The organism is Kitasatospora cheerisanensis KCTC 2395 (genome assembly GCF_000696185.1).
Classification (GTDB): Bacteria; Actinomycetota; Actinomycetes; order Streptomycetales; family Streptomycetaceae; genus Kitasatospora; species Kitasatospora cheerisanensis.
On record NZ_KK853997.1, the window covers coordinates 4,423,981 to 4,479,611 of the forward strand.

Here is a 55,631-nt window from a genome sequence, read left to right on the forward strand (position 1 = left end):
AACTGGCGTCAGAGGTGTGAGCCGCCGGTTGCGTCGATGGTCTGGCCGGTGATCCAGCGGGCGTCGGGGGTGGCGAGGAAGGCGACGATGTCCGCGACGTCGGCGGGTTCGCCGACCCGGCCGAGGGCGGAGAGGGCGGCGGCCCGGGCCTGGGCCTCGGGGTTGCCGCGGAGCCAGGGGGCGTTGGTGTCGGTGTCGATGATGCCGGGGCGGACGGAGTTGGCGGTGATGCCGCGGGGGCCGAGCTGGGCGGCGAGGTTGAGGGTGAAGTTGTCGAGGGCGCCCTTGGTGGCGTTGTAGGCGATGATCTCGGGCATCGCGATGCGGGCGACGCCGCTGGAGATGTTGATGATGCGGCCGCCGTCGCGGAGCCGGGGCAGGGCCTGCTGGGTGATGAAGAACGGGGCGCGGACGTTGACCGCGAAGACCTCGTCGAACTCGTCCTCGGTGAGCTCGGCCAGGGCGGAGCTGCGGCCTATGCCGGCGTTGTTGACGAGGATGTCGAGCCTGCCGTCGGGGGCGTGCTCCCGGCCGGCGCGGTCGAAGGCCTCCCAGAGGCGGGCGGCGTCGCCGTGGCCGCCGAGCGGGGCGTGGACCAGGAAGGCCCGGCCGCCGTCGGCGCGGATCTTGTCGAGGACGGTGGTGGCGGCCTCGTGGTCGCGGGCGTAGCCGATGGCGACGGTGGCCCCGTCCTGGGCGAGGCGTTCGGCGATGCCGCGTCCGATGCCCCGGGAGGCGCCGGTGACCAGGGCGATCTTGCCGTCAAGTGCGCGTGCAGACACGGTGGTTGCCCCATCTCTCAATTCTTGAGTGACCGTTCAAGAAGGACCGTAGCACGGCCCGGAGCATTTTTTGAGTGACCGCTCTAAAATGGTGGGCATGACGAGCACAGGGACCAGACGCGGCCGCCCGCCGGCCTTCGACCGGGCGGCGGTGCTGGCGGCGGCGACCAGGCTGTTCTGGGAACGCGGCTACCAGGCGACGTCGGTGGGCGAGCTGACCGGGGCGATGGGGATCAAGCCGGGCAGCCTGTACGCGGCGTTCGGCGACAAGGAGTCGCTGTTCCGCGAGGTGGTGCAGGGCTACCAGCAGTCCCCGGCGGGGCAGTTCGTGGGGCTGGCGTTCGCCGAGGAGCCGACGGCCCGGGCCGCGTTCGCCCGGATCCTGCGCGACGCGGCGCGGATCTACGCCGACCCGGAGCACCCGGCCGGCTGCATGGTGATCAGCGCGGCCGCCAACGTGGCCGCCCAGGACGACGAGGTGGCGGCCTTCCTGCGCGAGCTGCGGGCGGCGAACCTGGCGGTCTTCGAGGAGCGGCTGTCCACCGCGAAGCGGCTCGGCGAGCTGCCGCCGACCGCGGACCCGGCCGCGCTGGCCCGCTACTTCGGCGCGGTCCTGCAGGGCATGTCGCAGCGGTCCAGGGACGGCGCCGACACCGCGGAGCTGACGGCGACGGCCGAACTGGCCATGCTGGCCTGGCCGGCCGGCCCGGTCGGCTGACCACGGGTCCGGCCTCCGGAAAGCGGCCCGGAGGACGTACGCTCGGCGGTATGCGGACTTCTGAGAGCACGTCAGGTGGGGGCCGGGTCGAGCGCGTCGAGGCGCTGACGGCGGAGCAGGCCGAGGCGGTCCGGGCCTGCTCGCGGAGGCGGCCCGGACGGACGGCCGGGAGGCGGTCTCCGAGGCGGGCCGGCTGCGCATCCGCCCCGACAGCCCCCGCCCGGGGGTGCGCCACCTGGTGCAGACGGCGGACGGCCGGGTGACGGGGTACGCCCAGGCCGAGGGCGAGCACCCGGGGACGGTCGAGCTGACGGTGGCGCCGGCCGACCGCGGCCGCGGGCTGGGCGGGGCACTGGTGCACGCGGTGCTGGACGGCGCCGAAGGCGAGCTGGACTTCTGGGCGCACGGCGGCCTGCCCGCCGCCCGGCACCTGGCCGAGGTCCACCGCGCGGAGCTGGTGCGGGAGTTGCGGCAGATGCGGCGCACCGCCGAGGCGCCGGACGCGGTGCCGGTGCCGGCTGGCGTCGAGCTGCGGACCTTCGAGCCGGGCCGGGACGAGCAGGCGTGGCTGGCGCTCAACGCGCTGGCCTTCGCGTACCACCCGGAGCAGGGTTCCTGGACGGAGCAGGACCTGGCGGAGCGGATGGCCGAGCCCTGGTTCGACCCGAAGGGCTTCTTCCTGGCGGAGCGGGACGGCCGGCTGGTCGGCTTCCACTGGACGAAGACCCAGCCGGACGGGCTGGGCGAGGTGTACGTGGTCGGCGTGGACCCGGCGGAGCAGGGCGGCGGCCTGGGCAAGGCGCTGACCGCGGCGGGCCTGCGGCACCTGATCCTGGAGCGCGGGCTGCCGACCGTCATGCTGTACGTGGACGCGGACAATGCGGCGGCCGTCCGGGTGTACGAGCGCCTGGGCTTCACCATCCACGAGGTCGACCTGATGTACCGCTGGTCGCCGTCGACCGGTCGCTGAGCCGGGGCCGGGCGGGGAGGGCGGACGGCGGGCGGACCGGGCCGTCCGGTAACGGCCACGGGGGTGACGGACTCAGCTTTCCTCCTGGCCATGCGGTGTTTACCGTGGATTCAATTGGCGCCGCGAAGATCACAGAATGTCGTCCGTATTGCCCCGTCCGCGTCACCGCTCCACCCGCCGCCCGGCCGGGCCGGTTCCGGCTGCGCCGGGCGGGTGGCCGTGGGTCGACGAGGACGAGCAGCGGGCGGAGGCGTGCCCTTCGTCCCGCCGGGACCGCGTCCTGCAGGAGGAGCTGGAACCGATGAGCATCCCCCGCGTCTCCGATTCGGCCGAGGCTGACGCCGAGGCCGAGTCCAGCACCGAGCAGAAGCCGGCCGTCCGGTCCGGTGGGAAGACCCGGACCCGGGCCGGCGGCAGGGCCGCGGCCAAGGATCCGGCGAGGGAGTCGAAGCCGCGCGCCAAGGCCCGGTCGGCCGAGCCGGAGCCGGCGGCCGAACCGCCCGTGGTGCGGGCGGCGACCGCGCTGCCCGCCACCGTGGCCTCGGCGTTCGGCACGGGCGGCCCGGACGGGCGCGGCGCGGAGGAGGCGGAGCTGCCGCAGGGCCGGTTCCTGGACCGCGAGCGCAGCTGGCTGGCGTTCAACGAGCGGGTGCTCGAACTCGCCGAGGACCCGAACATCCCGCTGCTGGAGCGCACCAAGTTCCTGGCGATCTTCGCCTCGAACCTGGACGAGTTCTTCATGGTGCGGGTGGCCGGCCTGAAGCGCCGGATCGCCACCGGCGTCGCCCAGCGGTCCGCGTCCGGGCTGCAGCCGCGCGAGGTGCTGGACCTGATCTGGCGCCGGTCGCGGGAGCTGATGGCCCGTCACGCGGCCACCTTCCAGCAGGAGGTGCTGCCGGACCTGGCCGCCGAGGGCATCGAGGTGGTGCGCTGGGCGGACCTGGCGGAGACCGAGCAGGCCCGGCTGCACACGCTGTTCCGGCAGCAGATCTTCCCCGTCCTGACGCCGCTGGCGGTCGACCCGGCGCACCCGTTCCCGTACATATCGGGACTGTCGCTGAACCTGGCCGTGGTGGTGCGCAACCCGGTGTCGGGCCACAAGCACTTCGCCCGGGTGAAGGTGCCGCAGCTGCTGACGCGCTTCCTGGAGGCCTCGCCGCAGCGGTACGTGCCGCTGGAGGACGTGATGGGCGCGCACCTCGAGGAGCTGTTCCCGGGGATGGAGGTGCTCGCCCACCACGCGTTCCGGGTCACCCGCAACGAGGACCTGGAGGTGGAGGAGGACGACACCGAGAACATCCTGAAGGCGCTGGAGAAGGAGCTGATGCGGCGCCGCTTCGGCCCGCCGGTGCGCCTGGAGGTCGAGGAGTCGATCGACCCCTACATCCTGGACCTGCTGGTCCGGGAGCTGAACATCACCGAGGCGGAGGTCTTCCCGCTGCCCGGCCCGCTCGACCTGACCGGCCTGTTCGGCATCGCCGACCTGGACCGGCCCGAGCTGCGCTACCCGAAGTTCGTGGCGGGCACCGCGCGCGGCCTGATCGACGTCGAGTCCGCCTCGCAGCCGGACATCTTCGCCGCCATGCGCGAACGCGACGTGCTGCTGCACCACCCGTACGACTCGTTCTCGACCTCCGTGCAGGCGTTCCTGGAGCAGGCCGCCGCCGACCCGCACGTGCTGGCGATCAAGCAGACGCTGTACCGCACCTCCGGCGACTCGCCGATCGTGGACGCGCTGACAGACGCCGCGGAGTCCGGCAAGCAGGTCCTGGTCCTGGTGGAGATCAAGGCGCGCTTCGACGAGCAGGCCAACATCAAGTGGGCCCGCAAGCTGGAGGAGGCCGGCTGCCACGTGGTCTACGGCCTGATCGGGCTGAAGACGCACTGCAAGCTGTCGCTGGTGGTCCGCCAGGAGGGCGACACGCTCCGCCGGTACTCGCACGTCGGCACCGGCAACTACCACCCGAAGACCGCCCGGCTGTACGAGGACCTGGGGCTGCTGACCTCGGACCCGCAGGTCGGCGCGGACCTGTCCGACCTGTTCAACCGGCTGTCCGGCTACTCGCGCCGCGAGTCCTACCGCCGGCTGCTGACCGCGCCGCGCGGGCTGCGGGACGGCCTGGTCGCCCGGATCAACGGCGAGATCGCCCACCACCGGGCCGGCCGCCCGGCCTTCGTCAAGCTCAAGGTCAACTCGATCGTCGACGAGGTCGTCATCGACGCGCTGTACCGGGCCTCCCAGGCCGGCGTGCCGGTGGACGTTTGGGTGCGCGGCATCTGCGCGATCCGGCCGGGCGTGCCGGGGCTGAGCGAGAACGTCCGGGTGCGGTCCATCCTGGGCCGGTTCCTGGAGCACTCCCGGGTGTTCGTGTTCGGCAACGGCGGCGACCCGGAGGTGTGGATCGGCAGCGCCGACATGATGCACCGCAACCTGGACCGCCGGATCGAGGCGCTGGTCCGGGTCACCGACCCGGCGCACCGGGCCGAACTCAACGGGCTGCTGGACCTCGGCATCTCCGACGAGACCGACTCCTGGCACCTCGGCCCGGACGGCACCTGGATCCGCCACGCCCAGGACGCCGAGGGCCGGCCGTTGCGGCACGTCCAGGACCTGCTGATCGACTCACGCCGCCGCAACCGCGGCTCCGCCGCCGCACGCTGAGCGGCACCCCGCCCGCGCCGGGAGCCCTCCCGGCGCGGGCGGCATGCAGCCCCGGGGCAGGCCCGGGGAGGAAATCGGGGAGAGCCACAGCCATGACCGATGCGCCGACGACGGTCCCGGTGGCGCGTGCCGCGACCGCCGGGGAGGTCCTTGCCGGCCACCTGACCGCCCAGGCGGGCGCGTTCCTGCGCGCCCTCCCGCAGGCGGTCGGCGAGGCGGGGTCCAGACCGGGCGCACTCCCGGCGTCGGCGCAGGCCGCGGACGACCTGCTGCGCGCGGTGCGCCGGATCGGCGGGGCGCTGCACACCTTCGCCGCCGTCTTCGACCCGGTGTGGGCGCAGGAGACCCGGAACGAACTGCGCTGGCTGATCGACCTGCTCGCCCAGGAACCCGGCTACCGGCGCCGCGCCGACCGGCTGCTCGGCGCCCTCGACTCGCTGGCCGACACCACCCCCGACGGGCCCGGCATGCTGGCCGGCCACGTCGGCGCGCCCAAGGCCCGGCACTGCTGGAACGCCAGCTGACGCTGGCCCGCACCCGGGCGCACACCGCGCTGCTGCAGGAACTCCGCTCGGCCCGGCTGCACGCCCTGGCCGACCGGATGACGCTGCTGGCCGGCGAGGTCCCGCTGGTGCCGGAGGCCGCCGCCGCGCCCGCCGTGTCGCTGCTGCCGCAGACCGCGGCGGCGCTCGGCGCGCTCGCCGCGGCGGCCGAGCGGCTGCCCTGGCAGCGCGCCGCGCAGGCGTACGGCGGGGCCGGGCTGCACCGGCTGGGCGCGGCCCCGGCCGAGCCGGGCACGGTGCCGCCGCCCCGCACCGGGCCATCGGCCGCCGACACGGCGGACGCGGCGCTGGCCGCCGACGACGCGCCGTGGCTGCGCGCCCGGATCCTGGTGAAGCGGGCCCGCTACGCGCTGGAGGTGTGCAGCGCGCCGGACGGCGAACTGCTGGAGCTGGACCGGGTGCTGGGCCGCCACCAGGAGGCGTCCGACTCGGCGGCGACGGTGGCCACCGCGGCCCGCACGCCCCGGATCACCCCGGCGACCGCGTACGTGCTGGGCGTGGTGCACGCCGATCAGCGGCTCGACGTGGAGGCGGCCCGGTACGATTTCGGGCGCCAGTGGCCGGTGGTGGCGCCCGGGCTGGTCGGCCCGGCGGCGGTGGCGTCGGACTGAACCCCCGTACCTCCGCCCGGATGGACCGCGTACCGCAGATGCCCGACCGCCCGTTCCCGCCCGACCGTGACCGCTCCCGGTCGGGCGGCGCCCGCACCGACCGCCGCCCGGCGGCCGGGCCCCGCTCGACGGTGCTCGCGGCCGGCGCCGTGCTGTGGGTGCCGGGGCCGCTGCGCAAGGACGGCAGCCGGAAGAAGCCCAGGATGGCGCTGGTGCACCGCCCCAAGTACGACGACTGGAGCCTGCCGAAGGGGAAGCTCGACCCCGGCGAGGGCTGGCGGGCGGCGGCGCTGCGCGAGGTGCGGGAGGAGACCGGGATGCGCTGCGTGCTGGGCGCGGAGCTGCCCACCCAGCACTACCTGGCGCAGGGCCGTCCGAAGGAGGTCCGGTACTGGGCGGCGGTGCCGATCGGCGGCGAGTTCCGGCCGAACCGGGAGGTGGACCGGCTGGAGTGGCTGCCGCCGCGGCGGGCCAAGGATCGGCTGACGCACCCCCGCGACCGGATGCTGATCGACGCGCTGCTGGAGCTGCTGCTCGGCTGAGCACCCGGCCGCGCGCCGGCGGGGGTGGTTCGCACCGCTCCGGTCGGGTGATCCGTCCGCGCCCGTCCCGTGACGCAACCGTTACTACCGGCCCAGGTTTCCTGACATCCGTCCGAGGTTCACTCCCCGTTCATTTGCGACGGGCTGACGCGTCACCTGTCCTGCCTAACTTCGGGTTTACCGGAGGGCCGCCAGGGCCCCGGACCACAGCAAATCCGGTCGTTCGGAGACCGGTATTGCCTCAGAAAGGGACACCCTGTGAACCTGCGGAACGGCCGCTCCAAGGCCCTCGCCATCGGTGCCGTCGCGCTCGTCTCCACGCTGTCGCTGTCTGCCTGCGGCACGGACGACAACACCCCGTCGGGCGGCTCGTCCTCCGGCGCGGCCCCGGCTGCCAAGATCGCCTGTGCCGACAAGGGCGGCCAGCTGCTGGCGGCCGGTTCGACCGCGCAGACCCCGGCGATCGAGGTCTGGAAGGCCGCCTACGGCAACGCCTGCACCGGCACCAGCCTGACCTACAGCGGTGGCGGCTCCGGCGCCGGTGTCACCCAGTTCAACCAGGGCAAGGTCGCCTTCGCGGGCTCCGACGGCGCCCTGAAGCAGTCCGAGATCGACACCTCGAAGACGGTCTGCACCGGCGGCCAGGGCATCGACCTGCCGATGGTCGGCGGCCTGATCTCGATCGTGTTCAACGTCGAGGGCGTCGACAAGCTGGTCGTGGACGGTCCGACCCTGGCGAAGATCTTCGACTCGCAGATCACCAAGTGGAACGCCCCGGAGATCGCCGCGCTGAACCCGGGCGTGAACCTCCCGGCCGCCGACATCCAGGCGATCCACCGCTCGGAGGACTCCGGCACCACCCAGAACCTGACCGCCTACCTCGGCAAGGCCGGCGGCGGCGCCTGGAAGTACCCGGCCGCCAAGTCCTGGTCCGGCCAGGGCGGCCAGTCCGCCAACGGCTCCGCCGGTGTCGCGGCCCTGGTCAAGCAGACCAAGAACTCGATCTCCTACGTCGAGCTCTCCTACGCCCAGAGCAACAAGCTGAACAGCGCCGCCATCGCCACCGGCGCCTCCAAGCCGGTCGAGGCCACCGCCGCCAACGGTGCCACCACGCTGGCCAACGCCAAGATCGTCGGCAAGGGCGCGGACCTGGCGCTGGACATCGACTACGCGACCAAGGCCGAGGGCGCCTACCCGCTCACCCTGGTCACCTACGAGATCGTCTGCGACAAGGGCAACAAGGCCGACACCCTGCCGGCCCTCAAGTCCTTCCTGACCTACACCGTGAGCGACGAGGGCCAGCAGGCCATCGGTGCGGTCGGCTACGTGCCGCTGCCGAAGGAGCTCGCGGGCAAGGTCAAGACCCAGATCGACGCCCTCGCCTGAGGCTGAGCGACGACCGGCCGGGCGGCCCCGAAGGAGGGGGGAGGGGCCGCCCGCCCGGGCCACGCGTCGACCGCACCACCCGCACCACCCACCACCAGAACGTCCGGGGCACCGCCGCCATGGTGCCGCCCTCCGCGGGGCAGCGCCGCCAGACCGGAGTAAACGATCATGACTTCTGCCTCCCCCGCCGACGCGCGGGGACGCACCCCACGACGCCGCGACAGCCGCCGCGGCGACAGCATTTTCTTCAACCTCTCCCGCGGAGCGGGCGTCCTGCTGCTGGTCGTCATGGCCGCCATCGCAGGCTTCCTGACCTACCGCTCCGCCCTCGCCCTGGGCAAGAACGAGGGCAACTTCCTCACCACCTTCGAGTGGACGCCGGACGCCGCGAAGCCGGTGTTCGGCATCGCCGTGCTCACTTTCGGCACCCTGGTCAGCGCGCTCATCGCGATGATCATCGCGGTCCCGATCGCGGTCGGCATCGCGCTGTTCATCTCGCACTACGCGCCGCGCCGGATCGCCCAGCCGTTCGCCTACCTGGTGGACCTGCTGGCCGCCGTCCCGTCGATCGTCTACGGCCTGTGGGGCGTGCTGTTCCTGGTCCCGCACATGGGCGGCCTGACCAGCTGGATGGACCAGTACCTCGGCTGGACGTACATCTTCAGCCAGTCCAGCTCCGGCGTCCCGCCGCGCAACCTGTTCACCGTCGGCATCCTGCTGGCGATCATGGTGCTGCCGATCATCACCGCGGTCACCCGCGAGGTGTTCCGGCAGGTCCCGCGGATGCACGAGGAGGCGGCGCTCGCCCTCGGCGCGACCCGCTGGGAGATGATCCGCACCGCGGTGCTGCCGTTCGGCCGCCCCGGCATCATCTCCGCGTCGATGCTCGGCCTGGGCCGCGCGCTCGGCGAGACCATCGCGGTCGCCACCGTGCTCTCCACCAACAGCAAGCTGACGCTGCACCTGCTCGACCCGGGCGGCGGCACCTTCGCCGAGAACATCGCCCTCAAGTTCAACGAGGCCCAGCCGCTCGGCCGGGACGCCCTGATGGCCTCCGGCCTCGTCCTGTTCGTGATCACCCTGCTGGTGAACGGTGCCGCCCGCGTCATCATCGCCCGCCGCAAGGAGTACTCGGGGGCCGCCGCGTGACCGCCATCGACACCGTCGCCGCAGCCCCGCAGCTCAGCCGGCGGCTGACCGCGGCCCGGCTGCCCCGCTGGGCCCCCGCCGCGATCACCGTCGGCTCGATCGCCGTCGGCTGCGCCGTCGGCGCCGTCGCCGGACTCGAGAGCCACCTCCAGTGGGGCCTGATCTCCGCCCTGGTCTTCCTGGTCGCCAGCTACACCGCCTCGGCCACCGTCGAGGGCCGCCGGCAGGCCAAGGACCGCTTCGCCACCTCGCTGGTGTGGGTCGCCTTCATCTGCGCCGTGGTGCCGCTGGTCTCGCTGACCTTCTACACCGTGCAGCAGGGCCTCGGAGCGATCAGCCCCGAGTTCCTCAGCCACTCGATGAAGGGCGTCGTCGGCACCCTGAGCCCGGACGGCGGCATCTACCACGCCATCATCGGCACCATCGAGCAGGTCCTGCTGGCCACCCTGATCGCCGCGCCGATCGGCCTGCTCACCGCCGTCTACCTGGTGGAGTACGGCCGCGGCCGGCTCGCCAAGGCGGTCACCTTCTTCGTCGACGTGATGACGGGCATCCCGTCGGTCGTCGCCGGTCTGTTCATCCTCTCGCTCTGGAACATCTTGCTCGGCTTCGAGTACTCCGGCTTCTCCGGCAGCCTCGCACTGGCGATCCTGATGATGCCGGTCGTGGTCCGCTCGACCGAGGAGATGCTCAAGCTCGTCCCGAACGAGCTGCGCGAGGCGTCGTACGCGCTCGGCGTGCCGCGCTGGAAGACCATCCTGCGGATCGTCCTCCCGACGGCCATCGGCGGAATCACCACCGGTGTGATGCTGGCGGTCGCCCGCATCACCGGCGAGACCGCCCCCGTGATGATGCTGGTGTTCGGCGCCGACTTCATCAACAGCGACCCGTTCAACGGACCGCAGCAGTCGCTGCCGCTCTACATCTGGCAGCAGTACTCGCAGGTCAACAACGAGTTCGGCTACTCGCGCGCCTGGGGCGCGGCACTGGTGCTGATCGCCTTCGTGATGGGGCTCAACCTCATCGCCCGGGGCATCGCGCGCTGGCGCTCGCCCAAGGGCGGACGCTGACACCGACTGACGTACGAACAGACGAGAGAAGACGAAAGATCATGGCCAAGCGCATCGACGTCAGCGGACTGTCCGCCTACTACGGCTCCACCCGCGCCATCGAGGACATCTCGATGACCATCGAGCCCCGCTCCGTGACCGCCTTCATCGGCCCCTCCGGCTGCGGCAAGTCCACCTTCCTGCGCACCCTCAACCGGATGCACGAGGTGATCCCCGGCGCCCGCGTCGAGGGCAAGGTGATGCTCGACGACGAGAACCTGTACGGCGCGAACGTCGACCCAGTCGCCGTCCGCCGCTCGGTCGGCATGGTGTTCCAGCGGCCCAACCCGTTCCCCACCATGTCGATCTACGACAACGTGGTGGCCGGCCTGAAGCTGGCCGGGGTGAAGAAGAAGTCCGTCCTGGACGGCGTGGTGGAGAAGTCCCTGCAGGGCGCCAACCTGTGGAACGAGGTCAAGGACCGCCTGAACAAGCCCGGCGCGGGCCTGTCCGGCGGCCAGCAGCAGCGACTGTGCATCGCCCGGGCGATCGCCGTCGAGCCCGAGGTGCTGCTGATGGACGAGCCCTGCTCGGCCCTCGACCCGATCTCCACCCTCGCCATCGAGGACCTGATCGGCGAACTGAAGTCGCAGTTCACCATCGTGATCGTGACCCACAACATGCAGCAGGCGGCGCGCGTCTCGGACCGGACCGCGTTCTTCAACCTGGCGGGCGTCGGCCAGCCCGGCAAGCTGATCGAGCTGGACGACACCCAGCGGATCTTCTCCAACCCCTCGGTGCAGGCCACCGAGGACTACATCTCCGGCCGCTTCGGCTGACCGGGCCCCGCGCCGGGAGGCCCCGCCTCCCGGCGCGGAGCGCACGAGCTGCTTCGCGGTGCTGCATGGCGGTGCCGCCGCGGAGCCGACGAAGGGCCCGCCCCCGTGCTGTGGGGGCGGGCCCTTCCGCCGTCGTGCCGTGAACGCGTGCGGGTCAGAGCACGATCAGATTGACGATGCCGAACATCGCCGCCGCCACGATCGCGGCCGCCGGCATGGTGATGAACCAGCCCATCACGATGTTCTTCGCCACCCCCCAGCGGACCGCGCGGACCCGCTTGGTGGCGCCCACGCCCATGATCGCCGAGGTGATCACGTGAGTGGTGGAGATCGGCGCCGCGTAGACGAACGAGGTGACGTACATGACCGCGGACGCCGTCGCCTCGGCGGCGAAGCCCTGCGGCGGGTCCAGCTCGATGATCTTGCGGCCGAGGGTGCGCATGATCCGCCAGCCGCCCGCGTAGGTGCCCAGCGAGAGCATCATCGCGCAGGAGATCTTCACCCAGATCGGGATGCCGGTGCCGGACTGGTGGCCGGAGATGGTCAGCGCCATCACCACGATGCCCATGGTCTTCTGGGCGTCCTGCAGGCCGTGCGCCAGCGCCATCGCGGCCGCCGAAGCGGTCTGCGCCACCCGGAAGTTGCGCTTGGCCTTGTGCGGGTTGGTCCGCCGGAAGATCCACAGGATCGCCAGCATCACCAGGAAACCGCCGACCAGGCCGACCACCGGCGAGACGATCATCGGGATGATGATCTTCTCGACCACGCCGTGCCAGACCACGTCGGTGCCGCCGGCCAGCGCCGCGCCCACCATGCCGCCGAACAGCGCGTGCGAGGAGGAGGACGGCAGGCCGAAGTACCAGGTCACCAGGTTCCAGGCGATCGCCCCGACCAGGGCCGCGAACAGGATCGCCATGCCCTTGCTGCCGGTCGGGGTCTCGATGATCCCCTCGGAGACGGTCTTCGCCACCCCGCTGCCGAGGAAGGCGCCCGCCAGGTTCATCACCGCGGCCATCGCCAGCGCCGCCCGCGGGGTCAGCGCCCGGGTGGAGACCGAGGTGGCGATCGCGTTGGCGGAGTCGTGGAACCCGTTCGTGTACGTGAAGAAGAAAGCGACGCCGATGACGACGATCAGTGCTGCCATGTCCACGGAGCTCAGGACTCCTTGACGGCGATGGTCTCCACCGTGTTGGCCACGTGCTCGAACGCGTCGGCGGCCTCTTCGAGGACGTCCACCACCTGCTTGAGCTTCAGCACCTCGATCGCCTCGTACTGGCCCGAGAACAGGTGGGCCAGCAGCTTGCGGTGGATCTGGTCCGCCTGGTTCTCCAGCCGGTTGACCTCGATCCAGTACTCGGTGAGGTTCGACATCGACCGCAGGTTCGGCATCGCCTCGGCGGTCAGCTCGGCGGCCCGGGCCAGCACCTCGATCTGCTGCTCGATGCCCTTGGGGAGGGTCTCGATGTCGTACAGCACGACCAGGTCGACGGCCTCCTCCATGAAGTCCATGATGTCGTCCAGCGAGGAGGCCAGCGTGTAGATGTCCTCCCGGTCGAACGGGGTGATGAACGAGGAGTTCAGCTGGTGGAAGATCGCATGGGTGGTGTCGTCCCCGGCGTGCTCGGCGGCGCGCATGCGCTCGACGATCTCCGCGCGGGCGGACACGTCCGAGCCCAGTAGTTCCAGCAGGAGCTTCGATCCGACGACCAGGTTCTCCGCCGCGGCGGCGAACATGTCGTAGAAGCTCGTCTCCTTCGGGGTCAGGCTAAAACGCACGGAAATCTCCGATGTGCGGGGTCGGTACTTGACGATGCTAGGCGCACGTCCCTCGTGCCCGGGCACGGGGTTGCCGACGCGCGCCCTAAGTGTGTCCCACGACACTCCGGTTTGCTCCCGCTCTGCACGGGGATCTCTGAGCTGACGCCCGGACGGCGGAACACCACACCGGTGCCGGATGTTGGAAACTGGGGGCACCTCCCGGCCGAAGGCCGGGGGAGGGCCGAGACCGAAACCAAGAGGGCGGACCTGATGACCACCATCGACACCCCCAGCACCGACGCCGCAGCGGCGTGCCACGGCTCGGCGCACGGCGACGGCCCGCACGGCTACAGCGGCGACAAGGAAGCGCACCTGAAGCGCCTGCGCCGGATCGAGGGTCAGATCCGCGGCCTGCAGCGGATGGTCGACGAGGACGTCTACTGCATCGACATCCTCACCCAGGTCTCCGCCTCCACCAAGGCCCTGCAGTCCTTCGCGCTGGCCCTGCTGGAGGAGCACCTGCGGCACTGCGTCGCCGCGGCCGCCGCCGCGGAGGACGGCGGCGAGGAGCTGAACGCCAAGGTCGCCGAGGCCAGCGCGGCCATCGCGCGGCTGCTGCGCACCTGACCGCCGGCCCTTCCTGACGTCCGATCAGCCGCCCGTCCCGGGCGGCTGATCGTCGTCCCCGCGCAGCAGCACCTCGTCGATCTGCTCTGCGGCCAGCCGCTCGGCGTGGCTGGCCGAGGCGGCGATCATCAGCTCGCCGGCCAGGTCGATCTCGTCCAGCGCGGTTCTGTCGTGGCCGCCGGTGCCGCTCTCCCCGGTTGCCATGTGGCCTCCACCCCTTCCGCGCCCCGTCCGTGCCCCGGCCCGCCTGCCCCGCCCCCGTACCAGCGTAGGCAGCGGGGGGCCCGGCCACATGGCACGGACGGGCCATCTCTGGTGTCCGAAACGGGTGGGACGGTCACTGCGGGGAGGGTGAGGCCTTCATCGAGTACAGGTCCGCGGCGGCCGGCTCGGCGACCTCCACCGGCTTGCCGAAGTCGGTCAGCGACAGGACGGAGACCACCTTCACCTGGTCCTTCGCGGCGGTGGAGCCGGCCACCCCGGCGAAGGCGAAGTTCTCCACCACCTTGTGCAGCCGGCCCCGCGCGTCCAGCCAGGCCTCGTACGGGACCTCCTTGACGGTGAAGGTCTGCGCGGCCGTCCGCAGGCCGTCCGCGCCTCGGCCGCCGGTCGCGTCGGCGGCCTTGGCGAGGTCCAGGACGCCCTTGTAGTGCTTCAGCTCCACGCCGTTCACCGTCTCGGAGCCGACCAGCTCGGCGGTCTGCGCGCCGCGCAGCGCGCCCGCGGCGGACGCCGGGTCGGTGGCCCCGGTGCTCACCAGGTTGCCGTCCGGGAGCTGGCGGACGTCCAGCTTGACCCACTTGCCCTCGGGGATCTTGGCGGCGCTGTTCTGCAGGTAGACCGTGCCGGGCAGGAGCACCTCGGTGATCTTCCCCGGGGTGGCGGTGCCCGCCGGGACGTCGATCTCCAGCCGGCCCAGCCGCTTCACGTAGTCGTAGCCGCCGGTGCCGTGGAACACCGTCTTCTTCTCCGCGGACTCGGTGGTCAGCTCGGTGGCGGCGTGCGCCGAACCGGTGCGGCCGGTGATGTCGGCGGCGGACCGCACCGCGGTCAGCGGGTCCGCCGACAGCTGGTCGGCCGAGCCGTCCTGGGACTGCCCGCCGGCACCGCAGGCGGACAGCACGGTGACGAGCACGGCCGCGGCGGCGGCCCGGTTGAGCATCTTCACGTTCGACAACCCCCTGGGCCCCGGACGACCCGGCAAGCAGCCGCCCCGGATGGACAGCGCGCCTGCCCGGCAAACGAGTTGGGGCGGGGAAGGTTACGCGCCCGACCCGTGGACGCGCGTACCGCCGCGCCACCCGGGCGGGTTACCGTGAGGGACGTGGCAGACCAGCGGCCGGAGACCACCGGCGTGGCAGCGCGGACCGACCATCGGACCGAGGTGGCGGAGCGCGGCTCCTTCTGCTTCGCCCAGTGCAGTTGCGGCTGGTTCGCCCCCGGGCGGCGCTCCCGCGACAAGGCCCGGCGGGACGCCGCCGAACACCAGGACGACCCGGACCGGGCCGACTGAGCCCCGGGCCCCCGGACCGGACGGACCGTCAGGCCGCCAGGTCGGACTCCCGGTCGCGGTCCGCGCGCCGGCCCGAGCGGGCCGCACGGCCGCCGGACGCGGCCGCCGAACGGCGCCGGCCGGACGCCGCCGCCGGGGCCTTCGCCATCACCAGCGGGCGCAGCGCCGTGCGGGACAGCGCGTGGCACAGCGGCACCAGCACGGCCATCGCGATCGGGGCGAGCAGCAGCACCACGGCGGTCGCCAGCGCGTAGCCGCCGATCACGTCGGTCGGGTAGTGCACGCCCACGTACATCCGGCAGAAGCCCTGCAGCAGGGCGAGCGCGCCGGCGGCCGCGCCGAGCTTCCGGTTGACCAGGAACAGCGCGACGGCGATGCCCATCGACATCGCGGAGTGGTCGCTGACGAAGGACAGGGTGTCCTCCTTGCCGGGGACCAGCACGTCGATCTCGGGGTGGTCGACGAACGGGCGCGGCCGGTCGACCATGGCCGAGATCGGCAGGTTGGCGAGTTCGGCGATCGCCACCGCGACCGGCGCCCACAGCACCCCCGCGACGGCGACCGGCGCGTCCGGGCGGCGGCGGGCGCTCAGCCAGGCGGTCAGGCCGATCGCGGCCAGGCCCAGCAGGATGCCGTACTCGGCGGTCCAGGCGACGAGCGAGTCCAGCCAGCCGGGCGCGTCGGAGGCCAGGCCGTTGACGGCCTTGAGCAGTCCGAGGTCAGGATCGCCCGAACCGGTTCCCGCATCGGCGAGCAGCGTCGGCACGCCGCACCTCCTGTCCGCTCTCCGCAGTGGTTCCCGGTCCGGTGCGGCCGGGTGCGGACGACCGGCAGCCTCCTGAGTCAACGCGATCAAGGCCGCCGCGGTTTCCACTGAAACACGCTGTTATGGAAACTTGACTCACCGTCCACCCCGCATGCACATGCCGAGCAGACGGTCCGTCAGCTCTTTGCCGGCTTTTGACTCGCCGTGATGGTGCCGTCGTTCTTGTTCCGGACCGGCAGCGCGGCGGCGCCGTCCGGGGTCACCCGGGTCGCCCCGATGTAGTCCCGCTGGTTGATGGTGTCGTAGCGGACCTTGGCGCCGGTGTGCGGAGCGTCGATCATGTAGCCGCCGCCGACGTACAGGCCGACGTGGTGGATGGTGCGCGGGTCCTCCAGGTCGTTGGCGAAGAACACCAGGTCGCCGGGCCGGAGTTGGTCCCGCGACGGGTGCGGCCCGCTGTACCACTGGTCGTTGGCCACCCGGGGCAGCTCGATCCCCACGCTGCGGAACGCCGCCTGGGTCAGGCCCGAGCAGTCGAACCGCCCGTCCTCCCAGGTCTGGCCGGTGCCGCCCCACATGTAGTCGATGCCGAGCTTGCTCTGCGCGAAGTAGATCGCCCCCGCCGCCTCCTTGGACAGCGCCAGCTGCACGCCCGGGTTCGGCGGCGCGGTGAAGGACTTGGCCAGCGACTGGATGTTCTTCACGTACCCGCGGGTCTCGCTGTACGGCGGCACCCCGCCGTGGCTGATCACCGCGTACGGGCCGGCGTTGTACGCGGCCAGCATGTTGGCCTGCCGGTCGCCGGGCACCTGGGCGACGTCCTTGGCCAGCGCGCAGTCGTAGGCGGCGGCGGAGGCGATCGCGTCGAAGGCGTTCCAGATGTCCCGCTTGCCGTCGCCGTCGCCGTCCGTCCCGTACGTCGCCCACGTCCCCTCCAGGAACTGGGCCATCCCGTACGCCTTCGCCGGGCTCTTCGCCGACGGGTCGAAACCGCTCTCCTGGTACAGCTGCGCGGCCAGCATCGGCGCCGAGATCTCCGGGCAGTACGAGCCCCACTTCTGGATCTGCTGCCGGTACTGCGCCGGCACCGTCCCGCTGGAGAGCGACAGTTCACCGGAGCGCTCCGGAGCCCCGCTGGCCGCGTACGTCCCCAGCGTCACCACCCCGACGAACCCGATGGCCACCACCACGCTCGCGGCACCTGCGAGCCGAGCCTTCCCGAGCGCCATCCCGCACCATCCCGACGGATCGTCAGCAGCCATGTCCTGTCGCGTTATTGCCCGGTGCAATCATCACAGATACCAAGCGCGGGCAGTATCCTCGAACCATCGGACATCCTGGCGGAAGCGTCCGGCCACCACGAGCAATCCGCGAGAAGCAGCCAAGTCGACGTCAGATCTGGCCAAGAATAGGACCTGCCCCTTCGCTCGACCGTGGTCCGGGGCCTTGAATTTTCCTGATCGGGCGGTGAGATGGGATGAACCTGAACGTGGACAGCAGTGCGATCCGGTACCTGGCGGAGGACCCGCCGAAGAAGGCCAACATCGACACCATCATCGGCGGCATCGCCCCCGACTGGGGCCCGTTCGCGTCGCTCGGCTCCTCGGCCCGCGTCATGGTCCAGGTCATCATGGCCGTCGCCATCCTGGTCTGCCTCGGCATCGCGATCTGGGGCGCCGCCAAGCAGCGGATCGGCGCCACCGCGATGCGCGACACCTTCAGCGCCGAACAGGGCAAGGGGCTGATCATCGCCGGCCTGACCGGCGTGTTCATCATCGGTTCGCTCGGCACCCTGTTCACCATTGTGTACGGCATGGCCATCTGACGACCTGACGATCGGACAACTTCCGCTCCGTCCGCGCCGATCCACGTCCGGCGCGGCCGCCACCGAGAACAACCGTCACGCCACCGCGCCCCGCGCGGTGGCGCCCCAACAGGAGGGCACCCGTGCCATCGTCCGACGACCAGCCGCACACCCGCACGCGGCTACCGGTCGCCGAACAGAGCGCCCCCGGGACGGGCCGTCAGGCCCGGCCCCTGCGCACCCTCCTGACCATCCTCGGCATCGTCGCCCTGCTCGTGGTCGCCGTCTCCATCGCCAACCGCGACAAGGCCGTCCCCGGCCGCAACCCCGGCAGCACCTCCGGCGACCGCGCCAACGGCGCCACCGCCCCCGCCGCCGACCGCACCGCCGCCACCGGCCAACAGCCCGTCACCAGCACCGTCAACGGCATCGCCACCGGCTACCCCCACACCGACCAGGGGGCGCAGTCGGCCGCCGCGAACTACGCCGTCGCACTCGGCTCCACCGACATGTTCCGCACCGACACCCGCCACGCCGTCCTCACCACCCTCGCCGACCCCACCAGCCTCCCCACCCTCCAGACCCGCCTGGACCAGGCGTTCTCCGCGGAGACGGTGGCCCGGTTCGGCCTGGACGCGCAGGGCCGCCCGCCGAAGGGGCAGACCTTCGTCAGCCGGATCGTCCCCGTGGGCACCCGCACCACCAACGGCGCCGACACCGCCACCAAGGTCGACGTCTGGTGCACCGGCCTCTACGGCCTGGCGGGCGAGGACTCCACCAACCCGGTCAGCCAGGACTGGTACACCCTGACCGTCACCATGCGCTGGACCGGCAGCGACTGGAAGCTCACCGACTACTCCCGCGCCGCGGGCCCCGCCCCCTGCCGGGCGACCAGCAGGCGGCCACCGCGAAAGAGATCGCCGATGCCGTCCAGCAGTTCGGAGGGTTCCGCTATGCCCGCTGACGCGTCCAGACTGCGCTTCCTGGGCCGGGCCGGCGTGCTCGGCGCGGCCCTGAGCAGCCTTCAACTCACCGCACTGGCGGTCGCGCAGCGGGTCGCCGCGGACCCGTCGCCGGCACCGTCCTCAAGTGCGTCCAAGTGCGCCGGCCAGGACGCCACCGTCCTCGGCGCCGACAAGCTCTGCGCGCCCGACGGCGCCACCGTGATCCCCGGGGGGGATTCGGTTTCTTCGGTGACGGATCCGTTGGGGTCGTTGGCGAAGGGGTGCGCGCAGGCGGCGGCGTGGGTGGTGCGGCAGCTCTCGGGGGCGATCGACGGGACGACGAAGGTCGACTTCACGAACGCGGCGTTCCTGCAGCAGTACGCGGTGGTGTTCGCGGTGTCGACGGTGGTCACGCTGGTGCTGTGGCTGCTGGCGGTGACGAAGCGGGCGGTCCGCGGTGCGGCGCTGGGGCAGGCGTTCGGCGAGGCGGTCGGGTTCCTGTGGTTGACGGTGATCGCCTCGGCGTTCACGCCGCTGATCCTGTACACGGTGGTGACGGTCACCGACGGGTTGACGGACGCGATCGCGGTGGGGACGAAGTCGGACACCGGGACGTACCTGGGCGGGTTCGCGGACACCCTGGAGAAGGGCAGCATGGGCGGCGGCCCGCTGATCCTGATCATCGTGTCGCTGGTGGCGGTGCTGGCCGCGGCGGTGCTGTGGATCGAGCTGGTGATCCGGGCGGCGATGCTCTACGTGGGCGCGCTGCTGGGGACGGCGGTGTACGCGGGCCTGGTGGACAAGCAGCTGTGGAAGCACGTGCGCCGGTGGGCCGCGATGATGCTGGCGATCGATCTGGCGAAGCCGATCATCGTGATCATCCTGGGCCTGGCGGGCGCGGTGGCGACCGGCGCGGGTGCGGACGACGACTTCGCGCGGGTGCTGAGCGGGCTGGCGATCCTGTTCCTGTCGATCTTCGCGAGCGCCGCGGTGTACCGGTTCGTGCCGGGCTTCGGCGACGAGCTGCTGGCGATGAAGTCGGCGCGGGCGAGTGCGGTGCAGGCCGGCAGCGCGATGATCAACGGCCCGGCGAACTTCGTGAAGCAGGGCATCTCGACGCACGGTTCGCGTGGCGGCCCGCAGGCCGGGAACGCCTCGTCCCCGGGTGCGGGCGGCGGCGGGGTGGCCCCGGGCATCGCCGCGCACGCGTCCCGGCCCGCGAACCCCGGCCGGCAGGCCGGTCCGCCCGCGCAGTCCCAGGCCCCGGCCAACAACCCGAAGGGAGGGTGACGGGTAGATGAGCAGCGAACAGTTCGGCCAGTACGGCACCCAGTACGCCCAGCCGTATGCCCATCAGCGCCGCAGCTACCTGATCGGAAAGGCGCGGCCCAACGCGCCGATCGGGCGGAACCGGGAGACCGGCGAGATCGTGCTGATCATCGCCGGTGCGGGCATCGGCATGCTGTGGGGCCTGGGGGTGCCGATCCTGCCGCTGCGGCTGGCCGGCCTGGTGGGCTTCCCGCTGCTGGCGATCATGGCGGTGTACGTGCCGTACCGGCGGCGGACGTTCTACAAGTGGGTGGAGATCAACCGGACGTACCGGCGCACCGTGCGCAGCGGCCGGGCGGTGTGGAAGCCGGACGTGCACGAGGCCGGGACGCGGCTGGACGGGCGCGAGGTGGAGGTCGGCCCGCCGCCGGGGGTCGGGCGGCTGCGCTGGCTGGCCGCGCCGTTCGGGCCGGACGAGGTCGCGGTGCTGATGCACCTGGAGCGGCGCACGGTGACCGCGGCGATCGAGATCGAGGGCCCGGGCGTGGGCCTGCGCGACTCGGAGGACCAGGAGGCGCTGGTCGACCGGTTCGGCACGCTGCTGAAGCACGTGGCCAACGGCGACGGCTTCGTGACGCGCCTGCAGATCCTGGCCCGGACGCTGCCGGCCGACCCGGACGCGCACGCCAAGGACGTGGAGCGGCGGGGCGACCACTCGGCGCCGCGCTGGCTGCAGGAGAGCTACGACCAGCTGCAGTCGATGGTGTCGACCTCCTCGGAGCAGCACCGGGCGTACCTGGTGGCGTGCATGCAGTACACCCGGGACCTGGCGTCCGAGGCGCACGCGATGGGGCGGACCGCGTACGGGCGGGAGGGCGGCAAGGGGGACCGCGGGGACGACGGCCTGGCGACCGTGATGGCGCGTGAACTGACGGACATCTGCGCCCGGTTGGCGGAGGCGGACATCCGGGTGCGGCAGCCGCTGGGGCAGGCCCGGCTGGCGTCGCTGATCCACTCGATGTACGACCCGGACCACCCGATCGACCACATCCAGGCGATGAGCCGGCGCAACGCCTGGCCGGCCGAGCTGGACGCCACGCACCCGCAGTACCTGACCGCGAAGACCCGCGAGTCGGCGACCCGGGAGCCGTGGTGCCACGCCACCGCGTGGATCAAGGAGTGGCCGCTGACCCCGGTCGGGGTGAACTTCCTGGCGCCGCTGCTGGTGCACACCCCGGACGTGATCCGGACGGTCGCGGTCACCATGGACCTGGAACCGACCGACGTGGCGATCGAGCGGATGCTCACCGAGAAGACCAACGACGAGGCGGAGGCCAGCCGGGCGGCGAAGATGAACCGCACGGTCGACCCGCGCGACCTCGCGCACACCGGCCGGGTGGACCAGCGCGGCGACGACCTGGCGTCCGGCGCGGCCGGGGTGAACCTGGTGGGCTACCTGACGGTGTCCTCGCGCAGCCCGGAGGCGCTGGCCCGGGACAAGCGGACCATCCGGGCTTCGGCCGGCAAGAGCTACCTGAAGCTGGAGTGGTGCGACCGCGAGCACCACCGGGCGTTCGCCAACACCCTGCCGTTCGCCACCGGCATCCGCCGCTGACCACCGGAGCACCCAGATGATCGGAAAGCTCACCGACTCCTTCGCCAGCGCACTGTTCGGCCGGGTGGAGACCACCCGGCTGCCGGTGCGCACCTCCAGCGGTCAGGCGCAGGCGGTGTACCTGCCGACGGCGGCGCCCGGCCTGGGCGACTCCGGGGTGATCATCGGGCGCGAGGTGTACAGCGGCAAGGGCTACGTCTACGACCCGTTCCAGCTGTACGGCCAGCAGCTGCCGGCCCCGCACTGGCTGGTGCTGGGGGAGTCCGGCAACGGCAAGTCGGCGCTGGAGAAGACGTACGTGCTGCGGCAGTTGAGGTTCCGCGACCGCCAGGTGGTGGTGCTGGACGCGCAGGGCGAGGACGGCGTCGGCGAGTGGAACCTGATCGCCAACGCGCTGGGGATAAAGTCGATCCGGCTGGACCCGCTGGCGGCCCGGGACGGCGGGGTGAAGCTCAACCCGCTGGACCCGGCGATCACCACCACCGGCCAGCTGTCGCTGCTGCGCACCATCATCGAGGTGGCGATGGGCCGCCAGCTGGAGGAGCGGGCCGGCTTCGCGCTGAAGGCCGCGCACGCCTACGTGCACGCCACGGTGAAGGACCGTCAGCCGGTGCTGAACGACATCATCGACACGCTGCGCAGCCCCGACCTGTCGGCGGTGGAGTCGCTGGGCGTGGAGACCGGCGAGGTGCAGTCCTGGGGCCTGGACGTGGCGCTGGTGCTGGACCGGCTGGTCGACGGCGACCTGCGGGGCATGTTCGACGGCCCGACTTCGGCGGGCATCGACCTGGACGCCCCGCTGATCGTCTTCGACCTGTCGCACATCGACCGGAACTCGATCGCGATGCCGATCCTGATGGCGATCGTCGGGGTGTGGCTGGAGCACACCTGGCTGCGGCCGGACCGGGTGAAGCGGATCTTCCTGGTCGAGGAGGCCTGGCACATCATCAACAGCCCGTTCGTGGCGCAGCTGTTCCAGCGGCTGCTGAAGTTCGGACGCCGGCTGGGCCTGTCCTTCGTCGCGGTCGTGCACCACCTGTCGGACGTGGTGGACGGGGCGGCGGCGAAGGAGGCCTCGGCGATCCTGAAGATGGCCTCGACCCGCACCATCTACATGCAGAAGGCCGAGGAGGCGAGAGCCACCGGCCGGGTGCTGGGCCTGCCGCGCTGGGCGGTGGAGATCATCCCGACGCTGTCGCCCGGCATCGCGGTGTGGGACGTCAACGGCAACGTGCAGGTGGTCAAGCACATCATCACCGAGGCCGAGCGCCCGCTGGTGTACACCGACCGCGCGATGACCGAGGACGCGGTGGCCGAGCGGGAGCGCGCCGAGCAGCAGCTGGCGTCCCAGCCGAGGATCTGACCGGCGGCGGGGTGCTGACCGTCGGTCAGCGGAGAAGTCGTCAGCGTTCGGATACCAGCTCGTTACTTCAGGGTTCCTGACAGCTACGCGCGTTGACCCTAGGCTGCTCCCCGATACAACGCCAGGCCGCCGTCCGTCGCGGCCCCGACGGTGCAGGGGACCCTCATGCCCATTTCCGGTTCCACCGGCCGCCGCAGGACCGCGCTCGCGGTCGCCGCGGCCGCCGCCCTCTTCGGCTCGATGGCCCTCCCGGCCACGGCCGAGGCCCACGGGCACGGCCAGGACAAGCCCAAGTACGAGGACCTGCAGCTCCTCGCCATCAACGACCTGCACGGCAACCTGGAGCCGCCGGCGGGCTCGTCCGGCGCCGTCAACGAGATCGACCCGGCCACCGGCAAGGTCGTCGCCACCCCCGCGGGCGGCGTCGAGTACCTGGCCACCTCGCTGCGCGACGCCCGCAAGGGCCACCCGAACAGCGTCACCGTCGCGGCCGGCGACATCATCGGCGCCAGCCCGCTGATCTCCGGCCTGTTCCACGACGAGCCGACCATCGAGGCGATGAACAAGATCGGCCTCGACGTCACCTCGGTGGGCAACCACGAGTTCGACGAGGGCTCGGCCGAGCTGCTGCGCATGCAGAAGGGCGGCTGCCACCCGACCGACGGCTGCTACGAGGAGGGCCGCACCTTCGAGGGCGCCGAGTTCCCGTACCTGGCGGCCAACGTCACCAACGAGAAGACCGGCAAGCCGCTGCTCAAGCCCTACTGGGTGAAGAACGTCCGCGGCGTGAAGGTCGGCTTCATCGGCGTGACCCTGGAGGGCACCCCGAACATCGTCACCGCCGCCGGCGTGCAGGGCCTCAAGTTCGGCAACGAGGTCGAGACGATCAACAAGTACACCGCCGAGCTGAAGCGACAGGGCGTCAACTCGGTGGTCGCGCTGATCCACGAGGGCGGCCTGCCGGCCAGCAACGTCTACAACTACGACTGCGGCGCGGGCGGCTCCGGCATCTCCGGCCCGATCGTGGACATCGCCAAGCGCCTCGACCCGGCGGTCGGCGCGATCGTCACCGGCCACACCCACAACTCGTACGCCTGCATGATCCCGGACCCGAACGGCGTGCCCCGCTCGGTCACCAGCGCCGCCTCGTTCGGCCGCCTGTACACCGAGATCGACCTCAAGCTGGACAAGCGCACCGGCAGCATCGTCCGCCCGTCGGTCACCGCCGCGAACCACATCGTGCGCCGCGACGTCGCCAAGGCGCCGGACATGACCACCCTGATCGACCGGTACCGGCAGCTGTCCGCCCCGATCGCCAACCGGGCCGTCGGCTACATCACCGCCGACATCAACGGCCGCGGCTCCACCGACCTGGAGAAGCCGCTCGGCGACCTGATCGCCGACGCGCAGCTGGCCGGCCTCGCGCCCGCCGACAAGGGCGGCGCGCAGGTGGCGTTCATGAACCCCGGCGGCATCCGCTCGGACCTGGTCTACAAGGCGTCCGGCAGTGAGGGCGACGGCGTGGTGACCTACGGCGAGGCGTTCACCGTCCAGCCGTTCACCAACATGATGCAGGTCAAGACCCTGACCGGTGCCCAGCTGATCCAGGTCCTGCAGCAGCAGGTCTCCGGTTCCAACGAGGCCGCCCCGAAGATCCTGCAGATCTCCGGCAACCTCGCCTACACGCTGGACCTGAACAAGGCCGGCGCGGCCCGCGTGCTGGTCGACTCGGTCCGCCTGAACGGCGCCCCCGTCGACCCGGCCGCCTCCTACCGGGTCGCCGCCAACGAGTTCCTGGCCGGCGGCGGCGACGGCTTCCCGGCCTTCGCGGCCGGCACCGACAAGCTCGTCGGCGCCTCCGACCTGGACCTGTTCAACGCGTACCTGAGCGGCCACAGCACCGCCACCGCCCCGATCGCCCCGCCGGTCCAGAACCGGATCAAGGTCATCGGCGTCGGCCAGGACGCCAGCTGACGCAGTACCCGTCAGGAAGGGCGGGGCGCCCCGGTGCCCCGCCCTTCCGGCTGCCTCAGCGCGGATCGTCCGGCTGCCCCGGCAGCACCATCACCGCCTGCGTCCCCGGCCCGCCGTCCGACGCCGGGCCGAGCGCGATCTGCCCGCCGCTGTCGTGCACGGTCTGCGCCACGATCGACAGCCCCAGGCCGGAGCCCGGCAGCTGACGGGACGACGGGGAGCGCCAGAACCGGTCGAAGACGTACGGCAGTTCCTCCGCCGGAATGCCCGGCCCGTGGTCGCGGACCGTCAACCGCCCGGCCCGCAGCCGCACTTCGACCGTGCCGGACGGCGGCGAGTACTTCACCGCGTTGTCCAGCAGGTTGATCACCGCCCGTTCCAGCGCGGCCGGATCGCCGTGCACGTACCAGGGGTTCACCTCGGTCACGAAGGTCATCCCCGGGCCGCGCAGCCGCCCGCGTTCGAGCGCCCGCTCCACCGTCTCGTGGAAGGGCACCACGGTGCGCACCGCCTCCGGGTTCGGGGTGTCCGGACGGGAGAGCTGCAGCAGGTCGCCGATCAGCACGGTCAGCTCCTGCATCTGCGCCTTCATGTTGCCCAGCATCCGGGCCCGGGTCTCCGGCGGGAGCGCCCGCCCCTGCGCGTCGGAGCGGATCAGCAGGTCGACGTTGGTGCGCAGGGAGGTCAGCGGGGTGCGGAGCTCGTGCCCGGCGTCGGCTATCAGCCGGGTCTGCCGCTCCCGGGAGTTGGCGAGCGCGGTCGACATCGAGTTGAACGAGGTGGAGAGCCGGGCGATCTCGTCGCTGCCGTTCACTGGGATCGTGGTGCCCACCTCCTCCGTGCGCGCGATGTGCTCGACGGCGTCGGTCAGCTGGTCCACCGGCTTGAGCGCGGACCGGGCCACCACCCGCCCGGCGACCCGGCCCCGATGACGCCGAGGCCGGCGACGCCGGTGATCAGCAGGGCGAGGGAGTTGAGCGAGTCCTGGACCTCCCGGGTGGAGACGGCGGTGAGCAGCACGACGTGCTCGCCGTTGATGGTGGCGGGCGTGGACCAGATCCGCACCATCGCGGGGGTGCCGTCGGCGTACTCGCCCGAGCGGTAGACCGGCCGGTTGTTGGTGGAGGCGGTGAGGTCGTCCTGGGTGTACTGGATGGCCCGGGTCGACTGGAGCGGGAAGCACACCATTCCGCTCGCTGAGATGAACTGGTTGTCGTACTTGTTCTGGTGGAACGGCTGCCGGCCGTCGGTCTGCGCGACGACCGCGGCCAGCGCGGAGGCCGCCGAGGTGTCGCAGGCGACCCGGAACTGGTTCGGCGCGCCGGGCGGGTCCGCGTTCTTCAGCGACTCCCGGACCTGCCCGTACAGCGTGTTCCGGACCAGCAGCCAGCAGGAGACCGCCACCACCGCGATGGCCACCGCCACCGCCGCAGCGGTGAGCATGGCCAGCCGGCTCCGCAGCGACCTGCCGCGGAACCACCCCGTGAGCCGGGCGAGAGGCTTCACGCCGCCGCGCCGGTGGGAACGGTGCGCAGGGCGTAGCCGACGCCGCGGACGGTCTGGATGATGCGGGGCATGCCGTGCTGCTCGGTCTTGCGGCGCAGGTACATCACGTACACGTCGAGGGAGTTGGAGGAGGGCTCGAAGTCGAAACCCCAGACGGCCTTCAGGATCTGTTCGCGGGTCAGCACCTGGCGCGGGTGCGAGAGGAACATCTCCAGCAGCATGAACTCGGTGCGGGTGAGTTCGATCGGGGTGCCGTCGCGGGTGACCTCGCGGGTGGCGGTGTTCATCCGCAGGTCGGCGAAGGCCAGCACCTCGCTGCCGTCCTCGTCGGCGGCGGTGCGGGCGGCGGCCTCCGCGGCGAGCGCGTTGCGGCGGAGCAGGGCGCGGACCCGGGCCAACAGCTCGTCGAGTTCGAAGGGCTTGGCGAGGTAGTCGTCGGCGCCGACGTCGAGTCCGGTGACGCGGTCGCCGACGGCGTCCCGCGCGGTGAGCATCAGGACGGGGACGGTGTCGCCGCGCGAGCGCATCCGGCGGACGGCGGTGAGGCCGTCCATCCGGGGCATCATGATGTCGAGCAGGACCAGGTCGGGGTGTTCGCGTTCGACGGCGGTCAGCGCCTCGTAGCCGTCGGTGGCGGTGGTGACCTGGTAGCCCTCGAAGGCGAGGCTGGATTCCAGCGCGTCGCGCAGGGCGGGTTCGTCGTCGACCACGAGGACGCGGGCGCCGCCGCCCGGGGCCTCGGCAGAAGTGCGGTCGTCGGCGGGGGGAGTCATCGGCGCGTGGGCCCTTTCTGGATCCGGTGCGGTCGTGGCCATTGTCCGTCGGGTGGGACGGATCCGGCGGGTGTCAGAGGTTCTTGCCGGCCTGCATCTGCGGCAGCACCTGCTTGACGCTGTTGATCGGGATGGCGAAGCCGAGGCCGACGCTGCCCGCCGCGGTGCTGCCGGTGGAGCCGGAGTCGGCCGAGTACATGGCCGAGTTGATGCCGATGACCTGGCCGGCGGCGTTGATCAGCGGGCCGCCGGAGTTGCCGGGGTTGAGCGCGGCGTCGGTCTGCAGGGCCTGGTAGGTGGCGGTGTCGCCGCCGGCGGTGGAGCCGCTCGTGCCGGGCAGTTGGGGGAAGCCGAAGCCGCCGTTGCCGCTGGTGGTGCCCTCGTCGACCTGCACGGACACGGTGCGGTTCTTCGCCGAGACGATGCCGGAGGTGACGGTGCCGGTGAGGCCCTCGGGGTTGCCGATGGCGACCACGGAGTCGCCGACGGCCGTGGCGTCGGAGTCGCCGAGCACGGCGGTGGTCAGACCGCTGACGCCGGTGGCGGTGATGACGGCGGTGTCCAGGGACTTGTCGGTGCCGGTGACGGTGGCGGAGGCGGTCCTGCCGTCGTGGAAGGTGACGGTCGCCCGGCCGCCGTTCACCGCGCCGGAGACGACGTGGTAGTTGGTGAGGATCTGTCCGTCGGCGGTGAGGATCACGCCGGTGCCGGTGGCGGTTCCGCTGCCGGTCTTGACGGTGATCTGGACGACGGCGGGGGAGAGCGCGGCGGCGATCGCCGACACGTTCGCGCTGCCGTTGGCGTTCGCCGCGACCGGGCGGACCAGGGTGCTGCCCGCGGCGGAGGAGGAGCCGTCGCGGTCGCCCGCCAGGACGCCGCCGGTGACGCCGCCGAGCAGCGCGGCCGTCGCGGCGACGGCGGTGACCAGGGCGAGCCGGGTCCTCAGCAGGCCGCGGCGGGCGCGGTGGCCGGCGGGCTGCGGCAGGTCGGGCCCGGGTCGGGGGCGGCGAAGGCGGTGGGCGGCGTCGGCGGGAGCCAGCCCGCGCCGCCGTCCTGGGGGTGGGGCTCGTGGGTGCTGCGGTGCTGGTCGCTCATGGAGACGACGGTCCGCCCGCTTCATGAACGTTCGATGAGAGGGCGGTACGAGTTCCCCCAGAAGCGTGTCAGCTTCTCATAAAGCCTGGTCAGGCCGGGGATCGGCCGTCCTCGCCGGTGCAGCCGCAGGAACGCCGTACGACCAGGCGCGACGGGAACTTGCGGACCCGTTCGGTGTCGCTGCCGGGCACCATCAGCGAGTCGTCGAGGACCAGGTCGACGGCGGCCCGGGCCATCGCGTCCCGGTCGGAGGCGACGGTGGTGAGCGGCGGGTCGGCGAACCCGGCCTCCGGGATGTCGTCGAAGCCGGCCACCGCGAGGTCCGTGCCGACCTTCAGGCCGAGTTCGCGGGCGGCCCGCAGCACGCCGATGGCCTGGTCGTCGGTGGAGCAGAAGATCGCCGGCGGCCGCCGGTCGGAGGCGAGCAGCTCCAGCGCGACCTGGTAGGCGCCGTAGCGGTGGAACGGGGCGTCGATCAGGTACGGCTCGGTGGGCAGGCCGTGCGCGGTCATGGCGAGTTCCCAGCCGGCCACGTGGTCGATGACCGGGTCGCCGGGGGCGGGCGACTCGACCGGTCCGCCGAAACACGCCACGTACGGGTGACCGTGCACTTCGAGCAGGTGACGGACGACCAGTTCGGAGCCGCCGACGTCGTCGGTGACCACCGCGACGTCGTCGATCGCCTCGGGGCGGCGGTGCAGCAGCACCACCTTGGCGCCCTCCATGGCGGCGAACTCCTCGGCGGCGCGCTGCGAGGGGCCCTGGCTGACCAGGATCAGGCCGGAGACCCGCATGCCGAGGAAGGCGCGGACGTAGTGCACCTCGCGGTCGTCGACGTAGTCGGAGTTGCCGATCAGCACGAGCTTGCCGCGCTCGGAGGCGGCGCGTTCCACGGCGTGCGCCATCTCCGCGAAGAACGGCTGCCGGGCGTCGGGGACGACCATGCCGATCAGGTTGGTCCGCCGGGAGGCCATCGCCTGGGCGACCGAGTTCGGGCGGTACCCGAGCTGCTCGATCGCGGCGAGCACCTTCTCCCTGGTGGCCGGGGCGACCGGCCGGGGACCGTTGTTGATCACATAGCTGACGACCGCGGTCGAGGTCCCAGCCAGTCGGGCTACATCGTCGCGCGTCACCTTGGCCACGGGGGGAGTCTACGCGGGTGGCTCGGCGCTTCGGCCCGGGGTCGCGCCCGGTGGGACGGGGCGTTTCCGGGACCGAACGGGACCGATCCGGGCAAAGCCGGGCGCGGGTCCGCGGCGCCCGGCTCCGCCCGACGGGGCATCAGCGCTCGCGGGTCGCAGCGGCTCTGCTCGGCTCGGCCTTGTCGCCGCCCTTGTCGCCCCGCTCGGGGACCACGAAGCGGTAGCCGACGTTCCGCACGGTGCCGATCAACTGCTCGTTCTCGACGCCGAGTTTGGCCCGCAGCCGGCGCACGTGGACGTCCACGGTGCGGGTGCCGCCGAAGTAGTCGTAGCCCCACACCTCCTGGAGCAGCTGGGCCCGGGTGAAGACCCGCCCCGGGTGCTGGGCCAGGTACTTGAGCAGCTCGAACTCCTTGAAGGTGAGGTCGAGGACGCGGCCCTTGAGCTTGGCGGAGTAGGTGGCCTCGTCGACCGACAGGTCGCCGTTGCGGATCTCCATCGGGGAGTCGTCGGCGGCGACCTGGAGCCGGCCGAGGGCGAGCCGCAGCCGGGCCTCGACCTCGGCCGGGCCGGCGGTGTCCAGCAGCACGTCGTCGATGCCCCAGTCGGCGCTGACGGCGGCCAGGCCGCCCTCGGTGACGACCAGGATCAGCGGGCTGCCGATGCCGGTGGAGCGCAGCAGCTGGCACAGGCTGCGGATCTGCGGCAGGTCGCGGCGCCCGTCGACCAGGATCACGTCGGCGCTCGGGGTGTCGACCAGGGCGGACCCCTCGGCGGGGGCCACCCGGACGCTGTGCAGCAGCAGTCCGAGGGCGGGCAGCACCTCGGCGGAGGGTTGCAGGGCGTTGGTCAGCAGGAGCAGTGAACTCATACCCGGTTAGTCCCCTTTCCGGGTCGTCGCGGTCGCGGCCGCCGAGGGGAACGGCGGACGCGGAACAGGGTGGGGGAGCGCCGACAGTCCGGAGGGGGCGGCGGCGGACGGGGCGGCGGTGGCCGGCCGGGGTCCCGCAACCCCCGGCGTCCCGCTGGTGCCTCGTCCATCGGCGTACCCTCCGCTCTGTCCGCCGGGGCCGGCACGTCGTCGTGCGGCCGGCGGCGGGGCCGGTCCGGCGGCGGGTGCGGGTGGGGCACCGTTCGCAAGAACGTCCTAACTGGCGTCCTGAAAGCACAAAAGGACCCGGGGGCGACTCTGCCCGGATCCCTTACGGAATCGAGAATAGCCGACCGCCCGCGCGCCCGGGAGAGGCGCGAGCGGCGCACTGTCCCTCGGGCGGGCCCGGGAGGGGTGAAGTACGACACCTTGCGCCCCCGGGGTGACCTGGTGTGTTTGCCCGGTCGCGGGGACCGGGGGCGATGATGGGGTCCGCACCGGGCCGGCCGCCGCTCCGGGCGAGGACCGTCGAGAGGGGTAGCCGTGACCGCGACCGCCGATGCCCGTTCCGGGCCGGATTCACCCGTGCGGGTCAGCGGGACGGTCCGGTTCTGGGCCGCCGCCAAGGCCGCAGCGGGCCGCGCCGAGGAGCCGTACCTGGCCGCCACGCTGGCCGAGGCGCTGGCCGCGGTGCGCGCCGCGCACGCCGGACGGCCGGAGCTGCTGCGGGTGCTGGGGATGTGCTCGTTCCTGGTGGACGGCGACCCGGTGGGCACCCGCGAGCACGCCGCGGTGGCGCTGTCCGAGGGCGGCACGGTGGAGGTGCTGCCGCCGTTCGCCGGAGGCTGAGCGAGGGTTCTGCGGAGAGCGGCACCGGAACCCGGGTGTCCGTGCGATCGTCCTCATGTCCGGGGCAGGTCCGTCGACGGAGCGGCCCGCCGGACCGTCTCAGGGGGAGTGCGATGCGTGGCGCGGTGAAACTGCTGATCGGCCTCGGCGTGGTGGGCGGCCTGCTGGTCGCCGCCGACCGGGTGGCCGTCGGGGTGGCGGAGGACCAGGCCGCCGACGCCGCGGTCTCCTCCGGCTGGATGACCACCAAGCCGGACGTCGAGATCGGCGACATCCCCTTCCTGACCAGCGCGGTGGCCGGCGAGCTGGACGAGGTCGACCTGACCTCGGACGGGATGACGCTGACCGACGGCAAGGACCGGGTGACGGTGCACGCCTTCCGGGCCAGCCTGTCCCGGGTGAAGTTCACCGACTCCTACCGGGGCGTGACGGTCGGGCACGGCGACGGCCAGGGCGTGGTCGACTACAAGGACCTGTCCAAGTTCCTGGCCGGCGGCGGACTGCTCGGCCTGGAGTACGCCGGCCCGGGCCAGGTGAAGGCCGCGATGCCCGGCGGCGGGATCGAGGGCAAGCTGCACGCCGACGGCAACGACGTGGTCGTGGACAACCTCCAACTCACCGGCGCTGCCTCGGCGTTGAAGGGCCTGGCGGGCGACCGGCTGAAGCCCCAGCGGTTCCGCCTGACCGGCCTGCCGAAGGGCCTCTCGCTGGCCGAGGCCACCCCCGAGCCCGGCGGGGTGCGGCTGCGCTTCACCGTCGCCGCGGGCACCACGCTGGGGCACTGAGCGGACCGTCCGACCGTCCGCTGGGCGAGACGCGCTGTCCAGCGCCGTCCGGAGAATCCGTCGCACCGCCGGTTCGCCCGGTCCCCGCACGGGGCCCGGGCCCGGCGGGACGCGATGGAAAATCGGCAAATCTCAGGATTCGAGTGATCGGGTCTCACTATTCGACACGATGATGACAGCGCCCCTTCGGAGTCCCTAGCATCGTCGTCATGAAGCGACAGGCGGACCTCACGAAGCGGCGGGCGGTAGACCACTGCCGCGTGTCGAGCTGCCTGTGTCGAATGCGCTGACCGGGCGGTCCTGACCCCAGTCACGGCACGCCCGCCCCGTTCCGACGCCGCGAACCGGTAGCAGTTTCGCACCGGTGCGTCGGGAACGACGAGCACCTCTCCGATTCACCCCTCCCGGCTCAGCCGCACCTCACGCCGTCCCAGCATGCGGACAGGTGTGCGGACAACGCGGCCCGGGACACCCTCCAGCAGCCTTCCGCCAACCGCCCCCGGATGGAGAAACAGCACATGAGCCGCAGCGACGTACTGGTCGATGCCGACTGGGTCCAGGCCCACCTGGACGACCCGAAGGTGGTCGTCGTCGAGGTCGACGAAGACACCGCCGCCTACGACAAGAACCACATCCGCAACGCGGTCCGGATCGACTGGAAGAAGGACCTGCAGGACCCGGTCCGCCGCGACTTCATCGACCAGGCCGGCTTCGAGGCGCTGCTGTCCGCCAAGGGCATCGCCAACGACGACACCGTGGTGCTGTACGGCGGCAACAACAACTGGTTCGCCAGCTACGCCTACTGGTACTTCAAGCTGTACGGCCACGGCGACGTCCGCCTGCTGGACGGCGGCCGCAAGAAGTGGGAGCTGGACTCCCGCGAGCTGGTCGTCGAGCAGCCCGAGCGCGCCGCCACCCAGTACACCGCGCAGCCGGCCGACTCCTCGATCCGCGCCTTCCGCGACGACGTGATCAACGCGATCGGCACCCTGAACCTGGTCGACGTCCGCTCGCCCGACGAGTTCTCCGGCAAGCTGCTCGCCCCGGCCCACCTCCCGCAGGAGCAGTCGCAGCGCCCCGGCCACGTGCCGAGCGCCAAGAACGTCCCGTGGGCGAAGAACGCCAACGACGACGGCACCTTCAAGAGCGACGACGAGCTGAAGGCGCTGTACGAGGCCGAGGGCGTCGACCTGGCCACCGACACCATCGCCTACTGCCGGATCGGCGAGCGCTCCGCGCTCACCTGGTTCGTCCTGCACGAGCTGCTCGGCCAGCAGAACGTCAAGAACTACGACGGCTCGTGGACCGAGTACGGCAGCCTGGTCGGCGTGCCGATCGAGCTCGGCAACTGAGCTCCGGCTCGCGCGAAGCAAGGAAGAGGGAGAACAGACATGTGCGGTGCGAAGGCCGGCGGCCCGGACCTGGCAGGAGTTGACGTGGCGAACGAGACGATCATCCAGGGTTCGGTGACCCGCAACGAGGAGCCGGTCAACGGCTACGTGCGGCTGCTCGACGAGAACGGCGAGTTCACCGCCGAGGTCCCGACCTCGGCGACCGGGCAGTTCCGGTTCTTCGCCCGCCCGGGCAAGTGGACCCTCCGGGCCCTGGTGCCCGGCGCCACCGTGGACCGCCAGGTGGTCGCCACCCAGGGCGAGTTCACCGAGGTCGCGATCGCGGTCTGAGGACCGCACGGAGGGCCCCGGACGTCTTACGACGGCCGGGGCCCTCGGCCTACCCTGGAACCGTGCAGGCACACCGGCGGCACGTGCGCTACTTCGTGATGATGGGCGTCTGCCTGGGGCTGTTCGTCCTCGCCTGGGGCGTGGTGCGGTTCTTCTCGGTCGGCGCCGCGATCGGCCTGTGCCTGGTGGCGATGGTGATCCCGCCGCTGGCCGCCGTCCTCGCCAACCGGCGGGACAAGGACGACGACTGGTGGAACGACCCGCGCTGGGACGACCCGCACTGGGAGCAGCGCGGCCACGACCGGGACCGGCCGGACCACGAGCCGCCCGAGGACCGCTAGCGGCCGGCGGCTCAGTAGACGAGCGCCTTGGCGTCGTCCGCCATCACCTCGGACAGGAACACCTGCGCGCCGGCGATCCGCACGCCCTCGATGACGTCCGCCTGCGCGATGCCCCGGCGCGCCGCGCACTGGGTGCACAGGGTGACGGTGCCCGCGGCGAGGATCGCCTCCAGCAGGTCCGGCAGCGGCGCGGAGTGCGGCAGTTCGAACTCGGCGGCCTTCCCGGGCAGCGCGAACCACGCGGACTCGCCGGTCAGCCACAGCGAGACCGGCACCCCGCTGGCGACCGCGACCGAGGCGACCGTGAAGGCCTGCGAGCAGCGCTCCGGCGCGTCCGCACCGGCGGTGACCTTGATGACCAGGTTCTTCGACATGCCCCAGAGACTACGGGCGCGGGGGCCGCCCGATAGACTCCCGGCCGTAGTGGAAAGCCCCGTACGTCCGTCGAACCCGCCCCTGGGAGCGCACCGTGTCCGGTCTTGAGATCTTCTTCGACAGCCTGCTGGCTCTGATGGCCGTGCTGATCACCTGGTTCGCCATCTTCTCCGTCATGAAGCTCTACCAGGGCCAGCGCTGAGCCTGCCGTACGGTTGATCCGGTAACCGTCCGACGACAGCAGCCAGGACCATGATCGAGATTCCTTCCGACCTCCACCGGGACGTCGTCCCGCTCGCCTTCCTCCTCGGTACCTGGGAGGGCGCGGGCGTCCATGACTTCCCCGGCAGCGAGAAGTGCAACTTCGGCCAGGAGATCGTCTTCCGCCACGACGGACGGCCTTTCCTGGAGTTCCGCTCCCGTACCTGGGTGCTGGACGAGCAGGGCGAGAAGGTCCGCCCGCTGGAGATGGAGCACGCCTTCTGGCGGGTGACCAGCAACCAGCACGGGACCAGCGGCGAGCGCGAGATCGAGGTCTCCTCGGTGCGCGACGACGGCACCGTGGAGATCTGGTACGGCAAGCTGCACGACGGCAAGCCGCAGATCGACCTGGCCACCGACGCGGTCGCCCGGATCGAGGGCGCGGCCCCGTACAGCGGCGGCAAGCGGCTGTTCGGCCTGGTCAAGGACGAGCTGCTGTGGGTCGGCGAGAAGGCCGCCCCGCAGGTGCCGCTGCGGCCGTACATGTCGGCGCAGCTGAAGAAGGTGCTCAACCCGGCGCAGCTGATCAAGGACGTCAACGACCTCCCGGACGACGGGATCGCGTTCTTCCGCTGAGCCCGGTGCGAGTGGGGGACCGACCCGGCGGTCGGTCCCTACACTGGTCGGCACGACCTCTCAACGGGCAGGGACACCAGTGGCGAACACCGAGACCACCGACTGGAAGGCCGACCTGCGCGAGCGCGGCTACCGGCTGACCCCGCAGCGCCAGCTGGTGCTGGAGGCCGTCGACGTGCTCGACCACGCCACTCCGGACGAGATCCTGGCGCAGGTCCGGCGCACCGCCAGCGGCGTCAACATCTCCACCGTGTACCGGACGCTGGAGCTCCTGGAGGAGCTCGGCCTGGTCTCGCACGCCCACCTCGGGCACGGCGCGCCCACCTACCACCTGGCGGGCCGGCACACCCACCTGCACCTGGTCTGCCGGGACTGCGACCGGGTCACCGAGACCGACACCGCGATCGCCGCGCCGCTGATCGACAGCCTGCGCGCCCAGCACGGCTTCGACACCGACCTGAAGCACTTCGCCATCTTCGGCCGCTGCGCGGACTGCACCGCCGAGTCGGAGGACGGCCGGTCGTAAGCTGGCCGGTATGAAGAGCCCGCTGCTTGCGCTGCCCGGCGCCGTCGCCGCCGAAGGTCCCGACGAGGGGGTCGCCGCCCACTACGGCGACCTGTTCCGCGAGCAGCGGGAGCTGGCCGCGGGGCGCGGCTTCACCGACCTGTCGCACCGCGGCGTGGTCACCGTCACCGGCCCGGACCGGCTGAGCTGGCTGCACCTGCTGCTCACCCAGCACGTCAGCGAACTGCCGCCGCAGCAGGCCACCGAGGCGCTGGTGCTGTCCCCGCACGGGCACGTCGAGCACGCGCTCTACCTGGTCGACGACGGGGAGACGACCTGGATCCACGTGGAGCCCGGCACCGCGCCCGCGCTGGTGGCGTACCTGGAGTCGATGAAGTTCTGGAACCGGGCCGAGGTCGCCGACGCCACCGCCGACTACGCGGTGGTGTTCCTGCCGGCCGGCTCCACCACCCCCGCCGACCGGGCCGCCGCCGTCCGCGAACTCCCGTGGGGCCGCGACCTGTTCGTGCCGCGCGCGGAACTCGCCGAGGCCGTCGCGGAGTTCGGCCCCGCCGCCGGCGTGTGGGCGTACGAGGCGCTGCGGATCGAGGGGCACCGGCCGCGCCTCGGCTTCGAGACCGACCACCGCACCATCCCGCACGAGGTGGACTGGCTGGGCAGCGCGGTGCACCTGAACAAGGGCTGCTACCGCGGCCAGGAGACGGTCGCCCGGGTGCACAACCTGGGCCGCCCGCCGCGCCGCCTGGTCTTCCTGCACCTGGACGGCACCGAGGAGAAGCTGCCCGCGCACGGCGCCGAGGTCCGGGTCGAGGGCCAGGATCGGCCGGTCGGCTTCGTCACCTCCGCGGCCCGCCACCACGAGCTGGGCCCGGTCGCGCTGGCCCTGGTCAAGCGGAACACCCCGGTGGACGCGGTGCTGCTGGCCGACGGCGTGCCCGGCAGCCAGGACGTGATCGTCCCGGCCTGAGGCCCGCTCAGACCTCCAGCAGCACGGTGAACGGCCCGTCGTTCACCAGCGACACCTTCATGTCGGCGCCGAACCGCCCGGTCTCGACCTTCGCGCCCAGCGCGCGGAGTTCGGCCACCACGGCGTCCACCAGCGGTTCGGCGACCGGGCCGGGGGCGGCGGCGTTCCAGGTGGGGCGGCGGCCCTTGCGGGCGTCGCCGTACAGGGTGAACTGGCTGATCACCAGCAGCGGGGCGCCGAGCTCCGAGCAGGACTGCTCGGGGCTGCCCGGGAACAGCCGCAGCGTCCACAGCTTGCGGGCCAGCTGGGCGGCCTGCGCCGGAGTGTCCTCGTGGGTGGCGCCGACCAGGACGCACAGGCCGGGGCCCTCGATCGCGCCGACCGTCTCGCCGTCCACCGTCACGGCCGCCTCGGCGACCCGTTGCACCACTGCTCGCATGCCGCCCATTGTGCCCGCACGTCCACCTGGGGGGCGCGTGCCCTCGGGTTGCACGCCGGGGTCGCACGTGATGCGCCCCGATCGGTGCAGGTGAGCCCATGGCGCGGATTCTTCGTACTAGCCAGGGGTGTTCGCCAGGGGGCCGTTCGGGTACTCGGGCGTGCGGGCCCGGGGCCCGGGGTGGCACGCTGTCCGACGGCCCGGGGCCATCCGGGCCCGAGGGGGCTCCGCCGTCCCGGCGAACCGCGTCACCCGCACGAGTGGCACCGCCCGACGCCGGGAACCCTGGTGGCGGGCGGCCCGTGCGATCGGCGGGCCCTGGTACTACGGCAGGTGGTCGGATTGATGGACGTGAGCGCGCTCGACGGGCTGGCCGGCCTGGCCCTGGAGGAGCTGCGGGTGCTGCGCCGGGACGCCCTGGAGCAGGAGGCCGACCTGTCGTACCTGCGCCGCCTGCTGCACGGCCGGCTGGACATCCTGCGGGCCGAACTGCAGCGCCGGGAGATCCCGCTGGCGGTCGCCGGCGAGGCGCAGGGCGAGCTGCTCGACCGGCTGCCCGCGATCCTGGCGGACACCCCGTCCGCCACCCGCCGCCCGGCCCGGCACCTGACCCTCGGCCCGCCGCGCGGCGAGCGCTACCGGCTGGAGGCGGACGCCCTGATGGGCGACGTCCAGCTGGCCGACCTCGGCGCGCACGCCACCGCCGACCTGCTGGCCGCCGCCGAACGGCTGGCCGAGCACGAGCGCGAGGTGTCCGGCCGCCGCCAGGCCCTGCAGCGCACCGCGGACGACTGCGGGGCGGAGATCACCCGCAGGTACCGTGAGGGGGAGGCCCGGGTCGAGGACCTGCTCGGCGGCAGCTGAGCGGGCGGAACGCGGTCGGGGCCCGCCCACCCTCACCGCACGCCCTGGAGACCCACCCGTGTCGCAGTCCGCCCTGCCCGCCCTCGCCGAGGTCATACGCTCCGGCTTCACCGAGGGCCGCCACCGCGGTTCGCTGGTCCTGCTCGACGCCGACGGCGCCGTCGCGTTCGCGCTCGGCGCCCCCGAGCAGCCGGTCTTTCCGCGTTCCACCGCCAAGCCGTTCCAGGCGGTCGCCACCCTCCGGGCCGGCCTGGAGCTGCACGGCGAGCAGCTCGCCCTGGCCGCCTCCAGCCACTCCGCCGAGCCCTTCCACCGGGCCGCGGTCCGCCGGATCCTCACCGACGCCGGCCTCACCGAGGCCGCCCTGCGCACCCCCGCCGACCTGCCGCTGGACGAGGTCGAGGCGGAGGAGCTGCTGCGCTCCGGCGGGCAGCGGGAGCCGATCCTGATGGACTGCTCCGGCAAGCACGCCGGCTGGCTGGCCGCCTGCGCCGCCAACGGCTGGGACCTGGAGAGCTACCTCGACCCCGAGCACCCGATCCAGCGCCTGGCCCGCACCGCGCTGGAGGAGGGCACCGGCGAGCGCGCCGCGCACACCGGCACCGACGGCTGCGGCGCCCCGCTGCTGGCCGTCTCGCTGACCGGCCTGGCCCGCGGCTACCGCGCCCTGGTGCTGGCCGGGCCGGGCACCGAGCAGCGCCGGGTCGCCGACGCGATGCGCGCCCACCCCGAGTACGTGGCCGGCACCCGCCGGGCCGACACCTGGCTGATGCGGGCGGTGCCCGGGGCGCTGTCCAAGATGGGCGCCGAGGCCGTCCAGGTGGTCGCGCTGCCCGACGGCCGGGCCCTGGCCTTCAAGATCGAGGACGGCGCGGAGCGCGCCCGCGGCCCGGTGCTGGCCGCCGCGCTGCGCCGGCTGGGCGTCGAGGACCCGGTGCTGGACCGGATCGCGGCCGCCCCGCTGCACGGCGGCGGCCAGGTGGTCGGCGAGGTCCGCGCGGCGTTCTGACGCCCCGTCGGGCGATGCCGGGATGCCCGCCCCGGCCCGCTGGTGCACGGTGGACGGCGGGGGAGCGCCCGCCACCGCCGCACCAGGGAGTACTTGCCATGACCGACCACACCTACCGGGTCACCGAGATCGTCGGCTCCTCGCACGAGGGCGTCGACGCCGCCATCCGCAACGGCATCGCCCGCGCCGACCGCACGCTGCGGAACCTGGACTGGTTCGAGGTGGTCCAGGTCCGCGGCCACATCGAGGACGGGGCGGTCAAGCACTTCCAGGTCGGCCTGAAGGTCGGCTTCCGGCTCGACGACAACGGCAACGGCGGCTGACCGGCCGCCGGGAACGTGCGAGGGGCGGGAGTCCGGATCGGACTCCCGCCCCTCGCACGGGTGCTTCGGCGACGCCCCGCGGGGCGCGGCGGCTCAGTGGCCGCCCTGCTCCTGGAGGCGCTTGATCGAGGCGGTGATCTCGGCCTCGGCCTCGGCGCGGCCGACCCAGTCGGCGCCCTGGACGGACTTGCCGGGCTCCAGGTCCTTGTAGACCTCGAAGAAGTGCTGGATCTCCAGGCGGTCGAACTCCGACACGTCCTGCAGGTCCTGCAGGTGCGACCAGCGCGGGTCGGTCGCCGGGACGCACAGCAGCTTGTCGTCGCCGCCGGCCTCGTCGGTCATGTGGAACATGCCGATGGCGCGGCACTTGATCAGGCAGCCGGGGAAGGTCGGCTCGTCCAGGATGACCAGGGCGTCCAGCGGGTCGCCGTCGTCCGCGAGGGTGCCCTCGACGTAGCCGTAGTCGGCCGGGTAGCGGGTCGAGGTGAAGAGCATGCGGTCCAGGCGGAGGCGACCGGACTCATGGTCGACCTCGTACTTGTTGCGCGAGCCCTTCGGGATCTCGATCAGGACGTCGAACTCCAACGGTTCCTCCAAGGTTCGGACTGACAGAATCCAAGTGTCTCCTACGACAGTGAGTGCTCGGGAAAGGGGCCGGTCGGTGAGATCAGGGACAGGGGTGGGGCGCGGGCGCAGAACGGCGCTCGTCGGGGTCCTGGGGGTGGCGCTGGCAGCGGGGGTGCTGACGGTCGCCGATCCGGCGCTGGCGCAGCCGTCGCCGGGAGCCAGCCGCTCGGACGGGCACGGCAGGCGCGCCGACGACGGACACCACCCGGGGGGTGACGGGCAGGGCCAGGACGAACACGGCAAGGCCGGCCAGCAGGACCGCCGCGGCAACCGGCACCGCGCGGTGCCGGTCAAGGGCCCGGTGCTGCCGGCCGGCGGCGCCGCGGACAGCCGGGTGCCGACCGGCAACGGGCTGCGCACCGCACTCGGCACCACCGTGCAGGACAGGTCGCTGGGCACGCTGAACTACGCGGTCGCGGACGCCGCCACCGGCGAGCTCCTGGCCGGGGCGAACGAGAACACCCCGGCCACGCCCGCCTCCACCACCAAGCTGGCCACCGCCGTCGCCGCGCTGGCCCTGCTGCCGGCCGGCCACCGGATCGCCACCACGGTGGTGCAGGGCGCCCCCGGCGAGATCACCCTGGTCGGCGGCGGCGACCCCACGCTGACGGGGCTGCCGGTCGACCAGGTCCGGATCGGCGGCGCCCCGGTGGACCAGGAGAGCGCACCCGCCTCGCTGATCGACCTGGCCCGGCGCACCGCCGCCGCGCTGAAGGCCGCCGGCACCACCACCGTCAAGCTCTCGTACGACACCTCGCTGTACGGCGGCCCGGTGCTGCACAGGGAGCACGACGGGACGAACATCGCCGCGATCACCCCGCTGATGGTCGACGAGGGCCGGGTCGACCCGCGGTCCGCGAAGGAGGCCCCGGACCGGGTGCCCGACCCGGCCGGGCAGGCCGCCGAGGCCTTCACGGCCCTCCTGAAGGCCGAGGGCGTCACCGTCCCGCAGAAGGCCGGCCAGGCCGGCGCCCCCGCCGGGGCGACCGAGCTGGCCCGGGTGGAGTCGCCGGAGATCGGACGGCTGGTGGAGCGGATGCTCACCACCTCCGACAACCAGCTCGCCGAGGCGGTCGCCCGCCAGGTCGCGCTCGCCGCCAAGCAGCCCGCGAGCTTCGACGGCGCGGCCGCCGCCGTCACCGCCGAACTCACGAAGCTCGGGCTGCCGACCGCCGGGGTGGTGCTCACCGACGGCAGCGGCCTGGCCTCGGCCAACCTGATCCCGCCGGTCACCCTGGTGAAGCTGCTGTCCGCGGCCGGCTCCCCGCAGCACCCGGAACTGCGCCCGGTGATCACCGGCCTGCCGATCGCGGGCTTCACCGGCACCCTGGCCGGCCGGTACGGCGCCAGGTCCGGGGCCGGCGAGGCGGCCGGCATCGTGCGCGCCAAGACCGGCTCGCTGTCGAACGTCAACACGCTGGCCGGCACCGTGGTCGACGCCGACGGCCGGGTACTGGTGTTCGCCCTGATGAGCCGCACCGGCGCGCTCCCCGACACGGCCCGCGCCGCCGTCGACCGGATCGTCGCGAAGATCGCCGCCTGCGGCTGCTGACTCCGCGTCGGCCCGCTGACCGGGCGTCAACGGGCCGACCGGGGGCGGGCGGGCCGCTGCGCCCGTCTCCCCCCGGGCGGGGGCGAGCACGTACCGTGAGGGCATGACGAGCGCGAACAGCGGTGCGGAGATGGTCGACTGGGATCTCGCGGCGGCGACCGCGGTGCGCCTCGCCCGGCCCGGGCCCCGGATCGGCCGCGAGGAGGCCCGGACGGTGGTCTCCGAGCTCCGCCGGCACGCCGTCGAGGCCGAGCGGCACGTGCGCGAGTTCACCCGGATGGGGACCGGCGAGGACACCCCCGGCACCCCCGTCCTGGTGGTCGACCGGCCCGGCTGGGTGCGGGCCAACGTGGCGGGCTTCCGCACCGTGGTCCGCCCGCTGACGGACCGGCTGGCGGCCCGCCGCCCGGACGGCCCCGGCTCGGCGGCGGTCGGCTCGATGGGCGCCAAGGCCACCGGCGTGGAGGTCGGCGCGGTGCTGGCGTTCCTGTCGGCGAAGGTGCTGGGCCAGTACGAGACCTTCGCCCCGGCCCAGCTGCCCACCGCCCCGGACAGCCCCGAGGGCCTGTTCGACCAGCCGCGCCGCGGCCTGACCGCGGTGCCCGGGCGGCTGCTGCTGGTGGCGCCGAACATCGTCCAGGTGGAGCGCGAACTCGACGTCGCCCCGCACGACTTCCGGCTCTGGGTGTGCCTGCACGAGGAGACCCACCGGACCCAGTTCACCGCCGTGCCCTGGCTGCGCGACCACATCCAGTCCGAGGTGCAGGAGTTCCTGGCGCAGACCGACGTCGACCCGTCGGCGCTGCTGGACCGGCTGCGCGAGGCGCTCGGCGGCCTGCCGGGCTTCGGCGGCCGCGGCAACGGCTCTGCCGCGGGCAGCCTCACCGACCTGGTGCAGACGCCGGCGCAGCGGGAGATCCTGTCCCGGCTGACCGCCGTGATGTCGCTGCTGGAGGGCCACGCCGACGTGGTGATGGACGGCGTCGGCCCGGCCGTGGTGCCGTCGGTGGCGGAGATCCGGGAGAAGTTCCAGCGCCGCCGCGACCGCGGCAGCGGCCGGCTCGACCTGGTGCTGCGCCGGATGCTCGGCATGGACGCCAAGCTGCGCCAGTACCAGGACGGCGCGGTGTTCGTCCGCGGCGTGGTGGAGCGGGCCGGGATGGACGGCTTCAACCGGGTGTGGACGTCGCCGAACACGCTGCCCACCAAGGAGGAGATCCACGACCCGGCGTCCTGGGTGGCCCGGGTGGTCGGCTGAGCCCGGACACCGGGCGGGCGTCGTTCGCGGACCCCGGTGGACGGTCAACCGCGCGAGTCGTACACCTGGCGGCAGCCGTAACGTTTCACCATTCACCCGTACGTGGGACCGTGGATCCGCCGTTGGCGCGGGTGGCGTGGGCGGTGGCCGGATTCTGCGACCATCTGTGAGCGCCTGGTGACAGAGAGCTGACAGGCGGTCCCGTACCCCCCTCCGCCAAGGAGTGCCAACCATGGGCCCACACCCCGCTGTCGCGGCGATACGCCTCGCCGTCCGCCGTACCCTCGCCGAGCTCGCCGCCGAGGCCGGCGTCAGTCCCGGCGGCCCGGTCCGCGCCCGCACCGGACCCCCGCCCAGGCCTCCCCGCTGCCCGCGCTGGCCACCACCGCCACGGTGCCGGGCACGCTGATCGGCAACGCCCGCCGCCACCCCTCCGGCCTGCCCCGCACCCCGGCCGCCCCCGGCTCCCGCTGGTGCTGGTCGCGGTCTCCGGCGGCGCCGACTCGATGGCGCTGGCCACCGCCACCGCCTTCGAGGCCCCCAAGCTCGGCCTGCGGGTCGGCGCCGTCACCGTCGACCACGGCCTGCAGGACGGCTCCGCCGAACGCGCCGAACAGGTCGCCGTCCGGCTGCGCGAGCTCGGCCTGGACCCGGTCGAGGCGGTCGCCGTCCGGGTCGGCCGCGAGGGCGGCCCGGAGAACGCCGCCCGGGAGGCCCGCTACGCCGCGCTGGACTCCGCCGCCGAACGGCACCGCGCGCTCGCCGTGCTGCTCGGCCACACCCGCGACGACCAGGCGGAGACCGTGCTGCTCGGCCTGGCCCGCGGCTCCGGCGCCCGCTCGCTGGCCGGGATGCCCGCGCAGAAGGGCCGCTACCGCCGCCCGCTGCTGGAGCTCGACCGCGCCGCCACCCGGCAGGCCTGCACCGCGCAGTCCATCCCGGTCTGGGACGACCCGCACAACACCGATCCGGCCTACACCCGCTCCCGGGTCCGCCACGAGGTGCTGCCGGTGCTGGAGAAGCACCTCGGCGGCGGCGTGGTCGAGGCGCTGGCCCGCACCGCCCGGCTGTTCCGCGACGACGCCGACGCGCTCGACCAGTGGGCCGCCCTCGCCGAGCGCGACCTGCGCGCCCCCGACGGCGCGCTCGACGTGGGCAAGCTCTCCGAACTGCCCCCCGCCGTGCGCCGCCGGGTGCTCCGCCGCGCCGCCCTGCGCGCGGGCTCCCCGGCCGGCGACCTGTTCGCCCGGCACCTGGAAACCGTGGACTCGCTGGTCACCGGCTGGCGCGGCCAGGGCCCGCTGCACCTACCCGGGGGCGTCGAAGCCGTGCGCCGGTGTGGCACGCTGGTGTTTCGGCGGCAGGGCGACTGAGCACGAACCAGTCGTACCGCCGCCGCCGAACCCAGACCCCGAACGTTTGAGGACGTATCCCCGGTGGACCAGAACGACATGGGCGCAGACCTCGCGAAGGTGCTCATCAGCAAGGACGAGATCGACGCCAAGCTGGTGGAGCTGGCCGCGCGGATCGACCAGGACTACGCGGGGAAGGACCTCCTGCTGGTCGGCGTCCTCAAGGGCGCCGTGATGGTGATGGCCGACCTGGCCCGGGCCCTGCACAGCCAGGTGACCATGGACTGGATGGCCGTGTCCTCGTACGGCATGGGCACCAAGTCCTCGGGCGTGGTGCGCATCCTGAAGGACCTGGACACCGACATCGCCGGCCGTGACGTGCTGATCGTCGAGGACATCATCGACTCCGGCCTGACCCTGTCCTGGCTGCTCGGCAACCTCGGTTCGCGCGGCCCGGCCTCGCTGAAGGTGTGCACCCTGCTGCGCAAGCCGGACGCCGCCAAGGTCGAGATCGACGTCGAGTACGTGGGCTTCGACATCCCCAACGAGTTCGTGGTCGGCTACGGCCTGGACTACGCGGAGAAGCTGCGCAACCTGCCGTTCATCGGCACGCTGGCGCCGCACGTCTACGGGGGCTGAACCGTTCGGGCGACGGGTGGGAACAGGGCACTGTTCCCACCCGTTGTGCGGGGGTAGGAAAATAGGCCGCACCGTGGTGTGATCCCGTCGTGAGCGGGGGGCGCTGCGGTACGGTCCAATCAACCGCTCGTCTGACGAGCACATATCGGAAGCGCCGCGGCCGACGGCCGACCAGCGCCCGTTGAATGGCAGGAGGGACGGGGCGGTGACGCCCCGCATGGATGGACGTCAAGCGATACTTCCGTGCGCCGATCATGTGGGTCGTGCTGGCCGCCCTCGCCGTGTTCGCGTTGATGGAGCTCGTCTCGGACTCGAGCGGCTACAAGACAGCGGACACCGGTCAGATCATCAGCGCGATCGACAACAACCAGGTGAAGTCGGCGCAGCTCACCACCGGTGACTCGAACCTCATCAAGATCCAGCTGCAGGACGGCCAGAAGCTGAAGGCGGGCGCCAACGGCAAGTCGCCGTCCGGCACCCGGTTCCAGGCCTCCTACACCGGCGACCAGCAGGCCGCCGACCTGGCCAAGAAGCTCCAGGACCGGTACTCCGCCGGTCAGATCGCCGACGGTTACACCGTCAGCCCCGAGAAGCAGTCGACCTTCGTCAGCCTGCTCTTCTCGATGCTGCCGATCGTGATCATCGTGGTGGTCTTCCTGTTCCTGATGAATCAGATGCAGGGCGGCGGCTCCAGGGTCATGCAGTTCGGCAAGTCCAAGGCCAAGCTGCTCACCAAGGACACCCCGAAGACCACCTTCTCCGACGTCGCGGGCGCGGACGAGGCCGTCGAGGAGCTCCACGAGATCAAGGAGTTCCTGCAGGAGCCGGCCAAGTTCCAGGCCGTCGGCGCCAAGATCCCCAAGGGCGTGCTGCTGTACGGCCCGCCCGGCACCGGCAAGACCCTGCTGGCCCGCGCCGTCGCGGGCGAGGCGGGCGTCCCGTTCTACTCGATCTCCGGCTCCGACTTCGTCGAGATGTTCGTCGGCGTCGGCGCCAGCCGCGTCCGCGACCTGTTCGAGCAGGCCAAGGCCAACGCCCCGGCGATCATCTTCGTCGACGAGATCGACGCCGTCGGCCGGCACCGCGGTGCGGGCCTCGGCGGCGGCCACGACGAGCGCGAGCAGACCCTCAACCAGCTGCTGGTCGAGATGGACGGCTTCGACGTCAAGGGCGGCGTCATCCTGATCGCCGCCACCAACCGCCCCGACATCCTGGACCCGGCGCTGCTGCGCCCCGGCCGCTTCGACCGGCAGATCGCCGTCGACCGCCCGGACCTCCAGGGCCGGCTGGACATCCTCAAGGTGCACCAGAAGGGCAAGCCGATCGCGCCGGACGTCGACCTGTCGGCCGTCGCCAAGCGCACCCCCGGCTTCACCGGCGCGGACCTGTCGAACGTGCTGAACGAGGCGGCGCTGCTCACCGCGCGCACCGACAAGAAGCTGATCGACAACCAGGTGCTGGACGAGGCGATCGACCGCGTCGTGGCCGGTCCGCAGAAGCGTTCGCGGATCATGTCCGACAAGGAGAAGAAGATCACCGCGTACCACGAGGGCGGTCACGCCCTGGTCGCGGCGGCCTGCAACTACTCCGACCCGGTGCACAAGATCACCATCCTGTCCCGGGGCCGCGCGCTCGGCTACACCATGGTGCTGCCGGACGAGGACAAGTACTCGACCACCCGTAACGAGATGCTCGACCAGCTCGCCTACATGCTGGGCGGCCGGGCGGCGGAGGAACTGGTCTTCCACGACCCGACCACCGGCGCCTCGAACGACATCGAGAAGGCCACCGCCACCGCGCGGGCCATGGTCACCCAGTACGGCATGAGCGAGCGCCTCGGCGCGATCAAGTTCGGCTCCTCCGACTCCGAGCCCTTCCTGGGCCGCGAGATGGCCCACCAGCGCGACTACTCGGAAGAGGTCGCCGGGCTGGTGGACGAGGAGGTCAAGAAGCTGATCGAGACCGCGCACAACGAGGCCTGGGAGATCCTGGTCGAGAACCGCGACGTGCTCGACAACCTGGTCCTCGAACTGCTGGAGAAGGAGACGCTGAACAAGGAGCAGATCGCCGAGGTCTTCGCTCCGGTCATCAAGCGTCCCCCGCGTCCGGCGTGGACCGGCTCGTCCCGCCGCACCCCGTCCACCCGGCCGCCGGTGCAGTCGCCGAAGGAGCTGGCGCTGACCAACGGCGCCGTCTCCGGCACCGACAGCCCGGTCGACGTCGTGAAGCTGCCGCCGGCCGACGGCGGCCAGGTCGAGGGCTGATCGACCGGACACCTGTTCGGAATGGATGCCGCGTTTCCGGGGTTTGTACCCTGGAGGCGCGGCATTCGTGCTGCACGGAACCTTTCCCTCTGACGAGCAGCGAGGCACGCATGATCGATCCGGTGACGCTCGACGGTGAGCCCCCCGTCGGCGAGTTCGACCAGAAGCGGGCCGAGAACGCCGTCCGCGAGCTGCTCATCGCCGTCGGCGAGGACCCGGACCGCGAGGGCCTGCTGGAGACCCCGGCCCGGGTCGCGCGCGCCTACCGCGAGATATTCGCGGGCCTGTGGCAGCAGCCGGAGGACGTGCTCACCACCACCTTCGACCTCGGCCACGACGAGATGGTGCTGGTCAAGGACATCGAGGTGTACTCCACCTGCGAGCACCACCTGGTCCCGTTCCGCGGCGTCGCGCACGTCGGCTACATCCCGTCCGTGAGCGGCAAGATCACCGGCCTGTCCAAGCTGGCCCGGCTGGTCGACGTGTACGCCCGCCGCCCGCAGGTGCAGGAGCGCCTCACCAGCCAGGTCGCGGACGCGCTGATGCGGATCCTGGAGCCGCGCGGCGCCATCGTGGTGATCGAGTGCGAGCACATGTGCATGTCGATGCGCGGCATCCGCAAGCCCGGCGCCACCACCGTCACCTCGGCGGTGCGCGGCCAGCTGCGGGACCCGGCCACCCGGGCCGAGGCGATGAGCCTCATCATCGGGCGATGAGGCACTGCCGGGTGGCCGTCCGGCGCCCCGTCAGGGCCGCGGTTCGCGGTCCTGCGGGCGCGCCAGGTGGTCGCTGAGCCACTCCAGGGTGGCCGGGAGTTCGCGGCGCCAGGTCTCGAAGGAGTGGCCGCCGTCCGGCAGCATCAGCGAGTCCACCAGGAACTCGGGGTGGTTCTCGGCGGCCTGCTTCGCGGTGGCGAGGAACTTCTGGGTGGCCTGGTAGTCGTCCTCCGCGTGGGTGGAGACCACCAGCAGGGACGCGGCCGGCGCGGGCAGGTTCTTCAGCCGCCAGTTCAGGTCCGACTGTCTCGCCGCGTCCGCGTCGCCCCGGAACAGGTCGCCGTCCGTCCACCGGTCGTTCGGCACCGTGTAGTCCGGGTGCATCCCGGCCGCGTTGTGGTACGCGTCCGGGTGGCGCATCGCCAGCCGCAGCGCGCAGGACCCGCCGGTCGAGTAGCCGAACACGCCCCAGGACTCCGCCCCGCGGCCCAGCCGGTACGCCGAGCGCAGCGCGGCCGGCACGTCCTTGACGAACCAGGTCTCGGTCTTCGGCCCGCCGGGGACGTCCACGCACTCGGTGTCCCGCGGCGGGACGACGGTGGGGCGGGCCATCACGATCACCGTCGGCGCCATCTGGCCGGAGCGCTGCAGCTCGGCGGCGGTCTGCGGCAGCTGCAGGCTGTCCACCAGGTTCAGCGTCGGACCCGGGTAGCCGGCCAGCGCGACCAGCACCGGGAAGTGCTCGCGGCCGTAGCGCGGATTGAAGTACTCGGGCGGCAGGTAGACGAACACCTGGTCCGACAGCCCCGACTCGGTGCCGGTCAGCCGCACCGAGTCGATCCGGCCGACCTCCTCGGGCTTGCCGGCCGGCAGCACGTCCTTGACCGTCTCCAGCCCGCCCTCGTCGGTCGGCTGGACCAGCTTGTCGCCGTCCGGCACGGCGCCGGGGGTGCGCGCCGAGGTCAGCGCGAGCGGGGCGGCCGCGCCGGGGCGCAGCAGGTCGTTCCAGGAGGTGTAGAAGCCGTACGCGTTGTTCACCGACAGCAACAGCACCGACAGCGCCGCCGATTGAGTGACCGTCAGCAGGCCGAGCCGGCCGAGCACCGGCAGCGGGCGCTGCGCCGACAGCCGCGGCCACAGCCAGAGAGTGGCGATCAGGGCCCCCACGGCCACCGCGATCAGCGCGTACACCAGTGTCCGGCTGGTCAGCTCCATGCCTTCCGATCCTCTCGACTCCCGCTCCGCCATCGTGGTCTGACGGTCCGTCGGAAGCGCGTGGGGGTAGTCTGACCGAGCGTCGGAAACCAGTACGACCGGATGACTGCGCGAACGGGAACCGTCGCCCTAGAATGCGGCGTCCACCGGTTGGAATCGCGCCGAACCGCCGTGCCGGCGGCCACGGGTGCGGCATCGGTGGTACCCGCCGCATCCCCCGGTCCGGCGAGCGGGACCGCTCGAACCGGGCCCCGGACGGACGGGCTCCTCCGTCCCATGGACCCCTCTTGACGTGCGGATTGCCAGAAAAAGGAACAGTCATGAAGGTTCATCACAACCCGGCGCCCGGGGTGCGCGCGCAGCGCCCGGGTGCCTCTAGGCTGGGTTCCCATGAGCGCTCCCGTGTCCGCTGAGACCACGACCGACCAGCCCCGACGGCGGGGGCTGCAGGCGCTTCGGTCCCAGGCGTCCGCCGTGCCACGGCGATGGCTTCCGGGCGTCGTCGGCTACGCCTGCCTGGTCATCGGACTGATCGACATCGCGTGTGCGGTCTTCCCCCGGCTCCGGCTCACCCGGATGCACGTGTGGGCCGGCCAACTGCCCGGCGGCACCACCACCTTGGCCGCCGCCGGCACCCTGATGGTCGGCATGCTGCTGGTGCTGCTCGCGCACGCGCTGCGCCGCCGCAAGCGGCGCGCCTGGCGCGCCGTCTGCGTGCTGCTGCCGGTCGGCGCCGCGCTGCACCTGCTGCGCTGGCACCAGTTCGGCCAGGCCGCGATCTCGCTGGCGCTGCTCGCGGTGATGCTCGTCCACCAGCGCGAGTTCTACGCCAAGGCCGACCCGCGCACCCGCTGGCGCGCGGTGCTGAACTTCGTCGTGCTCGGCGCCGTCTCGGTGCTGCTCGGCCTGGTCATCGTCTCGGTCCGCTGGAAGGCCGAGGTCGGCGACCCGTCGCTGTTCCAGCGCCTGGAGCACGTCGGCTACGGCCTGTTCGGCTTCGAGGGACCGATCCACTACACCACCGACCGGATCAGCGACCTGGTCGGCTACTCGCTCGGCGCGCTCGGCCTGGTCACCGCCCTCACCACCGCGTACCTGGCGCTGCGCCCCGAGAAGCCCGAACCCGAGCTCACCCCCGAGGACGAGCTCAAGGTCCGCGAACTGCTCGCCCGGCACGGCAAGCGCGACTCGCTCGGCTACTTCGCGCTGCGCCGCGACAAGAGCGTGCTGTTCTCGCCCACCGGCAAGGCCGCGATCTCCTACCGGGTGGTCTCCGGCGTGATGCTCGCCTCCGGCGACCCGGTCGGCGACGTCGAGGCCTGGCCCGGCGCGATCAAGGTCTTCATGACCACCGCCCGCGAACACGCCTGGGTGCCCGCCGTCATGGGCTGCTCCGAGGTCGGCGGCGAGGTCTGGACCCGCGAGGCCCAGCTGGACGCGCTCGAACTCGGCGACGAGGCCATCGTCGACACCGCCACCTTCTCGCTCTCCGGCCGCGCCATGCGCAACGTCCGCCAGATGGTCAAGCGGATCGAGCGCAACGGCTACTCCTGCAAGGTCCGCCGGGTCGGCGACCTCACCCAGGACGAGAAGCGCCGGATCGCCGACGCCGCGGCCCGCTGGCGCGGCACCGACACCGAACGCGGCTTCTCGATGGCCCTCGGCCGGTTCGGCGACGCCGGCGACGACGACTGCGTGGTCGTCACGGCGCACAAGGCGCCCGAGGAGGGGGAGACCGACTCCGGCGACGACCTGAAGGCGGTGCTGCACTTCGTCCCCTGGGGCGAGGACGGCATCTCGCTGGAACTGATGCGCCGCGACCGCGAGGCCGACCCCGGCCTCAACGAACTGCTGATCGTCGCCGCCCTCCAGGAGGTCGGCGCGATGGGCATCCGGCGGGTCTCGCTGAACTTCGCGATGTTCCGCTCGGCGCTCGCCCGCGGCGAGCGGATCGGCGCCGGGCCGGTGCTGCGCGCCTGGCGCGGACTGCTGGTCTTCCTGTCGCGCTGGTTCCAGATCGAGTCGCTGTACAAGTTCAACGCGAAGTTCCAGCCCACCTGGGAGCCCCGCTTCCTGGTCTACCAGCACACCCGGGACCTCCCGCGGATCGGCTTCGCCGCGATGCAGGCGGAGGCGTTCATCACGCTGGGCATGCCGCGGTTCGGGCGCAAGCGCCAGCGGCAGGGGCTGATGCCGGAGACGCCGGTGCAGCTGGGCAAGGCGGCGTAGGCGGAACCAGGGGCGCGGGGAACCGCGCGAAGCGGGAGGCGACCAGCGCAAGATCGCGATCTCGGACGGCGACTCGCCGTTGATCGCGACCTTGCCGACGTGCGCTCCTTGCTCGCGCAGTTCCCCGCGCCCCCGTTCCCGCGCCCGCTTGCCCTCGTCCCCACCGCGGATAATGGGTCGTATGAGCGAAAACCTCCCTGGTCTGCCCGTCCTCGACCGTTGTGCGGTGATGGGGGTGGTGAACGTCACGCCGGACTCGTTCTCGGACGGCGGGATGTGGCTGGATCCGGCGAAGGCCGTCGCGCACGGGCTGGACCTGGTGGCGCGGGGGGCGGACCTGGTCGACGTGGGCGGGGAGTCGACCCGGCCGGGCGCGGTCCGGGTGACGGAGGAGGAGGAGCTGCGCCGGGTGGTGCCGGTGGTGACCGAGCTGGCCCGGGCCGGGGTGGTGGTCTCGGTGGACACCATGCGGGCGGCCGTGGCGCGGGCCGCGGTGCGGGCGGGCGCGAAGATCGTCAACGACGTGTCCGGAGGACTCGCGGACCCGGCGATGGCGGCCGTCGTCGCCGAGACCGGCGCGCCGTTCGTGGTGATGCACTGGCGCGGGCAGTCGGCGGACATGTACGCGCAGGCGGTGTACGAGGACGTGGTCGCGGACGTGGTGCGGGAGCTGACCGACCGGGTCGAGGACCTGCTGGCGGCCGGGGTGAAGGAGGATCAGCTGATCCTGGACCCGGGCCTGGGCTTCGCCAAGACGAGCGAGCACAACTGGGCGCTGCTGGGCCGGCTGGACGCGCTGACGGCGCTGGGACGGCCGGTGCTGGTCGCGGCTTCGCGCAAGCGCTTCCTGGGTACGCTGCTGGCCAACCCGGAAACCGGGGAGCTGCGCCCGGCGCGGCAGCGGGACGACGCGACGGCGGCGGTCTCGGTGCTGTCGGCGAAGGCGGGTGCCTGGGCGGTACGGGTCCATGACGTGTCCGGCACGGCTGACGCCGTACGAGTCGTCGCGGCCTGGGAGCAGGCGGCGCAGAGGGGGTAGGCGTGGCGGAGGCAGTGAGCGGAAACGACCGGGCGGCGGCGCTGGAACCGGACGAGGAAGCCGTGCTGGCGGCCAATCAGGCGCTGTACGAGGCACTGGAGAACGGCGACCTGGAGGCCGTCGAGTCGATCTGGCTGGGGCCGGGCGAGGCGGACGACAAGGGCGGGGTGTTCTGCGTGCACCCGGGCTGGCCGGCGCTGGTGGGCCGGGCCCAGGTGACCAGGTCGTACATGCTGATCATGGCGAACACCGAGTACATCCAGTTCTTCCTGACGGACGTGGAGGTGGACGTCCACGGCGATGTGGCGCTCGTCACCTGCACGGAGAACATCCTGTCCGGCGGCGAGCCCGAGGAGGAGGGCGAACTGGGGCCGCTGGTGGGCGGGAAGGTCGTGTCGACGAACGTGTTCCGGCGCACTCCGGACGGCTGGAAGCTGTGGTCGCACCACGGATCGCCGGTGCTCACCAGCGGCGACGACGAGGACGACGAGGAGGACTGAGCCGCCGTCCGTCAAGGGCCGCGGTGGCCGGTCCGATCGGGTGGGCGGCCGGGGAGGCGGTCCGGGCCGGTCGGTGCTCGAAGGTAGATTCGAGGGGCGGCGGGCGACGGTGCCCGCCGGTCCCCGCTCCGGCGGGGCCGTCAGCTGGGAGCAGTGATTCTTGTGCTGGACCGCGTCACCCTGCGTGGGCTCCGTGCCCGCGGCCACCACGGCGTCTTCGAACGGGAGCGGATCGAGGGTCAGACCTTCGTCGTCGACCTGACGCTGTTCCTGGACACCCGGCCGGCCGCCGCGAGTGACGACCTGACCCGCACCGCGCACTACGGCGTGATCGCGGAGGAGGTCACCGCGGTGATCGCGGGCGACCCGGTCGACCTGATCGAGACGCTGGCCCAGCGGATCGCCGACCAGTGCCTGCGGCACGAGGTGGTCGAGGAGGTCGAGGTCGTCGTGCACAAGCCCGACGCCCCGATCACCGTCCCGTTCGACGACGTCACCATCACGATCCGCCGGAGCCGCGCCTGATGGCGCCCGGTGGAGCCCGAGTGGAGGGAACTCCCATGGCCACCACAGACCCGACCGCCACGCCGACCACGTTCGACCTGCAGGGCAAGGTGGACCGCGTGGAATCCACCCTGCACGAGTCACGGACCGCCGCGGTCGCGCTCGGCAGCAACCTGGGCAACCGCCTGGAGACCCTGCAGGGCGCCGTCGACGCGCTGGAGGACACCCCGGGCGTGCGGGTGACCTCGCTGTCCGCGGTGTACGAGACCGACGCCGTCGGCGGCCCCGCCGACCAGCCGAGCTACTTCAACGCCGTCGCGGTACTGCGCACCTCGCTGCCGCCGCAGGACCTGCTGGAGCGGGCCAACGCGGTGGAGGACGCCTTCGGCCGGGTACGCACCGTCCGCTGGGGCGCCCGCACCCTGGACGTCGACATCCTCGCCTACGAGGGCGTCCGCAGCGACGACCCGCAGCTGACCCTGCCGCACCCGCGCGCCCACGAGCGGGCGTTCGTGCTCGCCCCCTGGCAGGACGCCGACCCGCAGGCCGAGCTGCCCGGCCACGGCCCGGTCTCCGAACTGCTGGCCGGCCTCGGCGGCCCCGAGGCGCAGGGCGTGCGGCTGCGCGCGGACCTGCAGCTGCGCCTGCCGGAGTGAGCCGTCCGGGAACTTCCGACGGGGCGCAGGCGTAGCTCCCTGCGGGTGCGGCCCGGCCGGTACGGTGGGCTGATCGCCGTGCCCCGTCGAAGCCCGGGGCCGTCCGAGACCGGGTCGAACCACTGGGAAGGAAGCCCGTCCGCGTGAAGCCGCTCCGTCTCCGCCTGCTGCTCGGCATCGCCGCGATCACGGGGGTGCTGTCCTGGGGCGGCGCCCGGCTGTGGGACTCGCTGGGCACGCTGCCCGGGGTGCCCGCGTACGCGCCGTTCGTGCTGGCCGCGATCGCCGTGGTGCTGCTGGCCGCGGCGATCTCGCTGCGGTCGCGGCTGAAGGCGATCCGGGAGCGGCAGCCCGGCGCGAAGCGGGTCGATCCGCTGCACGCCGCGCGGGCGCTGGTGCTGGGGCAGGCCAGTGCGCTGGTCTCCGCGGTGGTGACCGGCGTCTACGGCGGCGTCGGGGTGTTCCTGCTCGGCTCGCTGGACGTCCCCGCCCGCCGCTCGCAGGCCGCGACCGCGCTGTTCGCGGTGCTGGCCGGCGCGGCGGTGATCGCGGTGGCGCTGTGGCTGCAGCACATCTGCCGGCTCCCCGAGGACCACGACGACCCCGACCACCCGCGCGGCACCGCCGCCTCGCCGCGTTGACCGCCCCGCCGGAACCGGTCACCGCGGGTGGCCGGGCGGATGCGGCACGTGTTTCTGTCGGCGTGTCAAGGGCGGAATGGGGGGCGAGGCTGACAGGGCCGCGATTCGCACGCTAGTTTCTAGCCATGTCTCGCGGACGCCACCGTCATTCCTCCGTCCTGGGCCGGTCGCTGCCGCCGGTCGCCTCAGGTGTGCTCGTGCTCGCGGCGGTGGCCGCGCTGGTGGCCAGTCCGGACCAGATCGTGGCCCGCTCGGTCGGGGTCGCCGCGGTCGTCGCGGTGGTCGGCCTGGCGCTGGTGCTGCGGCAGCGCGACCGGGCCGCCCGGACCGCCGCCGAGGTCGCCATGGAGCGCCGGCTGCGCGCCGAGGAGCGCTACGAGGAGCAGATCGCCGAGGCCGAGTACGCGGCCGAGGTCGCCGAGGAGCGGGCCACCCGCTTCGGGCGGCGGCTGACCGCGGAGAAGTCCCGGCTTGCGAAGGCGGAGACCGAGATCGCCCGGCTGCTGCGCGAGCGCGCCGTGCTGGTCGCCGAGCAGGCGCTGAAGGAGGCGGAGGCGGCCCGGCAGGCGCTGGAGGCGTCCCGCCCCAAGCACCCCGTCACGCCCGCCGCGTACGTCCGCGCCCAGGCCGCGATGCGGCACCTGGAGCGGCAGGCGGCGGCCGCCGAGGCGAGCCGCGCGGTGGACGAGCGGGCCCAGGTCGAGCTGCGGCCGAAGATGCCGGAGCCGGTGCAGGCCACCGGTTCGGCGGCGCTGCGCCCGGTCGGCCCGGCGCTGCCCGTCCCGCGCCCGCAGGACGGCGAGCAGGCGGCCCGGCGGCCCCGCAGCGGCCGCGGGCGGCGGCGTTCAGCTTCTTCGGCCGGCCGGGCAGCGCCCGGGCCGCGCTGCGGGCGGCCGCGCCGGCCCGGCGGTCGGCGACCTGGCGGACGTGGTGGGCGACGAGGCGGTGGCCGACAGCGAGCGCTACGCGGTGCTGGAGACCGCGCCGGTGGACGCCGGGCAGCCCGCGCACCGCGCGGTGGAGCAGGCGCCGAGCCACCAGCACGCGGAGTCCGACACCGAGCCCGAGGTGGTCGACCTGACCGCGCACGACGAGACCGAGCTGCTGGAGCTGCCCGAGCTGCGGGCCGGCCGGCCGTGACGACGTGAAAG

At 72.6% G+C, this 55,631-nt stretch carries 57 protein-coding genes and 2 pseudogenes; 41 read left to right on the forward strand and 18 right to left on the reverse strand.

The features are described from left to right. Window positions 1-8: 8 nt before the first annotated feature. On the reverse strand, window positions 9-782 hold the full coding sequence (locus tag KCH_RS20170) for a glucose 1-dehydrogenase (RefSeq protein WP_035864847.1): 774 nt from the start codon (window positions 780-782) through the stop codon (window positions 9-11). Between the two features lie 88 nt (window positions 783-870). Here KCH_RS20170 and KCH_RS20175 point away from each other — a divergent pair, with 88 nt between their 5' ends. The 10 genes and pseudogenes from KCH_RS20175 (at window position 871) to pstB (ending at window position 11,271) form a co-directional block, all read left to right on the forward strand. After that, on the forward strand, window positions 871-1,500 hold the full coding sequence (locus KCH_RS20175) for a TetR/AcrR family transcriptional regulator (RefSeq protein ID WP_035864848.1): 630 nt from the start codon (window positions 871-873) through the stop codon (window positions 1,498-1,500). Window positions 1,501-1,550: 50 nt separating this feature from the next. Then, window positions 1,551-2,470, forward strand: a pseudogene (gene mshD, locus KCH_RS20180) (mycothiol synthase). A gap of 301 nt (window positions 2,471-2,771) precedes the next feature. Next, the gene (locus KCH_RS20185; RefSeq protein WP_035864853.1) at window positions 2,772-5,132 is read left to right on the forward strand and encodes an RNA degradosome polyphosphate kinase; all 2,361 of its coding nucleotides are present in this window, start codon (window positions 2,772-2,774) and stop codon (window positions 5,130-5,132) included. A gap of 92 nt (window positions 5,133-5,224) precedes the next feature. After that, window positions 5,225-5,656, forward strand: a complete 432-nt coding sequence (locus KCH_RS44705; protein WP_051653264.1) for a CHAD domain-containing protein — start codon at window positions 5,225-5,227, stop codon at window positions 5,654-5,656. Window positions 5,657-5,733: 77 nt separating this feature from the next. Further along, window positions 5,734-6,306, forward strand: a complete 573-nt coding sequence (locus KCH_RS44710) for a hypothetical protein (protein WP_051653265.1) — start codon at window positions 5,734-5,736, stop codon at window positions 6,304-6,306. A 20-nt stretch (window positions 6,307-6,326) separates the two neighbouring features. Beyond that, window positions 6,327-6,848 (forward strand): NUDIX hydrolase, encoded by a 522-nt coding sequence (locus KCH_RS20195; protein ID WP_244305378.1) that lies wholly within the window; start codon window positions 6,327-6,329, stop codon window positions 6,846-6,848. A 258-nt stretch (window positions 6,849-7,106) separates the two neighbouring features. Next, window positions 7,107-8,234, forward strand: a complete 1,128-nt coding sequence (gene pstS, locus KCH_RS20200) for a phosphate ABC transporter substrate-binding protein PstS (RefSeq protein WP_035864857.1) — start codon at window positions 7,107-7,109, stop codon at window positions 8,232-8,234. 168 nt (window positions 8,235-8,402) lie between these two features. After that, window positions 8,403-9,383 carry a phosphate ABC transporter permease subunit PstC gene (gene pstC, locus KCH_RS20205; RefSeq protein WP_035864859.1) on the forward strand — a complete coding sequence of 327 codons (981 nt, stop codon included), beginning with the start codon at window positions 8,403-8,405 and terminating at the stop codon, window positions 9,381-9,383. Beyond that, complete coding sequence (gene pstA, locus KCH_RS20210) at window positions 9,380-10,453, forward strand: phosphate ABC transporter permease PstA (protein ID WP_035864861.1); 1,074 nt, start codon at window positions 9,380-9,382, stop codon at window positions 10,451-10,453. Before pstC ends, pstA begins: the two co-directional genes overlap by 4 nt. A 41-nt stretch (window positions 10,454-10,494) precedes the next feature. Next, window positions 10,495-11,271 carry a phosphate ABC transporter ATP-binding protein PstB gene (gene pstB / locus KCH_RS20215; RefSeq protein ID WP_035864863.1) on the forward strand — a complete coding sequence of 259 codons (777 nt, stop codon included), beginning with the start codon at window positions 10,495-10,497 and terminating at the stop codon, window positions 11,269-11,271. Window positions 11,272-11,425: 154 nt separating this feature from the next. Here the strand turns inward: pstB and KCH_RS20220 are convergent, their stop codons facing one another. After that, the gene (locus tag KCH_RS20220; protein ID WP_035864864.1) at window positions 11,426-12,421 is read right to left on the reverse strand and encodes an inorganic phosphate transporter; all 996 of its coding nucleotides are present in this window, start codon (window positions 12,419-12,421) and stop codon (window positions 11,426-11,428) included. Between the two features lie 5 nt (window positions 12,422-12,426). Next, window positions 12,427-13,047, reverse strand: coding sequence for a DUF47 domain-containing protein (locus tag KCH_RS20225; RefSeq protein WP_035864866.1), 621 nt, complete (start codon window positions 13,045-13,047; stop codon window positions 12,427-12,429). Between the two features lie 252 nt (window positions 13,048-13,299). Between KCH_RS20225 and KCH_RS20230 the strand changes: the two genes are divergently transcribed. Continuing rightward, on the forward strand, window positions 13,300-13,656 hold the full coding sequence (locus tag KCH_RS20230) for a metal-sensitive transcriptional regulator (protein WP_035864869.1): 357 nt from the start codon (window positions 13,300-13,302) through the stop codon (window positions 13,654-13,656). A 24-nt stretch (window positions 13,657-13,680) separates the two neighbouring features. Here the strand turns inward: KCH_RS20230 and KCH_RS20235 are convergent, their stop codons facing one another. Then, entirely contained in the window at window positions 13,681-13,860 is a 180-nt protein-coding gene (locus KCH_RS20235) for a hypothetical protein (RefSeq protein WP_035864871.1), read from the reverse strand. Between the two features lie 133 nt (window positions 13,861-13,993). Further along, on the reverse strand, window positions 13,994-14,818 hold the full coding sequence (locus KCH_RS20240) for an SCO4651 family lipoprotein (protein WP_035864875.1): 825 nt from the start codon (window positions 14,816-14,818) through the stop codon (window positions 13,994-13,996). Between the two features lie 162 nt (window positions 14,819-14,980). Between KCH_RS20240 and KCH_RS20245 the strand changes: the two genes are divergently transcribed. Then, window positions 14,981-15,169, forward strand: coding sequence for a hypothetical protein (locus KCH_RS20245; RefSeq protein ID WP_244305744.1), 189 nt, complete (start codon window positions 14,981-14,983; stop codon window positions 15,167-15,169). Between the two features lie 28 nt (window positions 15,170-15,197). Here the strand turns inward: KCH_RS20245 and KCH_RS20250 are convergent, their stop codons facing one another. Both KCH_RS20250 and KCH_RS20255 read right to left on the reverse strand, forming a co-directional pair. Then, window positions 15,198-15,935, reverse strand: coding sequence for a phosphatase PAP2 family protein (locus KCH_RS20250; protein ID WP_051653266.1), 738 nt, complete (start codon window positions 15,933-15,935; stop codon window positions 15,198-15,200). A gap of 176 nt (window positions 15,936-16,111) precedes the next feature. Next, the gene (locus tag KCH_RS20255) at window positions 16,112-17,164 is read right to left on the reverse strand and encodes a C40 family peptidase (RefSeq protein ID WP_051653267.1); all 1,053 of its coding nucleotides are present in this window, start codon (window positions 17,162-17,164) and stop codon (window positions 16,112-16,114) included. A gap of 248 nt (window positions 17,165-17,412) precedes the next feature. On the opposite strand from KCH_RS20255, the gene KCH_RS20260 reads away from it, so the two are divergent. From KCH_RS20260 to KCH_RS20280, 5 genes are all read left to right on the forward strand, one after another. Next, the gene (locus tag KCH_RS20260; RefSeq protein ID WP_051653268.1) at window positions 17,413-17,760 is read left to right on the forward strand and encodes a hypothetical protein; all 348 of its coding nucleotides are present in this window, start codon (window positions 17,413-17,415) and stop codon (window positions 17,758-17,760) included. A gap of 122 nt (window positions 17,761-17,882) precedes the next feature. Beyond that, window positions 17,883-19,973 (forward strand): hypothetical protein, encoded by a 2,091-nt coding sequence (locus tag KCH_RS47250; RefSeq protein WP_425268790.1) that lies wholly within the window; start codon window positions 17,883-17,885, stop codon window positions 19,971-19,973. A 7-nt stretch (window positions 19,974-19,980) separates the two neighbouring features. Beyond that, complete coding sequence (locus tag KCH_RS20270) at window positions 19,981-21,567, forward strand: SCO6880 family protein (RefSeq protein ID WP_035864879.1); 1,587 nt, start codon at window positions 19,981-19,983, stop codon at window positions 21,565-21,567. A 16-nt stretch (window positions 21,568-21,583) separates the two neighbouring features. Further along, window positions 21,584-22,930 carry an ATP-binding protein gene (locus KCH_RS20275; RefSeq protein WP_035864882.1) on the forward strand — a complete coding sequence of 449 codons (1,347 nt, stop codon included), beginning with the start codon at window positions 21,584-21,586 and terminating at the stop codon, window positions 22,928-22,930. A gap of 165 nt (window positions 22,931-23,095) precedes the next feature. Continuing rightward, a complete protein-coding gene (locus KCH_RS20280) occupies window positions 23,096-24,904 on the forward strand; it encodes a bifunctional metallophosphatase/5'-nucleotidase (RefSeq protein ID WP_035864883.1) in 1,809 nt (602 codons plus the stop codon). 55 nt (window positions 24,905-24,959) lie between these two features. Here the strand turns inward: KCH_RS20280 and KCH_RS46660 are convergent, their stop codons facing one another. The 6 genes from KCH_RS46660 to KCH_RS20305 all read right to left on the reverse strand — a co-directional run bounded on the left by KCH_RS46660 (window position 24,960) and on the right by KCH_RS20305 (window position 30,291). Continuing rightward, complete coding sequence (locus tag KCH_RS46660; RefSeq protein ID WP_341865393.1) at window positions 24,960-25,784, reverse strand: HAMP domain-containing sensor histidine kinase; 825 nt, start codon at window positions 25,782-25,784, stop codon at window positions 24,960-24,962. Beyond that, complete coding sequence (locus KCH_RS46665; RefSeq protein WP_341865394.1) at window positions 25,772-26,347, reverse strand: hypothetical protein; 576 nt, start codon at window positions 26,345-26,347, stop codon at window positions 25,772-25,774. Before KCH_RS46665 ends, KCH_RS46660 begins: the two co-directional genes overlap by 13 nt. A gap of 59 nt (window positions 26,348-26,406) precedes the next feature. Then, entirely contained in the window at window positions 26,407-27,183 is a 777-nt protein-coding gene (locus KCH_RS20290) for a response regulator transcription factor (protein WP_035864884.1), read from the reverse strand. Between the two features lie 73 nt (window positions 27,184-27,256). Continuing rightward, on the reverse strand, window positions 27,257-28,303 hold the full coding sequence (locus KCH_RS20295; RefSeq protein ID WP_157032126.1) for a S1C family serine protease: 1,047 nt from the start codon (window positions 28,301-28,303) through the stop codon (window positions 27,257-27,259). Window positions 28,304-28,367: 64 nt separating this feature from the next. Then, complete coding sequence (locus tag KCH_RS20300) at window positions 28,368-29,420, reverse strand: LacI family DNA-binding transcriptional regulator (RefSeq protein ID WP_035864887.1); 1,053 nt, start codon at window positions 29,418-29,420, stop codon at window positions 28,368-28,370. Between the two features lie 139 nt (window positions 29,421-29,559). After that, window positions 29,560-30,291 (reverse strand): response regulator transcription factor, encoded by a 732-nt coding sequence (locus tag KCH_RS20305; RefSeq protein ID WP_035864888.1) that lies wholly within the window; start codon window positions 30,289-30,291, stop codon window positions 29,560-29,562. A gap of 585 nt (window positions 30,292-30,876) precedes the next feature. On the opposite strand from KCH_RS20305, the gene KCH_RS20310 reads away from it, so the two are divergent. From KCH_RS20310 to KCH_RS20330, 5 genes are all read left to right on the forward strand, one after another. Beyond that, on the forward strand, window positions 30,877-31,140 hold the full coding sequence (locus KCH_RS20310; protein ID WP_035864890.1) for a MoaD/ThiS family protein: 264 nt from the start codon (window positions 30,877-30,879) through the stop codon (window positions 31,138-31,140). A 113-nt stretch (window positions 31,141-31,253) separates the two neighbouring features. After that, complete coding sequence (locus KCH_RS37605; protein WP_051653269.1) at window positions 31,254-31,925, forward strand: LmeA family phospholipid-binding protein; 672 nt, start codon at window positions 31,254-31,256, stop codon at window positions 31,923-31,925. Between the two features lie 518 nt (window positions 31,926-32,443). Continuing rightward, complete coding sequence (locus KCH_RS20320; protein ID WP_035864891.1) at window positions 32,444-33,277, forward strand: sulfurtransferase; 834 nt, start codon at window positions 32,444-32,446, stop codon at window positions 33,275-33,277. Between the two features lie 39 nt (window positions 33,278-33,316). Then, window positions 33,317-33,607: a DUF1416 domain-containing protein gene (locus KCH_RS20325; RefSeq protein WP_035864892.1), complete on the forward strand. Its 291-nt coding sequence runs from the start codon at window positions 33,317-33,319 to the stop codon at window positions 33,605-33,607. Window positions 33,608-33,669: 62 nt separating this feature from the next. Continuing rightward, on the forward strand, window positions 33,670-33,948 hold the full coding sequence (locus tag KCH_RS20330; protein WP_035864893.1) for a DUF3099 domain-containing protein: 279 nt from the start codon (window positions 33,670-33,672) through the stop codon (window positions 33,946-33,948). Window positions 33,949-33,959: 11 nt separating this feature from the next. Here KCH_RS20330 and KCH_RS20335 read toward each other — a convergent pair whose 3' ends face one another. After that, window positions 33,960-34,322, reverse strand: a complete 363-nt coding sequence (locus KCH_RS20335; protein WP_035864894.1) for a DsrE family protein — start codon at window positions 34,320-34,322, stop codon at window positions 33,960-33,962. A 253-nt stretch (window positions 34,323-34,575) separates the two neighbouring features. On the opposite strand from KCH_RS20335, the gene KCH_RS20340 reads away from it, so the two are divergent. From KCH_RS20340 to ygfZ, 3 genes are all read left to right on the forward strand, one after another. Further along, window positions 34,576-35,160, forward strand: a complete 585-nt coding sequence (locus tag KCH_RS20340) for a heme-binding beta-barrel domain-containing protein (protein ID WP_035864895.1) — start codon at window positions 34,576-34,578, stop codon at window positions 35,158-35,160. A gap of 79 nt (window positions 35,161-35,239) precedes the next feature. Next, window positions 35,240-35,686 (forward strand): Fur family transcriptional regulator, encoded by a 447-nt coding sequence (locus KCH_RS20345; protein ID WP_035864897.1) that lies wholly within the window; start codon window positions 35,240-35,242, stop codon window positions 35,684-35,686. Window positions 35,687-35,696: 10 nt separating this feature from the next. Next, on the forward strand, window positions 35,697-36,653 hold the full coding sequence (ygfZ, locus tag KCH_RS20350; protein WP_035864898.1) for a CAF17-like 4Fe-4S cluster assembly/insertion protein YgfZ: 957 nt from the start codon (window positions 35,697-35,699) through the stop codon (window positions 36,651-36,653). Window positions 36,654-36,660: 7 nt separating this feature from the next. Here ygfZ and dtd read toward each other — a convergent pair whose 3' ends face one another. Further along, entirely contained in the window at window positions 36,661-37,092 is a 432-nt protein-coding gene (gene dtd / locus KCH_RS20355; protein WP_035872970.1) for a D-aminoacyl-tRNA deacylase, read from the reverse strand. A 345-nt stretch (window positions 37,093-37,437) separates the two neighbouring features. Here dtd and KCH_RS20360 point away from each other — a divergent pair, with 345 nt between their 5' ends. The 3 genes from KCH_RS20360 to KCH_RS20370 all read left to right on the forward strand — a co-directional run bounded on the left by KCH_RS20360 (window position 37,438) and on the right by KCH_RS20370 (window position 39,288). Further along, a complete protein-coding gene (locus KCH_RS20360; RefSeq protein ID WP_035864903.1) occupies window positions 37,438-37,956 on the forward strand; it encodes an RsiG family protein in 519 nt (172 codons plus the stop codon). 58 nt (window positions 37,957-38,014) lie between these two features. Then, window positions 38,015-38,965: an asparaginase gene (locus KCH_RS20365; RefSeq protein WP_035864915.1), complete on the forward strand. Its 951-nt coding sequence runs from the start codon at window positions 38,015-38,017 to the stop codon at window positions 38,963-38,965. A 98-nt stretch (window positions 38,966-39,063) separates the two neighbouring features. Then, window positions 39,064-39,288 carry a dodecin gene (locus KCH_RS20370; RefSeq protein WP_035864917.1) on the forward strand — a complete coding sequence of 75 codons (225 nt, stop codon included), beginning with the start codon at window positions 39,064-39,066 and terminating at the stop codon, window positions 39,286-39,288. Window positions 39,289-39,381: 93 nt separating this feature from the next. Here KCH_RS20370 and KCH_RS20375 read toward each other — a convergent pair whose 3' ends face one another. Further along, window positions 39,382-39,873 (reverse strand): inorganic diphosphatase, encoded by a 492-nt coding sequence (locus tag KCH_RS20375; RefSeq protein WP_035864919.1) that lies wholly within the window; start codon window positions 39,871-39,873, stop codon window positions 39,382-39,384. 136 nt (window positions 39,874-40,009) lie between these two features. Between KCH_RS20375 and dacB the strand changes: the two genes are divergently transcribed. The 6 genes and pseudogenes from dacB (at window position 40,010) to folE (ending at window position 47,696) form a co-directional block, all read left to right on the forward strand. After that, a complete protein-coding gene (gene dacB / locus KCH_RS20380) occupies window positions 40,010-41,467 on the forward strand; it encodes a D-alanyl-D-alanine carboxypeptidase/D-alanyl-D-alanine endopeptidase (protein ID WP_167574085.1) in 1,458 nt (485 codons plus the stop codon). Between the two features lie 103 nt (window positions 41,468-41,570). Beyond that, on the forward strand, window positions 41,571-42,725 hold the full coding sequence (locus KCH_RS20385; protein WP_084223786.1) for a zinc-dependent metalloprotease: 1,155 nt from the start codon (window positions 41,571-41,573) through the stop codon (window positions 42,723-42,725). Between the two features lie 232 nt (window positions 42,726-42,957). Further along, window positions 42,958-44,098: pseudogene (gene tilS / locus KCH_RS20390) on the forward strand (tRNA lysidine(34) synthetase TilS). 63 nt (window positions 44,099-44,161) lie between these two features. Next, window positions 44,162-44,716: a hypoxanthine phosphoribosyltransferase gene (gene hpt, locus KCH_RS20395; protein ID WP_035864922.1), complete on the forward strand. Its 555-nt coding sequence runs from the start codon at window positions 44,162-44,164 to the stop codon at window positions 44,714-44,716. Window positions 44,717-44,937: 221 nt separating this feature from the next. Then, on the forward strand, window positions 44,938-46,980 hold the full coding sequence (gene ftsH / locus KCH_RS20400; protein ID WP_035864924.1) for an ATP-dependent zinc metalloprotease FtsH: 2,043 nt from the start codon (window positions 44,938-44,940) through the stop codon (window positions 46,978-46,980). A 110-nt stretch (window positions 46,981-47,090) separates the two neighbouring features. After that, window positions 47,091-47,696: a GTP cyclohydrolase I FolE gene (gene folE / locus KCH_RS20405; protein ID WP_035864926.1), complete on the forward strand. Its 606-nt coding sequence runs from the start codon at window positions 47,091-47,093 to the stop codon at window positions 47,694-47,696. A gap of 30 nt (window positions 47,697-47,726) precedes the next feature. On the opposite strand, the gene KCH_RS20410 is transcribed toward folE, so the two are convergent. Further along, complete coding sequence (locus tag KCH_RS20410) at window positions 47,727-48,911, reverse strand: alpha/beta hydrolase (protein WP_035864928.1); 1,185 nt, start codon at window positions 48,909-48,911, stop codon at window positions 47,727-47,729. A 390-nt stretch (window positions 48,912-49,301) separates the two neighbouring features. On the opposite strand from KCH_RS20410, the gene KCH_RS20415 reads away from it, so the two are divergent. From KCH_RS20415 to KCH_RS20440, 6 genes are all read left to right on the forward strand, one after another. Next, window positions 49,302-51,140, forward strand: coding sequence for a phosphatidylglycerol lysyltransferase domain-containing protein (locus KCH_RS20415; RefSeq protein WP_244305379.1), 1,839 nt, complete (start codon window positions 49,302-49,304; stop codon window positions 51,138-51,140). 172 nt (window positions 51,141-51,312) lie between these two features. Continuing rightward, window positions 51,313-52,179 (forward strand): dihydropteroate synthase, encoded by an 867-nt coding sequence (gene folP, locus KCH_RS20420; protein WP_063750169.1) that lies wholly within the window; start codon window positions 51,313-51,315, stop codon window positions 52,177-52,179. 2 nt (window positions 52,180-52,181) lie between these two features. Beyond that, window positions 52,182-52,679: a nuclear transport factor 2 family protein gene (locus tag KCH_RS20425; protein WP_208865971.1), complete on the forward strand. Its 498-nt coding sequence runs from the start codon at window positions 52,182-52,184 to the stop codon at window positions 52,677-52,679. Window positions 52,680-52,844: 165 nt separating this feature from the next. Beyond that, complete coding sequence (gene folB / locus KCH_RS20430) at window positions 52,845-53,204, forward strand: dihydroneopterin aldolase (protein WP_035872982.1); 360 nt, start codon at window positions 52,845-52,847, stop codon at window positions 53,202-53,204. A 35-nt stretch (window positions 53,205-53,239) separates the two neighbouring features. Then, window positions 53,240-53,839 (forward strand): 2-amino-4-hydroxy-6-hydroxymethyldihydropteridine diphosphokinase, encoded by a 600-nt coding sequence (gene folK / locus KCH_RS20435; RefSeq protein ID WP_035864932.1) that lies wholly within the window; start codon window positions 53,240-53,242, stop codon window positions 53,837-53,839. A 143-nt stretch (window positions 53,840-53,982) separates the two neighbouring features. Then, a complete protein-coding gene (locus KCH_RS20440; RefSeq protein WP_035864934.1) occupies window positions 53,983-54,480 on the forward strand; it encodes a DUF3180 domain-containing protein in 498 nt (165 codons plus the stop codon). 373 nt (window positions 54,481-54,853) lie between these two features. Here KCH_RS20440 and KCH_RS42625 read toward each other — a convergent pair whose 3' ends face one another. Further along, entirely contained in the window at window positions 54,854-55,219 is a 366-nt protein-coding gene (locus KCH_RS42625; RefSeq protein WP_035864938.1) for a hypothetical protein, read from the reverse strand. 188 nt (window positions 55,220-55,407) lie between these two features. Between KCH_RS42625 and KCH_RS42630 the strand changes: the two genes are divergently transcribed. Continuing rightward, window positions 55,408-55,620 (forward strand): hypothetical protein, encoded by a 213-nt coding sequence (locus KCH_RS42630; RefSeq protein ID WP_167574087.1) that lies wholly within the window; start codon window positions 55,408-55,410, stop codon window positions 55,618-55,620. Window positions 55,621-55,631: the final 11 nt, after the last annotated feature.

Bases quoted from the DNA above. Each gene is read 5' to 3' on its own strand.
- KCH_RS20175 (WP_035864848.1), top strand. From the start codon at position 871: ATGGTGGGCATGACGAGCACAGGGACCAGACGCGGCCGCCCGCCGGCC.
- KCH_RS20185 (WP_035864853.1), top strand. From the start codon at position 2,772: ATGAGCATCCCCCGCGTCTCCGATTCGGCCGAGGCTGACGCCGAGGCC.
- KCH_RS44705 (WP_051653264.1), top strand. From the start codon at position 5,225: ATGACCGATGCGCCGACGACGGTCCCGGTGGCGCGTGCCGCGACCGCC.
- KCH_RS44710 (WP_051653265.1), top strand. From the start codon at position 5,734: ATGACGCTGCTGGCCGGCGAGGTCCCGCTGGTGCCGGAGGCCGCCGCC.
- KCH_RS20195 (WP_244305378.1), top strand. From the start codon at position 6,327: ATGGACCGCGTACCGCAGATGCCCGACCGCCCGTTCCCGCCCGACCGT.
- pstC (WP_035864859.1), top strand. From the start codon at position 8,403: ATGACTTCTGCCTCCCCCGCCGACGCGCGGGGACGCACCCCACGACGC.
- pstB (WP_035864863.1), top strand. From the start codon at position 10,495: ATGGCCAAGCGCATCGACGTCAGCGGACTGTCCGCCTACTACGGCTCC.
- KCH_RS20230 (WP_035864869.1), top strand. From the start codon at position 13,300: ATGACCACCATCGACACCCCCAGCACCGACGCCGCAGCGGCGTGCCAC.
- KCH_RS20235 (WP_035864871.1), bottom strand. From the start codon at position 13,860: ATGGCAACCGGGGAGAGCGGCACCGGCGGCCACGACAGAACCGCGCTG.
- KCH_RS20240 (WP_035864875.1), bottom strand. From the start codon at position 14,818: ATGCTCAACCGGGCCGCCGCCGCGGCCGTGCTCGTCACCGTGCTGTCC.
- KCH_RS20255 (WP_051653267.1), bottom strand. From the start codon at position 17,164: ATGGCGCTCGGGAAGGCTCGGCTCGCAGGTGCCGCGAGCGTGGTGGTG.
- KCH_RS20260 (WP_051653268.1), top strand. From the start codon at position 17,413: ATGAACCTGAACGTGGACAGCAGTGCGATCCGGTACCTGGCGGAGGAC.
- KCH_RS20270 (WP_035864879.1), top strand. From the start codon at position 19,981: ATGAGCAGCGAACAGTTCGGCCAGTACGGCACCCAGTACGCCCAGCCG.
- KCH_RS20275 (WP_035864882.1), top strand. From the start codon at position 21,584: ATGATCGGAAAGCTCACCGACTCCTTCGCCAGCGCACTGTTCGGCCGG.
- KCH_RS20280 (WP_035864883.1), top strand. From the start codon at position 23,096: ATGCCCATTTCCGGTTCCACCGGCCGCCGCAGGACCGCGCTCGCGGTC.
- KCH_RS46665 (WP_341865394.1), bottom strand. From the start codon at position 26,347: ATGCTCACCGCTGCGGCGGTGGCGGTGGCCATCGCGGTGGTGGCGGTC.
- KCH_RS20290 (WP_035864884.1), bottom strand. From the start codon at position 27,183: ATGACTCCCCCCGCCGACGACCGCACTTCTGCCGAGGCCCCGGGCGGC.
- KCH_RS20295 (WP_157032126.1), bottom strand. From the start codon at position 28,303: ATGAAGCGGGCGGACCGTCGTCTCCATGAGCGACCAGCACCGCAGCAC.
- KCH_RS20305 (WP_035864888.1), bottom strand. From the start codon at position 30,291: ATGAGTTCACTGCTCCTGCTGACCAACGCCCTGCAACCCTCCGCCGAG.
- KCH_RS37605 (WP_051653269.1), top strand. From the start codon at position 31,254: ATGCGTGGCGCGGTGAAACTGCTGATCGGCCTCGGCGTGGTGGGCGGC.
- KCH_RS20320 (WP_035864891.1), top strand. From the start codon at position 32,444: ATGAGCCGCAGCGACGTACTGGTCGATGCCGACTGGGTCCAGGCCCAC.
- KCH_RS20325 (WP_035864892.1), top strand. From the start codon at position 33,317: ATGTGCGGTGCGAAGGCCGGCGGCCCGGACCTGGCAGGAGTTGACGTG.
- KCH_RS20335 (WP_035864894.1), bottom strand. From the start codon at position 34,322: ATGTCGAAGAACCTGGTCATCAAGGTCACCGCCGGTGCGGACGCGCCG.
- KCH_RS20340 (WP_035864895.1), top strand. From the start codon at position 34,576: ATGATCGAGATTCCTTCCGACCTCCACCGGGACGTCGTCCCGCTCGCC.
- ygfZ (WP_035864898.1), top strand. From the start codon at position 35,697: ATGAAGAGCCCGCTGCTTGCGCTGCCCGGCGCCGTCGCCGCCGAAGGT.
- dtd (WP_035872970.1), bottom strand. From the start codon at position 37,092: ATGCGAGCAGTGGTGCAACGGGTCGCCGAGGCGGCCGTGACGGTGGAC.
- KCH_RS20360 (WP_035864903.1), top strand. From the start codon at position 37,438: ATGGACGTGAGCGCGCTCGACGGGCTGGCCGGCCTGGCCCTGGAGGAG.
- KCH_RS20370 (WP_035864917.1), top strand. From the start codon at position 39,064: ATGACCGACCACACCTACCGGGTCACCGAGATCGTCGGCTCCTCGCAC.
- KCH_RS20385 (WP_084223786.1), top strand. From the start codon at position 41,571: ATGACGAGCGCGAACAGCGGTGCGGAGATGGTCGACTGGGATCTCGCG.
- ftsH (WP_035864924.1), top strand. From the start codon at position 44,938: ATGGACGTCAAGCGATACTTCCGTGCGCCGATCATGTGGGTCGTGCTG.
- folE (WP_035864926.1), top strand. From the start codon at position 47,091: ATGATCGATCCGGTGACGCTCGACGGTGAGCCCCCCGTCGGCGAGTTC.
- KCH_RS20410 (WP_035864928.1), bottom strand. From the start codon at position 48,911: ATGGAGCTGACCAGCCGGACACTGGTGTACGCGCTGATCGCGGTGGCC.
- KCH_RS20415 (WP_244305379.1), top strand. From the start codon at position 49,302: ATGAGCGCTCCCGTGTCCGCTGAGACCACGACCGACCAGCCCCGACGG.
- folP (WP_063750169.1), top strand. From the start codon at position 51,313: ATGGGTCGTATGAGCGAAAACCTCCCTGGTCTGCCCGTCCTCGACCGT.
- folK (WP_035864932.1), top strand. From the start codon at position 53,240: ATGGCCACCACAGACCCGACCGCCACGCCGACCACGTTCGACCTGCAG.